This is a genomic window from Streptomyces fumanus (assembly GCF_014655295.1).
GTDB classification, from domain to species: Bacteria; Actinomycetota; Actinomycetes; order Streptomycetales; family Streptomycetaceae; genus Streptomyces; species Streptomyces fumanus.
Map to the genome: position 1 here is coordinate 1 of NZ_BNBI01000021.1, position 54,848 is coordinate 54,848.

Below are 54,848 nucleotides of genomic sequence, written 5' to 3' on the forward strand. Positions count from 1 at the left end.
CTGACCCCGATCCGCGGGTCCGCCGGTGCCCGCGAAGCTCCTCCCAGCCCCCGCGCGACGCAGTGGTCGCGCGGGCGGGCCGGCACCCCCTCGTACCCAAGGGCACACCGTGACAGCACACTCTCCGGCCGCCGCGCACCGCGGACGCTCCCGCAGAACCGTCGCGTCGTTCGCCGCCGTCTCCGTCCTGGTCGCCGGGGCGGCGCTGACCGGCTGCGGACAGCAACGCGACGCCGACGTGTACACCGTGATGAACTCCTCGACCGACGAGTCCTACCACCGCTGGGACGCGGAGGCGATGGCCCGCTGCGGCAAGCAACTGGGCATCACCATCGAGCAGCAGAGCGTCCCGGCGGCACAGGTCATGACCAAGGCGCTGCGGATGGCGTCCTCGAAGTCGCTGCCGGACATCGTCCAGTTCGACGCCTCCGAGATGCCGACGTTCGCCGAGGCGGGCGGTCTCGTCGACCTCAGGACGCTCGGCCTGAGCACCCGGGACATCCCCGAGGGCATCGTCAACTTCGGTTCGTACAAGGGTACGTACTACGGTGCCGCCCGGTCGGTGAACACCCTGGCGCTGTTCTACAACAAGGACCTCCTCGACCAGGCCGGCGTCGAGGTGCCCACCACCTGGGACGAGCTGCGCGCGGCCGCCGAGAAGCTCACCCAGGGCAACCGGTACGGGCTGGCGCTCAGCGCGGGCGGCGCGGAGGACGGCGTCTTCCAGTTCACGCCGTTCATGTGGTCCAACGGCGGCGACGAGACCGACCTGGACAGCCCCCAGGTCGTCCAGGCGCTCGACTACTGGAAGGCCCTCCTGGCGGACGGGTCGCTGTCGAAGTCGACCGTCAACTGGACGCAGGCCGACGTCAACGACCAGTTCATGGCCGGCAACGCGGCCATGATGATCAACGGTCCGTGGCAGGTCGAGACGCTCAACACCAAGAAGTCGCTGCACTGGGAGATCGCGCAGATCCCGGTGCCGAAGGCGGGCGGCGACTCGGTCGGCCCGCTGGGCGGTGCCGTGCTCACCGTGCCCAACACGGGCGACGAGCGGCGTGAGAAGATGGCCGGCAAGATCGTCGCGTGTCTGTCCAGCCAGCGGGAGCAGCTCACCTACGCGCTGAACAGTTGGATGGTCCCGGCCAACTCCAAGGCCGCCGCCGTCTGGCGCCAGCGGGTGCCGGAGCTGGACGCGCTCGCCGACCAGGTGGCCGCCGCCCGGTCCCGTACCGCCAAGCTGGGCGCCGGCTGGTCGAGCGTGTCGCTCGCCCTGCAGAGCGCCTTCCAGTCCGCCCTGACCGGCCAGTCCAGCGAGGCCGCCCTGAAGCGCGCCCAGCAGCGGGCCACGAGCGGGAACTGAGGAACCGCGACCATGACCACGTCCACTGTCACCGCACAGACGGCCGCGAAGGCCCCGGGAACGGCCGGCGCGTCCGACCCCGACCGGATCAGGCGCCGGCGCCGGCTCACCCAGTGGGGGTTCGTCGCCCCCGCGGTCGTCTTCATGCTGCTGTTCTTCGGCTACCCGCTCGTCCGCAACGTCGTGATGAGCTTCCAGCACTACACGCCGGAGACCTTCTTCACCGGTGAGTCGCCCTTCAACGGCACCGACAACTGGTCGAACGTGTTCCAGGACGCCCTGTTCGGCAAGGCGCTCTGGCACACCCTGGTGTTCACGGCCGGATCGCTGCTCGGCCAGTTCTCCATCGGGCTGGGGCTCGCCGTCTTCTTCAGCCGCCGCTTCCCGCTCAACGGTGTACTGCGGTCGTTGATCCTGCTGCCCTGGCTGGTGCCCATGGTGGTGTCCGGCATCGTGTGGCGCCGCATCCTGGACCAGGACACGGGTGTACTGAACTCGTTCCTGGACACGCTGGGCATCGGCGGACACACTCCATGGTTGACCGATCCACACATGGCCCTGCTCTCCGTCATCCTGGTCAACATCTGGATCGGCATCCCCTTCAACATGGTCATTCTGTACGGCGGTCTGCAGGAGATCCCGAAGGACCTGTACGAGGCGTCCGCACTGGACGGGGCGTCCGCATGGCGCACGTTCCGGTCCATCACCCTGCCGATGCTCAAGCCGGTCATCACCGTCGTGCTGGTCCTCGGCTTCATGTCGACGGTCAAGATCCTCGACCTGATCCTCGCCCTGACCGACGGCGGCCCGGCCGACTCCACCCAGACCCTGGGCACGCTCACCTACCAGAACTCCTTCGTCCAACTGGACTTCGGGGCGGGCGCGGTCGTCGGCAACGTACTCATCCTGATCTCCGCCGTCTTCGCGGTGTTCTACCTGCGGGCCAACCGCACCGAGGGGAAGTGACGGCCATGGCCTCTCCCACGTCCACGCAGGAGTCCGCCGGCCGGGCCACCACCAGGTCCCGGCGGAAGTGGGGCTCCACCGTCGCCGGCGTGCTCATCCTGTGCGTGATGCTGTTCCCGCTGTACTGGATGCTCAACACCGCGCTGCAGCCCGAGTCGGGGCTGCTGGAGGTCGACCCGGTGCCGGGCGGCCTGGACCTGTCCGGGTTCTCCAAGGCCATCAGCGACCAGGGCGGCAACCTGCTGACCTCGCTGGCGGTGTCGCTGGGCGCGGTGGTGATCTGCCTGGCGATCGCGGCCCCGGCGGCGTACGGGCTGGCGCGGTTCGGGCTGCGCGGCTCGAGGACCATCGTGTTCGGCACGCTGATCACCCAGATGGTGCCGGGCATCGTCATCGCCAACGCGCTGTACAACTCGTACGTCGATCTGGGCCTGGTGAACTCCTATTTCGGCCTGATGCTGGCGGACGCCTCGCTGGGCATCCCCTTCTCCATCGTGCTGATGCGATCCTTCATGGTGTCGATCCCCGGCGAGGTGATCGAGGCCGCGCAGATGGACGGTGCCGGCCCGGTGCGGACGTTCGTCAAGGTGGTGCTGCCGATGAGCCGGAACTCGCTGATCACCTCGGGTCTGTTCGCGTTCCTGTTCTCGTGGAGCGACTTCATGTTCGCGCTCACCCTGAACACCACCGACGAGGTCAAGCCGGTCACGCTGGGTATCTACCAGTACATCGGCGCGCACGTCGGCGACTGGGGCTCGGTGATGGCGGCGTCCGTGCTGTCGGCGGTCCCGGCGGCGATCCTGCTCGTGCTCGCCCAGAAGTACATCGCCGCCGGCATCACCGGCGGCTCCGTCAAGTGACCACCACGACCCCAGGAGATGGGCTTTCCCCGATGAGTGACTTCCCCGGCTTCCCGCCCGGTTTCGTCTTCGGTGCCGCGACCGCCTCGTACCAGATCGAGGGCGCGGCACGCGAGGACGGCCGCGGCCCGTCGATCTGGGACACCTACAGCCACACCCCGGGCCGGACGGCCAACGGCGACACCGGTGACGTGGCCTGCGACCACTACCACCGCTACCCGGAGGACGTGGCGCTGCTGCGCGACCTGGGCGTGGACTCGTACCGCTTCTCGATCGCTTGGCCGCGGATCGTGCCGGACGGCTCCGGTCCGGTCAACGCCAAGGGGCTGGACTTCTACTCGAAGCTGGTGGACGAGCTGCTGGCGGCCGGCATCGAGCCCGCCGCCACCCTCTACCACTGGGACCTCCCCCAGGCCCTGGAGGACCGGGGCGGCTGGCGGGTGCGGGAGACGGCGGAGCGGTTCGCCGAGTACACGGCGGTCGTCGCCGAGCACCTGGGCGACCGGGTGCCGCGCTGGATCACCCTGAACGAGCCGTGGTGCAGCGCCTTCCTCGGCTACTCCATCGGCCGGCACGCGCCGGGCGCCCAGGAGGGCCGGGGCGCGCTGGCCGCCGCCCACCATCTGCTGGTCGGCCACGGCCTGGCCGTCCAGGCGCTGCGCGCGGCCGGGGTGCGGGAGGCCGGCATCACCCTCAACCTCGACCGCAACCTGCCCGCCACCGACTCGCCCGCCGACCTCGCGGCGGTGGTCCGCGCCGACACCCAGCACAACCTGGTGTGGACCGAGCCGATCCTGGCCGGCCGCTACCCGGCCACCGAGGAGGAGACCTGGGGCGAGCTGATCACCGGGGCGGACTTCCGCCGCGACGGCGACCTGGCGCTGATCTCCCAGCCGCTGGACTTCCTCGGCATCAACTACTACCGGCCGATCGTGGTCGCCGACGCCCCGTACCGCGAGCCCGACCCGGCGCGGCGCACGGCCACGGACAACCGGTACGAGGAGGTCACGCTCCCCGGCGTGCGGCACACCGCGATGAACTGGCCGGTGGTCCCCGAGTCCTTCACCGACCTGCTGGTCCAGCTCAAGAAGCAGTACGGCGACACCCTGCCGCCGGTCCACATCACGGAGAACGGCTCGGCCGAGGACGACGTGGTGGCCGCCGACGGCGCGGTGCACGACGGCGACCGGGTGGAGTACCTGCGCGGCCACCTCACCGCGCTGAAGGCGGCGATGGACGCGGGCGTGGACGTGCGCGGCTACTACGTGTGGTCGCTGCTGGACAACTTCGAGTGGGCGTTCGGCTACGACAAGCGGTTCGGGATCGTCCGGGTCGACTACGAGACGCAGCAGCGCACCCCGAAGGACAGCTTCCGCTGGTACCAGGAGCTGATCGCCAAGCACCGCGCGTGAGGTGACGGGGCGCCGCCCGCTCGCCCCTCACGCACCGCGCGTGACGTGACGGGGCGCCGCCTGCGCCCTCCCTGACGCACCGCGCGTGAGGCCGTCGAGTGACGGGGGCGCCGCCCCCTCACTCCCCCACGCGTTCCGCGTACGCCGCCGGGTCCTCCAGCACCTCGCGGACGATCACGCCGGCCGCGCCGCGCGCCGCGTCCCCCAGCGGGGAGGCGGCGCGCAGCCGTTTGCCGTCCTCGGTCCACAGCCCGGACACCACGCGCAGCGCCAGTTCCCGTTCGACGGCGGGCGCCAGCCACTCCATCAGCTCCCGGTAGGCGCCGCCGAGCATCACCGCGTCGGGGTCGAAGAGGTTGACCGCGCCCGAGACGACGAGGCCGAGCCTCCGTCCGGCCTGTTCGATCGCCGCCAGCGCGGCCGGTTCGCCGCGCCGGGCCCGGCGTCCGAGGTCGGTGACGCCGCGTACGCCGGAGTCCGCGTCGATCCCCGCGGCCCGCAGCAGGGCGGCCTGTCCGGCGTACTGCTCCAGGCAGCCGCGGGCCCCGCAGCGGCAGAGCGGGCCGTCGGGTTCCAGGACCATGTGCCCGATCTCCCCGGCGAAGCCGTGGGCGCCGCGCAGCAGTTCGCCCCGCAGGACCAGGGCGCCGCCGACGCCGATCTCGCCGGTCAGATAGAGGAAGCTGCGCACGCCCTCGGTGCCGGCGCCGAACCACAGCTCGGCCAGGGCGGCGGCGTTGGCCTCGTTGTCGGAGCTGACCGGCAGCGCCCGGTGGGCGGGGCGCAGCGCGAGCAGGGCCTGGGCGAACAGTCCCTCGACGGCGACCCGCTGCCAGCCCAGGTTGGGGGCCTGGCGGACGGTGCCGCCGGTCACCAGGCCGGGCAGGGCGAGGTGGACGCCGGCCGGCAGCAGGTCCTGCTCGGCCGCCGAGCCGATGGCGCGGGCCGCCAGCCGGGCGGCGTGGGCGAGCACCTGGGAGGGCGGGACGCCACGGTTGTCGACGTGTTCGACGAGCCGGACCCGGTCGGTGCCGGCCAGGTCGACGACGCATACGGCGACGTAGTCGATGTTGATCTCGACGCCGAGGCCCGCCGGGCCGGTCCTGGCCACCTTCAGGACGGTGCCGGGGCGGCCCACCTGGCCGCTGCTGGTCTTGCCCCACTCGGTGACGAAGCCGTACTCCAGCAACTGTTCCACCAGGGACGACACCGCGGCCCGGGTGAGTCCGACGTGCGTGGCGACGCCGGCTCTGGTCGCCTCCCCCGCGTCGTGCACGGCCCGCAGGACCAGACTGAGGTTGTGCCGTCTGACCGTGGCCTTGTCGGCCTTGGGTCCGAGGGGGGTGAGGTGGTTCTTCATCGTGCTGTCGAGCGTATGCGACCGGGCCGGGCGTCGCCGTGGCGGTGCTGGCCGGCCGGGGTCCGGGGCGGACGGGGCGGCCGGGACGGAGGCGGCGGCGCGGGGATCGGCGCAGGGGGCGGCACCCTTGCCCCGTTTCCCGTCCCCGCCTAGCCTGACTTTGTGCCGCTGATAAACAAAACCCGTTCGCACAGCGCCGTGCCGGGTCCCCGTGCCGAACTGGCCCGGCTCCGTGCCGTACTGACCGTCTTCTTCGCCCTCGACGGCTTCGTCTTCGCCGGCTGGGTGGTGCGCATCCCCGACATCAAGGAGCGCACCGGCGCCTCCGCCAGCGCCCTGGGCCTGGCGCTGCTCGGCGTCTCGGCCGGGGCGGTCGTCACCATGACGCTGACCGGCCGGCTCTGCCGCCGCTACGGCAGCCACCCGGTCACCGTCGTCTGCGCGGTGCTGCTCTCGCTGAGCGTCGCCCTGCCCCCGCTGACCCGCTCCGCGCCCGTCCTCGGCGCCGTGCTGCTGCTCTTCGGGGCCGCGTACGGCGGGATCAACGTGGCCTTCAACAGCGCCGCCGTCGACCTGGTGGCCGCGCTGCGGCGCCCGATCATGCCGAGTTTCCACGCCGCGTTCAGCCTCGGCGGCATGGTCGGCGCCGGGCTCGGCGGGCTGGTCGCGGGCTCCCTGTCGCCGGCGGAGCACCTGACCGGGCTGACGGTCGTCGGTCTGCTGGTCACCCTGGTGGCGGGCCGCGTCCTGCTGCGCTGCCCGGTCCCCGCCCCGCCGGACCGGGCACCCCGCGCGCAGGCGCAGCCGCGGCGGCCGGTCCGCCGCACCCGCGTCCTGGTGGTCACCTTCGGCCTGATCGCCCTGTGCACGGCGTACGGCGAGGGCGCCATGGCCGACTGGGGCGCGCTGCACCTCAAGGAGGACCTGCACGCCTCGCCGGGGCTGGCGGCGGCCGGCTACTCCTGTTTCGCGCTCGCCATGACCCTGGGCAGGCTGACCGGCACGACCCTGCTGGAACGCCTCGGCCGCACCCGTACCGTGGTGGCCGGCGGCACGGTCGCCGCGGCCGGGATGGTGCTGGGCTCGCTGGCGCCGTCGGTGTGGGCGGCGCTGTTCGGCTTCGCGGTCACCGGGCTGGGCCTGGCCAACATCTTCCCGGTCGCGGTGGAACGGGCGGGGGCGCTGGGCGGCCCCGGCGGTGTCGCCACCGCCTCCACCCTCGGCTACGGCGGCATGCTGCTCGGGCCGCCCGCGATCGGTTTCATGGCCGACTGGTTCTCCCTGCCGGCGGCCCTCACCAGCGTCGCGGTCCTCGCGGCGATCGCCGTGCTGATCACCCTGGCGACCCGCCGCGCGGCGGACCCGGCCTGACCGGGCATCGGGCGCGCGGCTCCCGGCGGCGGCCCGCGTCCGGCCCCTGAAACCCGTTGCCTCCGGGCGCACTTCATCGGGCACACTCCCTGCCATGGAAACCGCCGCGTACATACATGTCCTGGACCGGGAAGGCCGGCTGCTCGCCGACGCCGCGGAGGCGGCGGGGAGCGCCGCCGAGGTGCCGACCTGCCCCGCCTGGCGGGTGCGGGACCTGCTGCGGCACACCGGGGCGGTGCACCGCTGGGCCACCGGGTTCGTCGCCGAGGGGCACACCGCGCCCCGCCCCCTCGGGGACGAGCCGGACCTGGACGGCACCGCGCTCACGGACTGGTTCCGCGAGGGGCACCGGCGGCTCGTCGACACCCTCGCGGCGGCCCCGGCCGGCCTGGACTGCTGGCACTTCCTGCCCGCCCCGACCCCGCTGGAGTTCTGGGCGCGGCGGCAGGCCCACGAGACGGCCGTGCACCGCTTCGACGCGGAGGCGGCCCGGGGCGGCGAGCCCACCGGCGTCGGCACCGCCTTCGCCGTGGACGGCGTCGACGAACTGCTGCGCGGCTTCCACGCCCGCGAGAGGAGCCGGGTCCGGGTCCCCGAGCCCCGGGTGCTGCGGGTGCGGGCGACCGACGCGGACGACGCCGTCTGGACCGTACGGCTGTCGGAGCGGGTGCCCGAGGCCGAGCGGGGCGTGACGGCGGACGCCGACTGCGAGGTGGCCGGTCCGGCGGCGGAGCTGTACCTGGGCCTGTGGAACCGGGTGCCGCTGCCGGGTGTGACCGGGGACGCCTCCCTCGCGGCCCTGTGGCGGGAGCGGTCGGCGGTCGGCTGAGGCGGCTTGCCCCGCCGCGCGGACGCTGTGACACTCCCCCCATGACCAGTGACGGGGGACGGCGGACGCAGGCCGAACGGGACGCGATCACCGTGGAGATCGGGTACGCGCTGTGCAGCGCGGTGTTCGCGGCGGCGGTGCTGTTCGGCGCCGTGGCCGGACCGGCGTACGTGTTCGGTCTGTCGGGCGGCGCGCGGACCACGCTGACCGGGACCGGGGCGACGCTGGCCGCCGTGGTGTTCGTGGCCCGGGTGGTGAGCGTGCTGGTCCGCTTCCGGGCCGGGACACGGTCCGGTCAGCCCAGCCAGCCCGGCCGGACCAGCCCGGACTCGTAGGCCAGCACGACCAGTTGGGCCCGGTCGCGGGCGCCGAGCTTGACCATGACGCGGCTGACGTGGGTCTTGGCGGTGAGCGGGCTGACGACCAGCCGGCGGGCGATCTCCTCGTTGGACAGGCCCATGCCGACCAGCGTCATCACCTCCCGTTCCCGCTCGGTCAGCCGGGTCGGCGCACCGGCCGCGGCGGGCTCCTTGGACCGGGCCGCGAACTCGGCGATCAGCCGCCGGGTCACGCCCGGCGAGAGCAGCGCCTCGCCCGCCACCACCGCCCGTACCGCGCGCGGGAGTTCCTCCGGTTCGGTGTCCTTGACCAGGAACCCCGAGGCGCCCGAGCGGATCGCCTCGAAGACGTACTCGTCGAGTTCGAAGGTGGTCAGCATCACCACCCGCACCTCCGCGAGGTCCGGGTCGCCGGTGATCCGGCGGGTCGCGGCCAGCCCGTCCAGCACGGGCATCCGGATGTCCATCAGCACCACGTCGGGCCGCAGCGCGCGGACCGCCCGTACCGCCTCCTCGCCGTCGGCGCACTCCCCGGCCACCTCGATGCCGGGCTGCGCGTCGAGCAGCGCGCGGAACCCGGCCCGCACCAGTGACTGGTCGTCGGCGAGCAGTACCCGGATCACCGGTCGTCCTCCCTCGTCCCCGCGGCGGCGACCGGCAGGACGGCGAGGACGCGGAAGCCGCCGTCGGGCCGCGGCCCCGCCTCGATGGTGCCGCCCAGGGCCGCCGCCCGCTCCCGCATCCCGGCGAGTCCGTTGCCGCCGCCGCCCGCGTCGGCCCCGGCCGGGGGCCCGTCGTCGTCGACCCGGAGCCGCAGCGCGCCCCCGGCCGCGTCGAGCCGCACGCGCGCGTGCCGGGAAGCGGAGTGCCGTACGACGTTGGTGAGGGCCTCCTGCACGATGCGGAACGCGGCCAGGTCGGTGCCGGGCGGCAACCGGGGCGGGCGGCCCCGGACCGCGACGGCGAGTCCGGCGGCGGCCGCCTGCTCCACCAGCTCGGGCAGCCGGTCGAGGCCCGGGGCGGGGGCGCGGGGGGCGTCGCCGGGGGCGCGCAGGGTGTCGAGTACCTGGCGCACCTCGCCGAGCGCCTCCTTGCTCTGGGCCTTGATGGTGCGGAGCGCGGCGCGGGCCGGCTCGGGGTCGCTGTCGAGCAGGGCGAGGCCGACGCCCGCCTGCACGTTGATGACGGAGAGGCTGTGGGCGAGGACGTCGTGCAGCTCGCGGGCGATCCGCAGCCGTTCCGCGTCGGCGCGGCGCCGGGCGGCCCGGGCCCGTTCGGCCCGGTCCCGCGCCCCCTGCTCGCGTCTGACCCGGGCCAGCTCCGACACGGCGACGACGGCCACCGCCCAGGCGGCGACGACCGCCTCCTGGCCCCAGGACGCGGCGGTGTCCCCGGTCGGCGGCAGCCACCGGTACAGCCAGTGGGCGATCAGTACGTGCCCGGCCCACAGCAGGCCCGCCGCCGCCCACGCGGCCCGCCGGTGCCCCGCGACGACGGCGCCGAAGCAGGCCACGGCGACGGCGAACAGCACCGGCCCGTACGGGTATCCGGCGCCCAGGTACACCAGGACGACGGCCGCCGTGCCGAACGCCACGGCCACCGGATGCCGCCGGCGCCACAGCGGCAGCGCCCCGGCGAGCAGCAGCAGCGCCCCCGCGAAGGCGTCCAGGGCGGCCCGCTCGCCCTCCTGGGCCCGCGCGGCGAAGCCCGACCCGACCAGTACGAACCCCACCAGCACGGCGGTCGACCGCCAGGGCGGGCGGGGCGTCCGCCGGCCGTCCTCCGCGGGGTCCGCCCACGGGGGACCGTAGCGCCACCACGGCCGCGGCGCCCGCTCCGGCGCCCGCTCCCGCTCTGCGTCCATGCCGGCCACGCTAGCCGCCGCGCGCCGGGGGCGGCGTCGTCCGCGTGGGGTGAGACCGCGTACTCCTGGGGGAGTACGGCGGGCCGACCGGGATCCGGGTCAGGAGGGGGTGGCCTCCGCGCCCGGGGCGCCACCGGACGCACCACCGGACGCGCCACCGGACGCGCCACCGGACGCATCGGCGGGCGCGGCGTCGGGCGCGGTCGCCGCCCGGCGGTCCATCGCGTTGAGGGCCCGCTGCGCGACCGGATGGCTGCGGACCAGCTCGCCGAGCGTGGTGGAGCCCTGGGTGATGTCCCGGAACGCCCGCCAGGCCGGCCGGAAACCGGTCAGGGCCGCGTGGAAGAGGCCGGGGCGGCGCTCGAACACGGACAGCAGGCGCTTGCCGACGCTCATCTCGACGCCGAGCCCGGCCTTGACCGCGAACGCGTAGTTCAGGGCCTGGCGGCGGGCGTCCACCGCGTCGTGCGCCTCGGCGATCCGCACCGCCCACTCCCCCGCCAGCCGCCCGGAGCGCAGCGCGAAGGAGATGCCCTCGCGGGTCCACGGCTCCAGCAGCCCGGCCGCGTCGCCGCAGACCAGCACCCGGCCCCGGGACAGCGGCGAGTCGTCGGCGCGGCAGCGGGTCAGGTGCCCGGAGGAGATGCTCGGTTCGAAACCGGCCAGGCCCAGCCGCCCGATGAAGTCCTCCAGGTAGCGCTTGGTCGCCGCGCCCTCACCGCGGGCGGAGATGACCCCGACCGTGAGGGTGTCGCCCTTGGGGAAGACCCAGCCGTAACTGCCGGGCATCGGGCCCCAGTCGATGAGGACCCGGCCCTTCCAGTCCTCGGCGACCGGCTCCGGCACCGGGATCTCCGCCTCCAGGCCCAGGTCCACCTGGTCGAGCTTGACGCCGACGTGGGCGCCTATCCGGCTGGCGCTGCCGTCCGCCCCGACCACGGCCCGCGCCAGCACGGTCTCGCCGCCTTGGAGCACCACCGCGGCCGTCCGCCGGTCCGGCACCGCCGAGCCGTGCTGCTCGACCCGCGTCACCGTCACCCCGGTGCGCAGCTCGGCGCCCGCCTTCTGCGCGTGCTCGACGAGCTGCTGGTCGAACTCGGGCCGGTTGACCAGCCCGAACAGCATCTGCTTGGAGCGGCGGGTGCGGGTGAAGCGGCCGTTGTGCGAGAACGTCACCGCGTGCACCCGGTCTTGGAAGGGCAGTTCGAAGCCGGGGGGCAGCGAGTCGCGCGAGGGCCCGATGATGCCGCCGCCGCAGGTTTTGTAGCGGGGCAGGTCCGCCTTCTCCAGCAACAGCACGCGCCGTCCCGCGACCGCCGCCGCGTAGGCGGCCGAGGCCCCCGCGGGTCCCGCGCCCACCACGACCACGTCCCAGACCTGACGCGCGTCGTCCGCCGAAGAGTTCTCGCTGCTCACGATGGTCTACTGCTCCGATCAAACCGCATGCCGCACCTGTCTCCCGCATCCTACGGCGGGCATCGCCGCAGGCCGCTGTGGGAGGATCGACAATCTGATCGACAACTTGATCGACTACCTGTACGACCCCGCAACGTCGCACCCACAAGGAGCGTGCCCATGTCCTCGAACCCGGTCGCCGAGACCGTCGCCTCACTGCTGCCCCGGGCGCGGACGGAGCTGGCCGAGCTGGTGGCCTTCAAGTCGGTGGCGGACTTCGAGCAGTTCCCCAGGAGCGAGAGCGAGGCCGCCGCCCGGTGGATCGCCGACGCGCTGCGCGCCGAGGGCTTCACGGACGTGTCCCTGCTCGACACCCCCGACGGCACCCAGTCGGTGTACGGGTACCTGCCCGGCCCCGAGGGCGCGAAGACGGTCCTGCTCTACGCCCACTACGACGTGCAGCCGCCGCTGGACGAGGCGGGCTGGGCCACTCCCCCGTTCGAGCTGACCGAGCGCGACGGCCGCTGGTACGGGCGCGGTGCCGCCGACTGCAAGGGCGGCGTCATCATGCACCTGCTGGCGCTGCGCGCGCTGAAGGCGAACGGCGGCGTCCCGGTGCACGTCAAGGTGATCGCCGAGGGCTCGGAGGAACAGGGCACGGGCGGCCTGGAGCGGTACGCCGAACAGCACCCGGAGCTGCTCGCCGCGGACACCGTCGTCATCGGCGACGCGGGCAACTTCCGGGCCGGGCTGCCGACGGTCACCTCGACCCTGCGCGGCATGACCCTGCTGCGCGTCTCGGTGGACACCCTCGAAGGCAACCTGCACTCCGGCCAGTTCGGCGGGGCCGCGCCCGACGCGCTGGCCGCGCTGATCCGCACCCTGGACTCGCTGCGCGCCGAGGACGGCTCGACCACCGTCGACGGGCTGGCCGGCGACGGCCGCTGGGAGGGGCTGGAGTACGACGAGGCGCAGTTCCGCAAGGACGCCAAGGTGCTGGACGGCGTGGAGCTGATCGGCTCGGGCACGGTCGCCGACCGCATCTGGGCGCGGCCGTCCGTCACGGTGCTCGGCATCGACTGCCCGCCGGTCGTCGGCGCCACCCCGTCCGTGCAGGCGAGCGCGCGGGCGCTGGTGAGCCTGCGGGTGCCGCCGGGCGTGGACGCCGCCGAGGCGACCAAGCTGCTCCGGGCGCACCTGGAGGCGCACACGCCGTGGGGCGCCCGGGTGGCCGTGGAGCAGATCGGCCAGGGCCAGCCGTTCCGCGCCGACACCGGCAGCCCGGCGTACCGGGCGATGGCGGACGCGATGGCGGTGGCGTACCCCGGGCAGGAGATGAGTTACGCCGGCCAGGGCGGCTCGATCCCGCTGTGCAACACGCTGGCCGCGCTCTACCCGGAGGCGGAGATCCTGCTGATCGGCCTGAGCGAGCCGGAGGCGCAGATCCACGCGGTGAACGAGAGCGTCTCGCCCGAGGAGCTGGAGCAACTGTCGGTGGCCGAAGCGCTGTTCCTGCGCAACTACGCGGCGGGCTGAGGACCGCCCCCGTCGCCGACCGGGACGCCCGCCTCCAGGTAGAGCGCGGCGCCCCGCTCGCGCGCCCGCAGCGCCCAGCGCAGCCGCTGGTAGCGGACCGGCGGGAGCAGCCCGGCGGCCTCCTCCTCGGTGACGAAGCGCCAGGCGCGCAGTTCGGGGCCGGGCAGGAGCAGCCGGGCGGCCTCGGCGGAGTCGAGGCGTCCGCCGTCGAAGAGCAGCCGCAGCCCGCCGTAGCCGGGGGGTGCGGGCGGCTCCCAGTCGACGACCAGCAGCGCCGGTACGTCGTCGAGACGGATGCCGGTCTCCTCGGCGACCTCGCGGATGCCGGCCCGGGCGGGGGCCTCGCCGGGTTCCACGACTCCGCCGGGGAACTCCCAGCCCGGCTTGTACGTGGGGTCGACGAGCAGGAAGCGGTCGTGCTCGTCGAAGAGCAGGACGCCGGCGGCGAGCGTCTCGGCGGTGGGTTCCGGGGTCTGCACGATGTCGCAGACGGGCACCTCGCCGCCGCCGACCGCGTCGGCGATGCGCACGGCGGTCTCGCGCGGGGTGAGGGCGCCGGTGTCGATCGGATGGGCGTCGGCCGCCAGCCAGGAGGCGAGGGCGGCCCGGTACGGGGCGATGTGGTCGAACGACCACTGCCGTACGCGGATGTCGCCGTCGGGCAGGTCGGGGGGTATCTCGCGGTGGGCGATCCGCTCACGCAGGATCGTTTCCGCCGGGGCCAGCAGTATGTGGTGGACGGCTATGCGGCGGGCGGCGAGGCCGCCGAAGATCTCGTCGCGGTACTCCTGGCGCAGCAGGGTCATGGGGACCACCAGCGTTCCGCCCAGTTCGGCGAGCATCGCGGCGGCCGTGTCGATCACCAGCCGGCGCCAGATCGGGAGGTCCTGGTAGTCGCCCACCTCGGCCAGGCGTTTGGGCGGCAGCAGGTGCGCCAGCCCGCCGCCGATGACCTCGGGGTCGAAGAGCGTGCTGTTCGGGATCAGGTCGATCAGTTCCCGTGCGGTGGTGGTCTTGCCCGCACCGAACGCGCCGTTGATCCAGACGACGGTCACAGGTCCCCCTCTTCTGTTGGCCCCCTGTGGCTTGCCCGCTCCACCCTGCCACGGAAACCAGGCCCAGTTGAGGGCGGGCACGACGGCGCCGACGCCCGCCTGCCGGGGGCGTCGGCGCCGCGGGGGCCCCGGAGCGGGGCCCGTCAGTCCCCGGACCGCTCGTCGTGGTCGAGGGGGGTCAGGTGGTCGGGGGCGTCGGCGACGGCGTCGAGGGCGTCGACCGCCGTGCCGGGGCGGGCCGGGGCCTCGGCGCCGGCGTGGGAGGGGGTGACGGCCGCGACGACGAAGCCGGTGGCCAGGGAGGCGAGGGCGAGCATGCTGCGCTTCTTCATGCCGGGTTCAACTGCGCGCACGGCCAGAAGGTCACCCCCGGCCCCGGCACGGACCGGACCCCGGCCCGGACACCCGCACCGTCACGCCCTTCGGTCAGGGACCCCGACCCGGCTGCGGACCGAGCCCGGCGCCCCTGGCTCGGACCCCCGCCCCGCCACCCCCACGAGGCCACCCGGCCACGGACCCGGCCCGGCGCCCCGGGGCGCCCCGGCTCAGACCCCCGCCACCGTCGCCCCCGCCGCCCGGCTCAGCGCCGCCGCGGCCGCGCCCACCAGGCCCGCGTCGGTGCCCATCCGGGCCGGGGCGACGGTCAGGCGCTGGACGAAGGAGAGGGTGGCGTACCGGGTCAGCGCCCGGCGCAGCGGGGCGAACAGCACCTCGCCCGCCTTGCCGACGCCGCCGCCGATCACGGCGATGTCGATCTCGACGAGGGTCGCGGTGGCCGCGATGCCGGCGGCGAGCGCCTGCGCGGCCCGTTCGAAGGAGGCGACGGCGACCGGGTCGCCGGCCCGGGCGGCGGCGGCCACCGCGGCGGCGGAGGTGTCGCCGTCCGGGCCGGGCCGCCAGCCGCCCTCCAGGGCGCGCCGGGCGATGTTCGGGCCGCTGGCGATGCGCTCCACGCAGCCGCGCGCCCCGCACGGGCAGGGGTCGCCGTCGAGGTCGACGCTGATGTGGCCGATGTGACCGGCGTTGCCGGTCGGGCCGGGGTGCAGTCTGCCGCCGAGGACCAGCCCGCCGCCGACGCCGGTGGACACCACCATGCACAGCGCGTTGTCGTGCCCCCGCGCGGCGCCCTGCCAGTGCTCGGCGGCGGTGATCGCCACGCCGTCGCCGATCAGCTCGACCGGCAGGTGCCCGGTGGCCGCCCGGACCCGCGCGACCAGGGGGTAGCCGCGCCAGCCCGGCACGTTGACCGGGCTGACCGTGCCCGCCGAGGCGTCCACCGGGCCGGCGCTGCCGATGCCGACGGCCCGGACGCGCGCCCACAGCGGGGCGGCGGTCAGCTCGCCGAGCACCTCCTCGACGGCCCGCATCACGGTGTCGCCGTCCTCCCGCGCGGGCGTGGCCCGCTGGGCGCGCACCAGGAGGCGGCCGTCGCCGTCCACCAGCGCGCCGGCGATCTTGGTGCCGCCGATGTCCAGCGCGGCCACGAGGTCGGTGTGCATCAGAGTCGGATCTCCCCCGTCGAGCATGAGAAACACAGGAGGACGGTGCGGGGCCGGCGCGTACCGGGCACGCGGGCCGCAGGGTCCGGTGGACAGTGTCCCCCGAGCCTGACAACGTTGTCCAGGCTCTATGCTCGACGCCACATCCTCATACAAACTCATGGGAGCCGCACCCCTCGTGCCGGGGGACGGCGCTCGCGAGCCCCGTGGACGACAGGAGCCGACCCATTCCCGTGGACGACAGGACAGGACACCCGACCGTGCCCCAGACGCCCCGCCGCGCAGAGCGCCCCCAGGGGAACCGCTACGGCAACCGGCCGACCATGAAGGACGTCGCCGCCCGTGCCGGAGTGGGCCTGAAGACGGTCTCCCGCGTGGTCAACGGGGAGCCGGGGGTGACCCCGGACACCGAGCGCCGTGTCCAGGAGGCCATCGACGCGCTCGGTTTCCGCCGCAACGACAGCGCGCGGGTGCTGCGCAAGGGGCGCACCGCCAGCATCGGCCTGGTCCTGGAGGACCTCGCCGACCCGTTCTACGGGCCGCTGAGCCGGGCGGTGGAGGAGGTGGCCCGGGAACACGGCGCGCTGCTCATCAACGGGTCCAGCGCGGAGGACCCGGACCGGGAGCAGGAGCTGGTCCTGGCGCTGTGCGCGCGGCGGGTGGACGGGCTGGTGGTGATCCCGGCCGGGGACGACCACCGGTATCTGGAGCCGGAGCTGCGGGCCGGGGTGGCGACGGTGTTCGTGGACCGTCCGGCGGGCGGCATCGACGCGGACGTGGTGCTCTCCGACAACTTCGGCGGTGCCCGGGACGGCGTGGCCCATCTGATCGCCCACGGGCACCGCAGGATCGGCTTCATCGGCGACATGCCCCGCATCCACACCGCCGCCGAGCGGCTGCGCGGCTACCGGGCGGCCATGGAGGACGCGGGCATACCGGTGGAGGAGTCCTGGATGTCGCTGGGCGTCACCGATCCGGAGCGGGTCCGGCGGGCCGCCGAGGAGATGCTCGCCGGCCCCGATCCGGTCACCGCGGTCTTCACCGGCAACAACCGGGTGACGGTCACCGTGGTCCGGGTGCTGGCCGAGCACCCGCGCGGGGTGGCGCTGGTCGGCTTCGACGACATCGAGCTGGCCGATCTGCTGCGGCCGGGGGTGACCGTGGTCGCCCAGGACGCGGCGGCGCTCGGCCGGACCGCCGCCGAGCGCCTCTTCCGGCAACTGGACGGCAGCCTGCTGGTGCCCGAGCGCATAGAGCTGCCGACCCGGCTGATCACCCGCGGCTCGGGCGAGCTGCCGCCGGCGGAGGGCTGACGGCGCGTGACGGACCGCACGCTGGCCGCGCTGGGGCTCGCCGAGGCGCCGCGCGAGCACCCGCTGCGCTATCCCGGGGCGTGGCCGCGGGAGTCGGGGCTGCTCGACGGGGACCGGCTGCTGCCGCTGGAGGTGCTGGTGCACCCGGACCGCACCCCGGTGGTGGCGATCGGCTCCAACGGCTGCCCCGGCCAGTTGCGGCACAAGATGGCCGAGTTCGGCATCGCCTCGCCGGTCCCGATGGTGAAGGCGGAGGTCACCGGCCTGGACATCGGGGTCTCGGCGCATGTGAGCCGCATGGGCTACGTGTCGGCCTCGCCGGTCGCCGCCCCGGGCACGGTCCGGGAGCTGTTCGTGCTCTGGCTGGACGCCGAGCAGTTGGCGGTGATCGACGCCAGCGAGGGCGTACCGCTGCCGGCCGGCAACTACCGGCGGGCCTGGCTGCCCGCGCCGGAGGTGCGGATCGCGCTGGCGGACGGCACGGTGCTGCCGGGCGCGTACGCGTACGTCAACCGGCACGGGGTGCTGCACGACGGCACCGGTGTGCCGCGCCGGCATCCGGGCCAGCGGGCGCTGATCTCCGGGCTGCTGGCCACCTCGGCCCGGTTGCGGGAGCTGTTCGGCAGCACGCCGGAGGAGTTCTGCGCGCGGGCCCGCGGCGACCGGCTGCTGTGCGCGCTCGGCACCGGGCTGCTGGCCGAGGAGGGCTGGGTCACGGCCTGTGGCCTGGAGCGGTACGTACGCGCGGACGCCGGCCGGCCGGAAGCGGGGCCGGCCGGCGGGGACGCTAGCGCGCCGAGGCGGTCAGGTCGCCGCGCCGGGGCGCCGCGAAGCGCTCCAGGTCGGCCCGGGTGAGGCCGGTGAGCCGGGCGACCTCGGCGGTGTCGAGGGCGCCGCAGTCCAGGCCGCGCAGCAGGTAGCCGCCGAGGGCCTTGGCGGTGGCGGGCTCGTCCATGACGTCGCCGCCGCCCTGGCCGGCGTAGCGGGCGAGGCGGGCGGCGGCCTGCTCGAAGCCCTCGCGGTAGAAGGCGAAGACGGCCGCGTACCGGGTGGGGAGGTGCCCGGGGTGCATGTCCCAGCCCTGGTAGTAGGCGCGGGCCAGGGCGCGGCGGGTGAGGCCGTAGTGCAGCTTCCAGGCGTCGTGGACCTGGGCGGTGGGGCCGACCGGGAGCACGTTGGTGGAGCCGTCGCAGACGCGGACGCCGGTGCCGGCGGCGGCGACCTGCATGACCGCCTTGGCGTGGTCGGCGGCCGGGTGGTCGCTGGCCTGGTGGGCGGCGGAGACGCCGAGGCAGGCGCTGTAGTCGAAGGTGCCGTAGTGCAGCCCGGTGGCGCGGCCCTCGGCGGCCTCGATCATGCGGGCGACGGTGGCGGTGCCGTCGGGGCCGAGGATGGACTGGCTGGTCTCGATCTGGATCTCGAAGCCGATCCGGCCGGGCGCGAGGCCGTGCGTCTCCTCGAACGCCGCCAGCAGTCGCGCCATGGCGGTGACCTGCTCGGCGTAGGTCACCTTGGGCAGGGTGAGGACGAGTCCCTCGGGCAGGCCGCCGGCCGCCATCAGGCCGGTGAGGAAGATGTCAAGGGTGCGGATGCCCCGGTCGCGGACGGCCGCCTCCATGCACTTCATGCGGATGCCCATATAGGGGGCGGCGGTGCCGGCGGCGTACGCCTCGGCGATCAGCCGGGCGGCGCGGGCCGCGTCCTGGTCCTCGTCCCGACCCTGGTAGCCGTCCTCGAAGTCGACGCGGAGGTCCTCGATCGGCTCGCGCTCCAGCTTGGCGCGTACCCGGTCGTGGACGGGCCCGGCGAGGTCCTCGGCCAGACCGAGGACGGCGGCGAGGGAGGCGGCGTCGGGGGCGTGTTCGTCGAGGGCGGCGAGGGCGGCGTCGCCCCAGGTGCGGATCGTGCCGGCGGCGAAGGCGTCGCCGGGGACGTAGACGGTGTGGACCGGCTGGCGGGTGCCGGGGTCTCCGGGGTAGCGGCGCGCCAGCTCGGCGTCGACCGGTGCGAGGGAGGCGCCGATCTCCTCGCCGACGGCGCCCGCGAGGCTCGTGGCCACCTTCTCCTGCTGCCCCATTCCCACACCCTCCATCGTCCTTGTTTTCCGCTTTATGGAATCAACAATCCGTAGAGTGAAGTTATCCGGCGGTCGTCCCGCCGGTCAACACCCCCCTGCGACGACGGCGCGAGGCCCCCGCGACCACGGACGGGTCGCGGGGGCCTCGGATGTGCCGCGGATGCCGGGGGGCTCAGCCCTTGCGGGCCTTGATCTCCTCGGTGAGCTGCGGGACGACGGCGAAGAGGTCGCCGACCACGCCGTAGTCGACCAGGTCGAAGATCGGGGCCTCGGCGTCCTTGTTGATCGCCACGATCGTCTTCGAGGTCTGCATGCCGGCGCGGTGCTGGATGGCGCCGGAGATGCCGGAGGCGATGTAGAGCTGCGGCGAGACGGACTTGCCGGTCTGGCCGACCTGGTTGGTGTGCGGGTACCAGCCCGCGTCCACCGCGGCGCGGGAGGCGCCGACGGCCGCGCCGAGCGAGTCGGCGAGCGCCTCGATGATCGCGAAGTTCTCCGCGCCGTTGACACCGCGGCCGCCGGAGACGACGATCGCGGCCTCGGTCAGCTCCGGGCGGCCGGTGGACTCGCGCGGCGTGCGCGAGGTGACCTTCGTGCCGGTGGCCTGGTCGGAGAAGGTGACCGACAGGGCCTCGACGGCGCCGGCGGCCGGGGCGGGCTCGACGGCGGCGCTGTTGGGCTTGACCGTGATGACCGGGGTGCCCTTGGAGACGCGGGACTTGGTGGTGAATGCGGCGGCGAACACCGACTGGGTGGCCACCGGACCGGAGTCGCCGGCCTCCAGGTCGACGGCGTCGGTGATGATGCCGGAACCGATGCGCAGCGCCAGGCGGGCGGCGATCTCCTTGCCCTCGGCGGAGGACGGCACCAGCACGGCGGCCGGGGAGACGGCCTCGACGGCGGCCTGGAGGGCGTCGACCTTGGGGACGACCAGGTAGTCGGCGTACTCGGCGGCCTCGTGGGTGAGGACCTTCACCGCGCCGTGCTCGGCGAGCGCGGCGGCGGTGTCACCGGCGCCGTTGCCCAGCGCGACGGCGACCGGCTCGCCGACGCGGCGGGCCAGGGTCAGCAGCTCCAGGGTCGGCTTGCGGACGGCACCGTCCACGTGGTCGACGTAGACGAGGACTTCAGCCATGGGACTTCTTCTCTCCTGCTCGGATCAGACGATGGGCGGTCGGCGGGGCGGGGCTCAGATGAACTTCTGGCCCGCCAGGAACTCGGCGAGCTGCTTGCCGCCCTCGCCCTCGTCCTTGACGATCGTGCCCGCGGTGCGCGCCGGGCGCTCGGCCGCCGACTCCACCACGGTGTAGGCGTTCTCCAGGCCGACCTCGTCCTCGTCGATGTCGAGGTCGGACAGGTCCCAGGACTCCACCGGCTTCTTCTTGGCCGCCATGATGCCCTTGAAGGACGGGTAACGCGCCTCGCCCGACTGGTCGGTGACGGACACGACCGCCGGCAGGGACGCCTCCAACTGCTCGGAGGCGGCGTCGCCGTCGCGGCGGCCCTTGACCGTGCCGTCCTCGACGGAGACCTCGGAGAGCAGGGTCACCTGGGGTACGCCCAGGCGCTCGGCGAGCAGCGCGGGAACGACGCCCATGGTGCCGTCGGTGGAGGCCATGCCGGAGATCACCAGGTCGTAGCCGGCCTTCTCGATCGCCTTGGCCAGCACCAGGGAGGTGCCGATGGCGTCGGTGCCGTGCAGGTCGTCGTCCTCCACGTGGATCGCCTTGTCGGCGCCCATGGACAGCGCCTTGCGCAGCGCGTCCTTGGCGTCCTCCGGGCCCACGGTCAGGACCGTGATCTCCACGTCGTCATCGGAGTTCTCCGAGATCTGCAGCGCCTGCTCGACCGCGTACTCGTCCAGTTCGGAGAGCAGACCGTCCACGTCGTCCCGGTCGACGGTCAGGTCATCGGCGAAGTGCCGGTCGCCGGTGGCGTCGGGCACGTACTTCACAGTGACAACGATCCTCAAGCTCACGCCGGCTCTCCTACTGCGTCGACATTTCCGTTGCTGCCTCTTGCAGGCAGCATAGGCGCCCCAAGCGGCCGATCCCGGGCGGGGCGTCCTGCGCCTCCACGCGGAATATTACTCGTCAGTACATCCAGTTCCTGCCCGCTAAGCAAGCGCTTTGAACTGTGACCTGTGCAACGCAGCGTAACCGGAACCCGACGGCCGCGCGGGACCGCCCCGGGGACCGTCCGCGCGCTCAGTCCCGCAGGCCGCCGAAGCGTCCCTGGTGGTACAGGAGCGGGCTGCCGGCGCCGGTGGGATCGCCGAGGAGGACCTCGGCCAGCACGATGCGGTGGTCACCGGCGGGGACCCGGGCGGTGACCCGGCAGACCAGCCACGCCAGCACCCCGTCCAGCACGGGTACGCCCTCGGGCCCGGTGCGCCAGGAGGTGGCCGGGCCGAAGCGGTCGGCGCCGCTGCGGGCGAAGGTGGCGGCCGTCTCCCGCTGGTGCTCGCCGAGTATGTGCACGCCGACGTGCTCGGCCTCGGCCAGCACGGGCCAACTGGAGGAGCCGGTGCCGACGCCGAAGGAGAGCAGCGGCGGCTCGGCGGAGACGGAGGTGAGGGAGGTGGCGGTGAAGCCGACCGGGCCCTCCTCGCCACGTGCCGTGATCACGGCGACGCCCGCGGCGTGCCGCCGGAAGACGGACCGGAACAGGTCGGGGGCGGCGAGCCGCAGGCGGGCCAGATCGGGGGTGGCCGTCATGCGCGGTGTCCTTCCGTGCTGCGCCCCCAGCCGGACGGAGCGGGACCGGAGGGCATGGGGGCGGAATGACGACGGTAGGGGCCGGGGGCCGGCGGGCGCCCGGTCCGGGGCGGCCGTCCCGCGTCCGGCGCGGCGGTGCTCACAGGGCCTGCCCGAGGGCGGCGATCACGTCCGCCTTGCGGGGCTGTCCGGCGGCCCGCCGGACCACCCGGCCGCCCGCGTCCAGTACCAGCACGGTGGGGGTCTTCACCACCTCCAGCGCGCGCACCAGGTCGAGCCGGGCCTCGGCGTCGATCTCGACGTGGGCCACGCCCGGCACCAGGGCGGCGACCTCGCCGAGCACCCGCCGGGTGGCCCGGCAGGGGGCGCAGAAGGCGGTGGAGAACTGCACGAGCGTGGCCCGCTCGCCGAGTTCGGCGCCCAGTTCCGCCGGATCGAGCCGGCTGTCCTCCTCGCGCACGCCTCTCCCTTCCGTCCCGTCGGTCCGTGACACGACAGCGCTCCGGAGGGCGCGGAGATTCCCGGCCGCCATGACGTGCGGGGACGACGTGACGAGAATCTCGCCGCGCGCGGGCACCAGGGCTGGTTCCCCGCCCGTTCTTCGGGCACGATCTGCGACAAGCCCGTAAACCTACGGATGCGTAACTTCCGACTGGGAGCCCCTTCCCAGCCAGAGCAGGAAAGGGTCCGTCCGACCCATGGCAGAACTTGTCTACCGCCCGGTCATCGGTGTGGCCCGCACGCTGTTCAAGGCGTGGGACCTCAAGATCGATTGCCGTGGTTCGGAGAACATCCCGCGCTCGGGCGGCGCCGTGCTGGTGAGCAACCACATCAGCTACCTGGACTTCGTCTTCAACGGCCTGGCGGCGCTGCCGCAGAAGCGGCTGGTGCGTTTCATGGCGAAGGAGTCCGTGTTCCGGCACCGGATCTCGGGTCCCCTGATGCGCGGCATGAAGCACATCCCGGTGGACCGCAAGCAGGGCGAGGCGGCGTACGCGCACGCCCTGGACTCGCTGAGATCGGGCGAGATCATCGGGGTCTTCCCGGAGGCGACCATCTCGGAGTCGTTCACGCTCAAGAGCTTCAAGTCGGGCGCCGCGCGCCTGGCGCAGGAGGCGGGCGTGCCGCTGATCCCGATGGCGGTGTGGGGCACCCAGCGGCTGTGGACCAAGGGCCACCCGCGCAACTTCAAGCGCCACCACATCCCGATCACCATCCGGGTCGGCGAGGCGATGGAGGCCGGCCGCGACCAGTACGCGGGGGCGATCACGCGCAAGCTGCGCGAGCGGGTGCAGGAGCTGCTGGAGGCCGCGCAGCGCGCCTACCCGGTGCGGCCCAAGGGCCCGGACGACACCTGGTGGATGCCGGCCCACCTCGGCGGCACGGCCCCGACGCCGGAGCAGGTCCGCGCGGCCGAGGCCCACTGACGGGCGGTCACCGGCCGTCCGGCAGCTCGGCGGGCAGGGTCCGCCACAGGTGCGGCCGGTCGGTGGCGGCCTTGAGGGCGTCCAGGACCGCCGGGAGCGGCGCGGCGTACAGCACCGGGTGGTCCGCCTCCCCCTGCTCCGGGTCCGGGGTGAAGGCCAGGTGCTCGCCGTCGAGGGAGAAGCGGGCGTCGACGCCCGGTTTGTTGCCGCGCGGGTCCTGCCGGTGCCAGGCGCCGTGGAAGCGGACGGCGACCAGGCCGTGCAGGACGTGTCCGCTGCCGTCGTCGTGCAGCAGGCGCTGGTAGCAGAGCGCGGTGGGGATGTCCTCGGCGCGCAGCAGCGCGGCGAGCGCGTGCGCCTTGGCGTGGCAGATGCCGGTGCGCTCGGCCAGTACGTCGGAGGCCCGCCAGGTGACGCGGAGATCACCGAAGTCCTGCGAGTGCGGCACCGTGTCGCGGACGAACTCGTAGGCGAGCCGCGCATAGGCATACGAGTCCTGCGCGTCCCTGGCGAGGCGCGCGGCCGTCTCCCGGACCCGGGGATGGTGGTGGTCGATGACCTCGTCGGCGGCGAGATACGCGGAGAGGTCGGGGTTTTCCTGGATCAGCTCCATGTCCGGAGAGCATAGGAAAGCGATCACCCGAAGGTCAATGACTTTTCAGGTGACCGCATATCTATGCAGAGCGGCTCAGTGCGCCATCTCCTCCTTGAGGGCGGCCACGAACGCGTCCACGTCGTCCTCGGTGGTGTCGAAGGCGCACATCCAGCGCACGTCACCGGCGGCCTCGTCCCAGAAGTAGAACCGGAACCGCCGCTGCAGGCGCTCGCTCACCTCGTGCGGCAGCCGGGCGAAGACCGCGTTGGACTGCACCGGGTAGAGGATCTCCACCCCGTGCACCGCGCGGACGCCCTCGGCCAGGCGCTGGGCCATCTCGTTGGCGTGCCGGGCGTTGCGCAGCCACAGGTCCTTGGCGAGCAGCGCCTCCAACTGCACGGAGACGAACCGCATCTTGGAGGCGAGCTGCATGGACAGCTTGCGCAGGTGCTTCATGTGCCGCACGGCGTCCTGGTCGATGACCACGACGGCCTCGCCGAACAGGGCGCCGTTCTTGGTGCCGCCCAGGGAGAGGATGTCCACGCCGACCGCGTTGGTGAACGTCCGCATGGGCACGTCCAGGGAGGCGGCGGCGTTGGCTATCCGGGAGCCGTCCAGGTGCACCCGCATGCCGCGGGCGTGGGCGTGCTCGCAGATCGCCCGGATCTCGTCGGGCGTGTAGAGGGTGCCCAGCTCGGTGGACTGGGTGATCGAGACGACCTGCGGCATCGCGCGGTGCTCGTCCTCCCAGCCGTACGCCTGCCGGTCGATCAGCTCGGGGGTGAGCTTGCCGTCGGGGGTGGGGACGGTGAGGAGCTTCAGCCCGCCCATGCGCTCGGGGGCGCCGCCCTCGTCGACGTTGATGTGGGCGCTCTCGGCGCAGATCACCGCGCCCCAGCGGTCGGTGACCGCCTGGAGCGCGACGACGTTGGCACCGGTGCCGTTGAAGACCGGGAACGCCTCGGCGGTGGGGCCGAAGTGGCCCCGGATCACGCGCTGGAGGTTGGCGGTGTAGTCGTCCTCGCCGTACGCGACCTGGTGCCCGCCGTTGGCCAGGGCCAGGGCGGCGAGCACCTCCGGGTGGGCCCCGGCGTAGTTGTCGCTGGCGAAACCGCGGACCTCGGGGTCGTGATGGCGACGCGCGTCGGTCTTCGGGGGGTTCACGGCTTCTCGGTCAGCCACAGACGGTTTCCGTTCACTTCCGCGGCGGGCTTCTGCCAGACTCCGGCGACCGCCTCGGCGAGGTCCTTGACGTCCGTGAAGCCCGCGAACTTCGCGTTGGGGCGCTCGGCGCGCATCGCGTCGTGCACCAACGCCTTGACCACCAGGATCGCAGCCGCCGAGGTGGGCCCCTGCTCGCCCCCCGCCTTGCGGAAGTGGTCCGCCAGCGCCAGCGTCCACGCCTCGGCGGCGGCCTTGGCGGCGGAGTAGGCGGCGTTGCCCGCGGTCGGCCGGGTCGCGCCGGCCGCGCTGATCAGGACGTAGCGGCCGCGGTCGCTGCGCTGGAGGGCCTCGTGGAAGGCGAGGGAGGTGTGCTGGACGGTGCGGACCAGCAGTTTCTCCAGCAGGTCCCAGTCGGCGAGGTCGGTGGCGGTGAAGCTCGCGCTGCCGCGCCAGCCGCCGACGAGGTGGACCAGGCCGTCGACCCGGCCGTGGTCCTTCTCGATCCGGCCCGCCCAGTCCCGGGCGGCGGCCGGGTCGAGCAGGTCGACCGTCTCACCGGTGACGGTGGCGCCGCCGTGCGCGGAGCGGGCCGCGTCGACGGCCTCCGCCAGCCTCTGCGGGTCGTTGTCCGAACCGACGACCGTCGCCCCCGCCTCGGCGAGCCGCAGCAGCGCGGCCCGCCCCGCGGGACCGCCGGCCCCGGCCACCGCGACCACCGCGCCGTCGAGAGTGCCGTTCCCCATCGTCGCCTCCAGCGATGCTTCGTCGGTGCGGTCGCTCACGCGGCGGCCCGCTCGGCGCCGTCCGCCGTGATGCCCCGGGTCGAGGCGATGACGTTCTTGAGCTTCTTGGCCAGCGCCTCGTAGAACATGCTCAGCGGAAACTCGTCCGGGAGCACGTCGTCGACGAGTTTGCGCGGCGGCTGGGTCAGGTCCAGGGCGTCGGGGCCCTTGGCCCAGGTGGAGCCCGGGTGCGGGGCGAGGTAGGTGGAGACCAGCTCGTACCCGGCGAACCAGTGGACCAGCTTGGGGCGGTCGATGCCGTCCCGGTAGAGGCGCTCGATCTGAGCGCACAGGCGGTTGGTGACCTCGGGGGCGCGCTCCCAGTCGATGGAGAGCTTGTTGTCGGTCCAGCGGACGACGTCGTGCTTGTGCAGGTAGGCGAAGAGGAGCTGGCCGCCGAGCCCGTCGTAGTTGCGGACCCGGGCGCCGGTGACGGGGAACCGGAACATGCGGTCGAACAGGACCGCGACCTGCACGTCACGCGCCTGCGGGACGCCCTCGCCGGCGAGCTTCACGGCCTCCTTGAAGGCGGTGAGGTCGCAGCGCAGCTCCTCCAGGCCGTACATCCAGAACGGCTGGCGCTGCTTGATCATGAAGGGGTCGAAAGGCAGGTCGCCGTGGCTGTGGGTGCGGTCGTGGATCATGTCCCACAGGACGAACGCCTCCTCGCAGCGCTTCTGGTCGTGCACCAGCGCGGCGACGTCCGCGGGCAGCTCCAGGCCGAGGAGGTCGACGGCGGCGGCGGTGACGCGGCGGAACCGGGCGGCCTCGCGGTCGCAGAAGATGCCGCCCCAGGAGAACCGCTCGGGGGCCTCGCGCACGGCGATGGTCTCCGGGAAGAGGACGGCGGAGTTGGTGTCGTACCCGGAGGTGAAGTCCTCGAAGGTGATGCCGCAGAACAGCGGGTTGTCGTAGCGGGTGCGCTCCAGTTCGGCCAGCCAGTCCGGCCAGACCATGCGCAGCACGACCGCTTCGAGGTTGCGGTCGGGGTTGCCGTTCTGCGTGTACATCGGGAAGACGACCAGGTGCTGGAGGCCGTCGCGGCGGTCCGCGGCCGGCTGGAAGGCCAGCAGCGAGTCCAGGAAGTCGGGCACCTGGAAGCCGCCCTCGGCCCACCGGCCCAGGTCCGTCACGAGGGCCTCGTGGTAGGCGCGGTCGTGGGGCAGCAGCGGCGACAGCTCGCGTACGGCGCCGGCGACCCGGCGTACGGTCTCCTCGGCGGTGGCACGGTCCGGGGCGCCCTCGGCGGTGAAGTCGATCGAGCCGTCCTTGGACTGCCAGGGCCGGATGCGCTCCACGGCATCCTTGAGCACGGGCCACGCCGGGTGCTCCACCACCCTGCTCACCGGAGGAACCTGTACCTCCGGACCCACCTGCACAAGAATTTCCGTCATGTTCCATCCTCCACGGGAGAACCTCGCGTAAGGACACCGTATGGGTACAGGCTTTCCCCCAGCAAGGGGAGACTCGGGAAATTATCCTGCCGCACCCCCTGGTTCACCGCACTTTTTCCTGTGGGTCATGCGGGACGGGTACGTCTTGTCGACGGACGGTTAGGCTGCGGCCCTGCCACCGCCGCCGTCCACGGAAGCGAGTCGCGTCGTGAACTTCCTGACCATCGGACACCGGGGCGTCATGGGTGTCGAGCCGGAGAACACCCTGCGTTCCTTCACCGCCGCCGAGCGGGCCGGCCTCGACATGATCGAACTCGATCTGCATCTGAGCAGGGACGGCGCCCTGGTCGTCATGCACGACGAGTACGTGGACCGCACCACCGACGGCACCGGTCCGATCGCCGAGCGGACCCTCGCCGAACTGCGGGCGCTGGACGCGGGGCGCGAGGAGCGCGTACCGGTCTTCGAGGAGGTGCTCGACGCGGTGTCGCTGCCGTTGCAGGCGGAGATCAAGGACGTGGCGGCGGCCCGCGTGCTGGCCGAGGTGATGACCGCGCGGGACCTGACCGGGCGGGTGGAGGTCTCCTCGTTCCACGACGAGGCGGTCGCCGAGATCGCCCGCCTGGTGCCGGGGGTACGCACCGCCCTGATCGCCAGCCGCTACGGAACGGACGTGGTGGACCGCGCGGTCCACGTCGGTGCCGCGACGCTCTGTCTGAACATCCGCCGGCTCACCCTGGAGATCGTCGAGCGGGCCCGGAAGGCCGACCTGCGGATCATCGGCTGGGTGGTCAACACCCAGGACCACCTGCGGCTGGTGCGGGCCCTGGGGCTGGACGGGGCGACCACCGACTACCCCGAGATCAAGCGGACCGGCCGCTTCACCGCGTGAGGGTCAGCCGAGCGGCTTGACCAGCAGCTCGAACCGCAGGTCGTCGCGGAGCGGGATGCCGAACCGCTCGTCGCCGTACGGGAAGGGGCTCGTCTCGCCGGTACGGCGGTAGCCGCGGCGCTCGTACCAGGCGATGAGGTCCTCGCGCGCGGTGATCACGGTCATCCGCATCTCGCCGGCGCCCCACTCGGCGCGGGCCCGCCGCTCCGCCTCCGCGAGGACCGCCCGGCCGAGACCGGCGCCCTGCAGGGCCGGGCTGACCGCGAACATCCCGAAGTAGGCGTGGTCGCCCCGGTGTTCCACCTGGCAGCAGGCGACGATCCGGCCGTCCCGCTCCACGGCGAGCAGCGTGCCGTCCGGTCCCTCGACGACCTCCCGCACGCCCTCGGGGTCGGTGCGCTGTCCCGCCAGGATGTCCGCCTCCGTGGTCCACCCGGCCCGGCTGGCCTCGCCCCGGTACGCCGACTCGATCAGCGCGACGAGCGCGTCGACGTCCGCTTCGGTGGCGTCCCGGAAGGTCAGGTCGGTCGGGTCGGTCACGGCGGTGTCCATGGTGCGGTCTCTCCGGTCTCTCTGGTCTCTGCGGCGGCACCGTCGAGAGTAGCGCTGCCGTTAGGCTCCGTTCGCATGGTTCATGTACTCAGCAGCCGTATCCTGCTCCGCCCCACGGACCCCGACCGCTCCCGCGCCTTCTACGGCGAACAGCTCGGCCTCGCCGTCCACCGCGAGTTCGGCACCGGACCGGAGCGCGGCACCGTCTACTTCCTCGGCGGCGGCTTCCTGGAGGTCTCCGGCCGGGCCGAGGCCCCGCCGGGCCCGGGGCCCCGGCTCTGGCTCCAGGTGGCGGACGCGGCGGCGGCCGAGGCCGAACTGCGCGGCCGCGGCGTGGAGATCGTCCGGCCGCCGGTCAAGGAGCCGTGGGGCCTGGTGGAGATGTGGATCGAGGACCCGGACGGCACGCCGATCGTCCTGGTGGAGATCCCGGCGGACCATCCGCTGCGCTACCGGCCCGGCATCTGACCTCGTCCCGGGCGGTGCTCCCAGCCCCGGTCGGTGCGGGTCAGCTCGGTGAACCCGGCGCCGGTCAGCTCCGCGATCGCCGCCCGGTCGGTCTCCGCCTCGTAGGCGGCGAGCCGGTCCACGCCGCACAGCTCCAGCCACTCGGCGGCGCGGGCGAGCAGCCGCCGCTCCAGTCCGGTGCCCCGCTCCCCGGGTTCGACGTGCAGGTTGCCGATGTCGGCGAGACCGGCGGCGCGGACGTGCCGCTCGGGCCGGGCCAGGCCGGTGTCGACCTCGATGAAGCCCAGGGCGCGGCGCTCGGCGTACGCGGTGAGGCGGGTGCCGCACTCCCCCACCGTGCGCTCGACGGTGACCCCCGCGCCGGCCGGGTCGGCGGGCAGGTCGCCCACCCGGGCCAGGAGGATCACCTGGGTGTCCCCGACGTGCCGGAAACCGGCGCGTTCCCAGGCGGCGCGGACGTGCGGCCAGGCGCGGGGCAGTCCGTGGACGACCGGCGCGGGCAGTGCCCCGTCGGCGTACCGGACGCGGACGTTCCAGCGGGCGAGCTGGGCCAGGCAGGCGTGGGCCAGCAGATCGGCGGCCCGCTCGGCGTCCGGCCGGAAGGAGGCCGGCGGGTGGCACACGAACCAGTCGACCGCACCGGCGTCCCGGTAGTGCGGGCCGACGTCGGGGTCGTCGCGGTAGCGCAGCAGATGGGCGGCGGCGAGGACGTGCCGGCGCTGTTCGGCGACGAGGGTGAGGCGCTCGCTCACCCAGGGGTCGGTGAGGAACTCGTCGGGCTGCCGCTCCAGTTCGCCGAGGACGGTGTTCACCGAGACGGAGACGCCGGGGACGACGGCGGCGATGTGCCGGTTGACGAGATCGGTGAGCTGATCGCGGTCGTCGCGGCGGAACGGGCGGACCGTGGGCGCGGGCATGGGGACCTCCGGGCAGGCTAGGCCGGTTCGGGAGGCCGCCACGCGGTGCGGTACGGGGCCGAGGGTACGTCGGTCCGGCCGCCGGGCACCACCGGTTTCCCGCCGTCAGCCGCGCGGGGCGACCAGGCGGCCCTCCAGTTGGACGAGGAGGTCGCCGAGGAGCGCGGCCAGGTGTCCCCGGTCGGGGGTGTCCAGGCCGGAGAGGGCGGCGGTCTCGTAGGCGAGCTGTTCGGGCAGGATGCCGTCGACCAGGTCGCGTCCGGCGTCGGTGAGGCGGACGTGCGCGACGCGGCGGTCGCGGGTGTCGCCGCGGCGCTCGACCAGGCCGCGTTCGGTGAGCTGCTTGAGGCGCTTGGTGACGGCGGCGCCGGAGGAGAAGGTCTCCCGGGCCAGCTCGCCGGGGGTCAGCTCGTGCCCGGTGCGGCGCAGCGCGCCGAGCAGGTCGAACTCGGCCCGGCTCAGGCCCGCCCGGCGCAGCGGCGCGTCCTCGGCCTGCTGGAGCAGGGCGGCGCAGCGGTTGATGCGGCCGATGATCTCCATGGGCCCGGTGTCCAGGTCGGGGTGGACGGCCCGCCACTGGCGGACCACCCCGGCGACGGTGTCGTTCTTGGCCGTGCCCGCGGGGTCGTTCCCGGGTACCGCGCGCCGGTCGGTTGCCGTCATGGCCGTACGTCCTCCGTTGTCGAGCCCGTGTCCTGGTCGGCGCGGGCCGTGCGACCGCGCACCGTAGCGGCGAGCGTACGGTGTCCGTCCCGCTCGGCGAGCACGACCCTCTCCTGGGGCAGGGAACGCTGCCACCACTCGCCGGCCGCGGCGTCGGCGGTGGCGCGCAGGTCGACCAGGGCGGCGGCCAGTTCGCGCCGGGCGGCGTCCAGGGCGGCGGGGTCGGGCGCGGGGGCGGCCAGCAGCCGGGCGGCGTGCTCGCGGGCCCGGTCGGCGGCGGCGACGGCCCGTTCGACGCGGGAGCCGGCGCGGCGGTTGGTGACGGCCACCGCGGCCAGGAAGCCGACCAGGGCGCCGACGAGGGTGTCGGCCACGCGCTCGGTCATCAGCTCGCCGGGGTCCTGGTAGCGGGTGAACTCGCTGATGAGCAGCGCCATCGGGGTCACGCAGACGCTGCCGAGCCAGTAGTTGCGGCTGATCAGGGCCTCGGCGCCGAAGGCGCAGACCAGGCAGATCAGGACGAGGAACGCCTGGTGCAGATGGGCGAGCGGGGCGAGGGCGGCGAAGACCAGCACCCCGGCGATGTTGCCGACGACGCGCTGGACGGCGCGGCTCCAGGTGAGGCTCAGGTTGGCCTGGTAGAGGGAGGCGGCGGTGACCAGCGCCCAGTAGGGACGGCCGACGCCGAGGGCGAGGGAGGCGTATCCGGCGAGGGCGCAGCCGACGGCGGTGCGGGCGCCGAGGGGGGCGAGCGGGCCGAGGCGGTGCCACAGCGGCTCGGGGCGGACACGCGCCTCGGCCCGGACGCCGAGGAGATCGTCGGCGCCGGCCCGGGTGCCGGCCACCCGCGGGACGCGGCCGGTGCCGCGCAGTTGCCGGGCCCAGGCGCGCAGGCGGGCCGGGTCGGTGTCGGCGGGGGCGGCGAGGGCGACCTCGGCGCGGACCAGGAGGTGTTCCAGGGCGTGCCGGGTGGCGGCGCGGGCGCCGGTCGCGGGCAGCGCGAACAGGGCCTGCCAGGCGGCCTGCACGGCGGCGTACCCGGCGGCGCGGGCGCCGGGGTGGCCGTCGTCCGCGGGGTCGGTGCCGGCGTACGCGGCGGCGGCGTCCAGGGCGGCGGCGGTGGCGCGGCGCTCGGGGCCGTGCGGGCGGACCAGGCCGGGTGCCATGCCGACGGCCCAGGCCCAGGCGCCGGCCGCGAGGGCCAGGGCGACGTGGCCGGGGACCTGGCCGATGCTCTGCGGTACGAAGAGGGCGGCGGAGGTGATGAAGGTGAGGACGACGTTGCCCGGGGGGCCGACCCGGGTGGCGTCGGTGAGCACCTTCTGCGCGGCGGCCAGCAGGGCGCCGACGGTCACCAGGACGACGGCGCTGCCGGTGAGGGAGGCGGCGGTCAGGGCGACGGCGAGGCCGCCGACCATGCCGAGGACCACCCACGCCAGGGTGCGGGCCCGGGCGGCGTAGGGGCGGTTGTGGGCGTAGAGGGCGCACATCGACCCGGCCATCGTGTACATCGCGAGGTCGAGCCGGCCGAGCGCGAGCAGGGTGAGGTTGGGCGGGGCGAGCGAGGCGACGACACTGAGCGCCGGCTTGAACCAGATGTCGGAGGGACGGCGGAGCCGCAGCGTGCCGACCAGGGGAAGACGGCCGCGGAGGGTGGGGGTCGCACTGCGCATACCTGTATTTTAGCAGGTGTTTTACTAGTGAAACACCAGAGAAGCGGCCCCCGGGTCCGGCCGTGTGCTCCGGCGCATGCACCCCGAGGTGCACCCTTGCGCTCGTATGCGCACCGCGTGGCCCGGGCATCCCCTGACCGACCCGTCCGGCTCCGGGCCGGACACCGTCCACGGGAGGCGCGCGTGCACGGACCGGACTCGTCGGCCTGGCTGCTGGTCGCGCTCTGCGCCGCGACCGGCGCCTACTGCCTGCTGCGGATGCGCAGCGGGGTCCCGGAGCAGCGCCGCGCCGCGGGCGGCGAGGCCCTCATGGGGTTCGGGATGGCCGCGATGGCGGTACCGGCCGCGGTGTTCAGCCCGCCGGCCTGGGCCTGGCCCGCGTACGCCGTGCTGTTCGCCGCGACCGGTCTGCGCGCCCTGTGGGCGGCTCGCGACAGCCGCCGCCATCTGCACCACCTGGTCGGCGCCGGGGCGATGGTCTACATGTCGCTGGTGATGGCCGGCTCCCCCGGCCATGCGCACGGCGGCTCGGGCAGCCCCCCGCTCACCGGCGCCCTGCTGCTCTACTTCACCGGGTACGTGCTGCTGACCGGGGTCCGCCTGGTGCCGGTCGCCGCGGTCGCCGACCCCGGCGGCGCGGTACGGGGCTGGGGGGACCGGCCGGAACTGGCCCGGGCCTGCCGCCTGTCCATGGGCATCGCGATGCTGGCCATGCTGCTGACCCTGTGACGCGCCGGGATTGGCCTCCGGGCGCCCCGGTCGGCGAGTATCGCGGGATGGAGACCTCGTCCGTCGACTCCCCGCCCCGTCCGCCGCGGTCCCGTGCCGTGCTCGGCACCGCCTGGCTCCTTGCCCTGTGCTCGGCGCTGCTGACCGTGCTGGTCGCCGCCGAGTGGGGCCCGCTGCTCGCCGTGGACGGCGACATCTCCCGCACCACGCACCGCTGGGCGGTGGACGAGCGGGGCCTGACCCAGACGTTCCGCGTCCTGACCGACTGGGTCTGGGACCCGCTGACGATGCGGCTGCTGTGCGCGGTGGCGGTGCTGTGGCTGGGGCTGCGGGGCGGTGCCTGGTGGACGGCGGTGTGGCTGGGGCTCACGGTGGCGCTGGGCACGGTGGTGCAGCAGGGGCTGAAGGCGGCGGTGGACCGGGCGCGTCCGGTCTGGCCCGACCCGGTGGACAGCGCGCACTACGCGGCCTTTCCCTCGGGGCACGCCATGACGGCGACGGTCGTGTGCGGCCTGCTGGTGTGGCTGCTGCACCGGCACGGCGCCGCCCGTGCCCTGCGGCGCGCGGCGCTGGCGGTGGCGGTGGTCTCCGTGGCCGGGGTCGGCCTGACCCGGGTCTGGCTGGGCGTGCACTGGCCGACGGACGTCCTCGGCGGCTGGCTGCTCGGCGCCCTGGTGGTGACGGTGGCGGTACTGGCGTACGGACGGTGGTCGCCGCAGCGGGCGGGCCGGGTGGGCGCGACGGCACCCTGACGCCGGCGGGGCGCCGTGGCGTCCGCTCAAGACCCTTGCACGGATTGGCGGGACGCGCCCCCGTACACCGCCGCAGTCAGTCGATGTCGGCCGTCCCGGGCGATCCCCCGTTTCGCCCGGGACGGCCGGCCGCCGGGATCGCCGTGGGACGGCGGGCCCGGTCCGCTGCCGAGTATAGTTGGCTGGCAGCCAGTCAACATAGGAGTTTTCCGCATGTCCCCGCGCAGCGCCTCGGTCAACGAAGAGCTGCGGAGGCGTTCGAAGGAGCGGCTCCTGCAGGCCGCGGTGGAACTGGTCGGCGAGCGCGGCTACGACGCGACCACCCTCGGGGACATCGCCGACCGCGCGGGATCGGCCCGGGGACTGGTGTCGTACTACTTCCCCAGCAAGCGCCAGCTCGTGCAGTCCGCCGTGCACCGGCTGATGCACCGCACGCTGGAGGAGGCGCTGGAGCGCGAGCCGCGCACCGGTGACGGCGCCGAGCGGATGGCCCGGGCCATCGACGCGATCCTCGGACTGGCCCGGGACCGGCCGGTGCTGATGCGCCAGCACATGGCGGGCCTGCTCCAGGCCGAGGGGTTCCTGATCTGCCCCGAGCAGCGCCGGCTGGCCGAACTGCTGCGCGACACCGTCGCCCGGCACGGCTCCCAGGACGTCGACGGCGACTACCCGATGCTGCGGGCCCTGCTGATGGGCGCCGTCTACGCCGCACTGGTGCCCGGCGCGCCGATGCCCGTGCCGGTGCTGCGCGCCGAACTCTTCAAGCGCTACCGGCTGGAGTGGGAGCGCGGCGTCCCGCCGGACGAGCCGGCGTCCGGCGGGACGGGCGACACGGATCTGTCGCGGTTCTTCGAGGCCGGACCGGAGGGTCAGTCGAAGTAGTCCGGCTGGGTCTGCACGTTCAGCTCGCCCACGCGGACCCGCTTGGCCGGGTCCGTGCGCCGGTCGGAGAGCTTCAGCACGTCGAAGCCCTTGGCGATGTCGTTGGAGTAGATGTAGCCGTTGTAGTAGTACGCCGACCAGGAGCCGCCGGTGACCAGCGAGGTGGTGCTCAGCGGGCCGCGCTCGAAGTAGGCGATCTCCTTCGGCCGGGAGGAGTCGGTGAAGTCCCAGACGGAGACGCCGCCCTGGTACCACGCCTGGACCATGAGGTCCTTGCCCTTGACCGGGATCAGCGAGCCGTTGTGGGCGACGCAGTTCTCGGTCTCGGCCTGGTGGCGCGGGATCTTGAAGTAGTTGCGGAAGACGAGCTTGCTCTTCTCGCCCCGGCCGACGATGTCGTAGATGCCGTCGGCACCGCGGTTCGGGCCGATCTCCGCGTTGCAGGTGGGCGCGCCGCCGCCGCCGAGCTCGTCGGTGAAGACGACCTTGTCGGCCTTCTGGTTGAAGGTGGCGGAGTGCCAGAACGCGAAGTTGACGTTGTCCTGGACCCGGTCGACGACCTTCGGGTGCTCGGGATCCTTGATGGAGAACAGGATGCCGTCGCCCATGCAGGCGCCCGCGGCGAGGTCCTTGGACGGCAGCACGGTGATGTCGTGGCAGCCGGTGGTCTTGGTGACACCCGGGTTGGTGGGCGCGCCGGGGTTGCCGCCGCCGTCCGGGCCCTCACCGGGGAACAGCACCGGGAAGCCCACGACGGCCGCCTTCTCGGGGGCGTTGCGCGGCACCTTGATGACCGAGATGCCGTCGTGCGGCGGCTGGCAGTCGGGGTAGGCGGCGTTCGGCGCGTACGAGGAGACGTAGATGTAGACGTCGCGGCGCTCGGGGACCAGCGTGTGGGTGTGCGAGCCGCAGGCGGTCTCGACGGCGGCGACGTAGCGGGGGTTGCGCTTGTCGCTGATGTCGAAGACCTTCATGCCCTCCCAGGACGACTTCTCGGTCGCGGGCTGGGTGGTGCTGTTGCAACTGTCGTCGCTGCGCGAGGAGTCGGTCGACAGGAACAGCAGGTCGCCGGAGACGGAGATGTCGTTCTGCGAGCCGGGGCAGAGCACCTGCGAGACCGTCTTGGGCTTCTTCGGGTTGCTGATGTCGAAGATGCGGAAGCCGTCGTAGTTGCCGGCGAAGGCGTACTTGCCCTGGAAGGCCAGGTCCGAGTTGGTGCCCGGCAGCACGTCCTTGGGGATGTTGGCGAGGTGCTCGATGTTGGCGGAGTGGACGATCTCGTCCTGGCCGGGTATCTCACCGTCCGCGATCGCGTCGCGCACTTCGGCCCGCACGCTCCCGGAGACCTTCTCGGACGCGGCGGGACCGTCCCCCGGGTCGGGGATCGCGGCCGCCGGTCCGGCGGTGAGCAGCGCGGACAGGAGGCCGGCGGCGGCCGCCGCGACTCCCAGGCGTCTGCGCCGCGTTCTCGGGTCGTTCAACAGGATCACTGTTTCCTCCCTGGTTCCCGTTCCCGGGGGAACGGTGCACGGACCTCCGCAGTATCGTCTTCGCCATGCTCATACCAACAGGGGGCAACAGAGCTGTAATGAAGTTTTTTGATCAGTGCGGCGCGGAAGCGTGCTAGGACGGTCATGGCACTCACGAGGTGTCGTCCGCTCCCCCTTCCACAGGAGGTCGTCGTGCTCTTCCGCCCCGCGTCCCGCGCGTCGCTCGTCGCGGCCTCGCTGACCGCCCTGGCCGTGTGCGGCCTGAGCGCCTGCGACTCCGGGGGAAAGGCCGATCCGGCCGGTCCCACGGGCCCTTCGGTGATCGCGCCGGGCAAGCCGGGCGAGGCCAACCGCACCCTGTCCGCCCAGGACGCCGACAAGCGGCGCGCCGACGACGACACCCCCAATACGGCGGACGTGGACTACGCGCGGATGATGATCCAGCACCACTCCCAGGCCCTGAAGATGACCGAACTCGTCCCGGAACGCGCCGAGTCGGGCAAGCTCAAGCGGCTCGCGGAGCGGATCGCCGCCGCGCAGGGACCCGAGATCACCGCGATGCGGGGCTGGTTGAAGGAGTACGGCAAGAAGGAGACGGAGCCGGGCGGGCAGGGCGGGCACGACCACGCCGCGATGCCCGGGATGGCGACCGAGGCGCAGTTGGCGAAGTTGCGGGCGGCGCGCGGCAAGGCGTTCGACCAGCTCTTCCTGACCCTGATGATCACCCATCACCAGGGCGCGCTGACCATGGCCGCGGAGGTCAAGGGGCAGGGCAACAACGTCCGGATCGAGGAGATGGCCGACGACGTGGTGGCCCAGCAGACGAGCGAGATCTCCCGGATGCGCGGCATGCTCTGACCGCCCCGGCAGCCCCCTGACCGGCCCCGGGGTCGGTCAGCGGCGGGCCCGGCGCGGGCTGAGCAGGCCCGCGTCGCGGGCCCGCCCGATCAGCCGCAGGGCCCCCCGGCGGCCGTGCCCGGTCGCGTGCATCACCGCGAGGACGGGATCGGTGCCGCGCTCCCGGGCGGCGAGGTACTCGTCCGCCACCAGTCGCTGTTCCGCGTCGCCGCGCGGCGGGTCGGGGCGGGCGTGCCGCCGGGCGCCCGGCGCGGCCGGCGTGGCCGCGGCCCCGAGTCCGCAGGCCGTGGCGAGCGGCCCTTCGAGCCAGTCGCCGAGCGCGGTCAGGTCGTCGAGGGAGAGCGCCGGCCGGGCCCGTACGTCCTCCAGGCGCACGGACGCCTCGGTGACCACGGCGAGGGCCTCGACCCGGGCGCCGTCGGCGAAGACCAGCCGGACGTCGTACCAGGAGACGGTGGCGGCGCCCTCCCGCACGTGCCACACGTTCCGCACGGACGTCTCGCCGTCCTCGGGACAGCGGTCGGAGAGCCGGAGGGCACGGTGAGCGCGGGATGCTTCGGGCACCCACGGAACGTAACCGCATGATCACACTCCATACGAACGGACACGCGTCGGGCACCCGCTCCGGCACCCTGTCAGCGGACCGCCTCCGGTGCGATGCTGGAAGCCGCAGGCGAAGGAGGTCCGCCGTGCTGCGTGTCGCCGTCGTCGGCTCCGGGCCCAGCGGGTGCTACACCGCCCAGAGCCTCGTCCAGCAGGATCCAGGGGTGTGCGTCGACGTCCTGGACCGGCTGCCCTGCCCGTACGGACTGGTGCGGTACGGGGTGGCGCCGGACCACGAGAAGATCAAGTCCCTCCAGGGCGCCCTGCGGACGGTCCTGGAGCACGAGCGGGTGCGCTTCCTCGGCGGCGTCCCGGTCGGCGCCCAGGGCGTGTCCTGCGCCGGGCTGCGGGAGCTGTACGACGCGGTGGTGTACTGCGTGGGCGCCGCCGCCGACCGCCGGCTCGGCATCCCCGGCGAGGACCTGCCGGGCAGTTGGTCGGCGACCGAGTTCGTCTCCTGGTACAGCGCCCACCCGGACGCGGCCGACGCCGGGTACGTGCGGGACGCGCGGTCGGCGGTGGTCATCGGCGTGGGCAATGTCGCCGTGGACGTGGCCCGGATGCTGGCCCGCGGCAGGGCGGAGCTGACCGGTACGGACATGCCGCAGGCGGCGCTGACCGCGCTGGCCGCCGGGCGGATCGCCGACATCCACTTGGTCGGCCGGCGCGGCCCCTCGGGGGCCCGGTTCACCACCAAGGAGCTGCGCGAGCTGGGTGCCCTGCCGGACACGGACGTGCTGGTGGACCCGGCGGAGGCGGCGCTCGACCCGGCCTACCGGGACCCCGCCGCGCTGCCCGGTGTGCGGCGGCGCAACGTGGCGGTGGTGCGCGACTGGGCGGGGGCGCCGGCCTCGGGTGCCGCGCGCCGCATCCGGCTGCGGTTCTTCCTGCGGCCGGTGGAACTGCTCGCCCGCGACGGACGGGTGGGCGCCGTGCGCTTCGAGCGGACGGCGCCGGACGGGCCCGGCGGGATCACCGGGACCGGGGTGTTCGAGGAGATCGAGGCCCAGATGGTGCTGCGGTCGGTGGGCTACCGCGGGGTGCCGCTGGAGGGGCTGCCGTTCGACGCGGCGACCGGCACGGTGCCGCACCGGGCCGGGCGCGTCCTGCGCGACGGCGCGGTCGTGCCCGGTGTGTACGTGGCGGGCTGGATCAAGCGCGGCCCGACCGGCGTCATCGGCACCAACCGGCCGTGCGCGAAGGAGACGGTGGCGTCCCTGCTGGCCGACGCGCCCGCGCTGGCCCGCGCGGGCGGGTCCCCCGATCCGCTGCCCGCGCTGCGCGCCGGGGGCGCCGAGCCGGTCGAGTGGCCGGGCTGGCGGGCCATCGAGCGGGCGGAGGCGGCCCTGGGCGCGTCCCTCGGCCGGAAAGTGGTGAAACTCCCCGACTGGGCGTCCCTGTTGGAAGCCGCCCGCACCGGGTCCGGTTAGGCGGCGAACGGTCCGGCCGGGCCGACACCTGGTGGCAACACCGCGGAAATCAACAAACTGTTCAAGGCGCCTACGTTCCTGGCTGTCCGGTGGTTCCGCCGCCGGCACCCGTCCCTTCCGCGCAGCCCAGGAGCGCCCATGGCACCGACGTCCCCCGTGCATCCCGTCGACGAGGTCCCGCCCGTACGGCGGTTGGCGGCCTTCGGCCTCCAGCACGTGCTCGCCATGTACGCGGGCGCGGTGGCCGTCCCGCTGATCGTCGGCGGGGCGATGAAGCTGCCGCCCGCGGACCTGGCGTATCTGATCACCGCCGATCTGCTGGTGTGCGGCATCGCCACGCTGGTCCAGTGCGTGGGCCTCTGGCGGTTCGGCGCCCGGCTGCCGATCATGCAGGGCTGTACGTTCGCCGCCGTGTCGCCGATGGTGATGATCGGGACGACCGGCGGCGGACTGCCCGCGATCTACGGGGCGGTGATCGTCGCCGGGCTCGCGATCATGCTGCTGGCACCGGTCTTCGGCAGGCTGCTGCGGTTCTTCCCGCCGCTGGTGACCGGCACGGTGATCCTGATCATCGGGGTGACGCTGCTGCCGGTGGCGGGCAACTGGGCCGCGGGCGGCTCGGGCGCGGCCGGCTTCGGCGCGCCGGAGAACCTGGGGCTGGCGGCGTTCGTGCTGCTGGTCGTGGTCGGCGTGCAGCGGTTCGCGCCGCCGTTCCTCGGCCGGATCGCGGTGCTGACCGGCATCGTCGTGGGGGTGGCGGTCGCGGTGCCGCTGGGCCTCACGGACTTCGGCCCGGTCGCGGACGCCGACTGGGTCGGGATCAGCACGCCGTTCCACTTCGGGGCGCCGGCCTTCGAGGCGTCGGCGATCGTGTCGATGCTGGTGGTGGCGCTGGTCTGCATGACCGAGACGACCGGCGACTTCATCGCGGTCGGCGAGCTGACCGACCGCCCGGTGGGGCCGCGCGCCCTCGCCGACGGGCTGCGCGCCGACGGGCTCTCCACCGTCCTCGGCGGCGTCTTCAACACCTTCCCGTACACGGCGTACGCGCAGAACGTGGGGCTGGTCGGGATGACCCGAGTGCGCAGCCGCTGGGTGGTCGCGGCGGCGGGCGGCCTGCTGGTGCTGCTCGGGCTGCTGCCCAAGCTGGGCGCGGTGGTGGCGGCGGTGCCCGCGCCGGTGCTGGGCGGGGCGGGCCTGGTGATGTTCGGGACGGTCGCCGCCAGCGGGCTGCGCACCCTCGCCCGGGTCGACTTCAAGGACAACCACAATCTGACGGTGGTCGCCGTGTCGGTGGCGGTCGGCGTGCTGCCGGTCGGGGTGCCGACCGTCTACGACCGGTTCCCGGACTGGTTCCAGACGGTGATGCACAGCGGCATCAGCGCGGGCTGCGTCACGGCGATCCTGCTCAACCTGCTCTTCAACCACCTGCCGGGACGCACCGCCCCGGCCCCGGCCTCAGCCCTCGCCGAGCCGGGCGGACTGCCGGGCGGCGGCGCCGAGCAGGGCGTCGAGCAGCCCCGGGAAGAGGTCGTCTAGGTCGTCCCGGCGCAGCCCGTTGAGCTTGGCGGTGCCCCGGTAGATCTGCCGGATCACCCCGCTCTCCCGCAGCACCCGGAAGTGGTGCGTGGTGGTCGACTTGGTCACCGGCAGGTCGAACTGCGAACAGGTCAGCTCGTCGGCGTCGCCGGCGAGCTCCCGCACGATCCGCAGCCGCATGGGGTCGGAGAGCGCGTGCAGCACGCTCTCCAGCCGGATCTCCTCGCGCGCCGGGTGCGGCAGGGCTCGGCTGCTGGGGGCGATGGCGGGCGTCACGGCGGCTCCAGTCGGTCCGGGAGGACCCCATTGTACGAGGAGAGTCGTAGTACCAGGCCGGAGTTCCGGTGCGGGTGGCTACGCCGGGCCGCAGCGGCGGACCGGCCCGGCACCGGAGAGGCACCAGTCCGGGACCGGAGTGGCACCGGCCGGGCTCCGGAGGGGCACCGGCCCGGCACCGGAGTGGCCGAATCCGTACTGCGCGAGGCGTTGACTAGAAAGCGCTTGCACTCTACGTTCCGTTCAGCAGTGTGACCCGCTCGCCAACATGGCGTACGTCATTCACGTACATGACCCATCGGGGGTCGGCGGCGGGGCGCGCTCGCGCGACACCCCCACATCCGACACGAAGGAAGCAGCACATGACGTCTGCGACACGACCCCGCGCACGCGGGCGCGCCCTGACCGGCGCGCTGGCCACGCTCGGCCTCTCGGTTGGCATGGTCATGGCAACGGGGACCGGTTCGGCCCACGCCGCCACCTGGCCGACCGCCAACGGCAGCCAGGGCGTCTCCTCCACCATCTCGGTGTCCGGCACCAAGGACTACGCGATGAAGCGCCTGTACGGCACGGGCGACCTGGGCTCCGGCGGCCAGGACGAGGACCAGGGACCGATCCTGGAGCTGGCCCCGGGCGCGGTGCTGAAGAACGTCATCATCGGCGCGCCCGCCGCCGACGGCATCCACTGCAAGGGCAGTTGCACCCTGCAGAACGTGTGGTGGGAGGACGTCGGCGAGGACGCGGCGACCTTCCGCGGCTCCTCCTCCTCGAACGTCTACACCGTCTCCGGCGGCGGCGCGAAGGAGGCCAGCGACAAGGTGTTCCAGTTCAACGGCGCCGGGACGCTGAACGTGTCCAACTTCGCCGTGCAGAACTTCGGCACCTTCGTCCGCTCCTGCGGCAACTGCTCCACGCAGTACAAGCGGACGATCAACCTGAACACGATCGAGGCGACCTACAAGGGCAGCCGGCTCGTCGGCATCAACACCAACTACGGCGACAGCGCGACCCTGCGGGGCATCACGATCGTCGGGGACACCAGCAAGAAGATCGTCCCGTGCCAGAAGTACATCGGCAACGACGACGGCGACGAGCCGAGCAGCAACGGCTCCGGCCCGGACGGCACGTACTGCAAGTACTCGGCGTCGGACATCACCTACAAGTGACCCGCCCGGAAGCGGCCGCACGCGCGCGTGCGGCCGCTTCCGCGTTCACGGCCGGGCGCCGGGGCCGCCGAGCCGCCCCGCCTGCTCGCGCTGGTAGTCCCGGTAGGCGTCGCGCAGGGCCGGGCCCGGCCAGTCGCCGGGCAGCAGCGCCTCGGGCAGCACGGGGTCGGCGAGCAGATGGCGGACGGCGGCGGCGTAGGCGGCCAGGCGGCCGGCCGGGCGGCGGGCCCGCCCGACCTCGGCGAGCAGGCGCCGCGCGGTGGCCGCCCAGGTCTCCAGCGGCCACAGGGCGGCGGCCAGTTCGCGGTCCGGGCGGCCGGGCCGCGCGGTGCAGCACTCGGCCACCTCGCAGAGGTCGCCGGGGAGCGGGCGGCACAGGTTGGCGGGGCGCAGCCAGACGCCCTCGCGCAGTTCGGCCAGGCGCAGGGCGGCGAGCCGGGCGCGCAGGTCGGCGCGGGCGGCGGGGCCGCGTCCCGTCGCGGTGATCACGACCATCTCCCAGTCGCCGTCCCACGCGCGCGTGCGGGGGCGTACCGCCTCGTCCTGGCGCCGCTGGCGCTCCAGGAGCCGGTCGCTGAGGCGGTAACCGGTCTCCGTGCGCCGCAGGTCGCCGGCGGCCGCCATCCGGCTGAGCGCCGCCCGCGCGGTGGAGGCGCCGATGCCGAACTCCGCGACCAGTTGGACCAGGTCCCGCCCCGGCAGTTCGGGCGGGTGCGCGCCCAGCAGCAGGCTCAGCACCACCGACCGCGCGGACAGCGGGCGCGGCCCGGGCGGCGCGGGCTCGTCGATCGACATGGAGCCGTACTGTACGGGGCCGGGTGTGTTGCAGTATTGCTGCGGTCGCAGAAGCGGTGCAACACTCGCCGTATGACGACACTCGCGCACGAGCCCGGACCGGTGCGGCCCGCGGGGCACGCCACCCACGAGGTCACCAACCAGCCCCCTCCCCTGGCCCCGTACGACGCCTCCGAGGACACCGCCCTGCTGGAGGGGCTGCGCCGGGAGGGCGCCGGGTGGGCGGAGGAGGAGCTGCGGCGGCTGGGCCGGCGGGCGGGCAGCGCGGAGGCGCAGGAGTGGGGCGAGCTGGCCAACCGGCACGAGCCGGTGCTGCGCACCCACGACCGGTACGGCCACCGGGTCGACGAGGTCGAGTACCACCCGAGCTGGCACCACCTGATGCGGGTGGCGGTCGGCGAGGGGCTGGCCGGCGCCGCCTGGGCGGACGGCCGGCCCGGCGCCCATGTGGCGCGGACCGCGGGCGGGCTCGTCTGGGGGCACACCGAGGCGGGCCACGGCTGCCCGGTGTCGATGACGTACGCGGCCGTCCCCGTGCTGCGCCGGGAGCCGCGCCTCGCCGAGGTCTACGAGCCGCTGCTCACCAGCCGCGTCTACGACCCGGAGCTGCGGGCGCCCGCCGAGAAGCGGGGCCTGCTGGCCGGGATGGGGATGACCGAGAAGCAGGGCGGCTCCGACGTCCGCGCCAACACCACCACGGCCACGCCGACCGCCGAGCCCGGCGTGTTCACGCTGCGCGGGCACAAGTGGTTCACCTCGGCGCCGATGTGCGACGTGTTCCTGGTGCTGGCGCAGGCCCCCGGCGGGCTGTCCTGCTTCCTGGTGCCGCGGGTGCTGCCGGACGGCACCCGCAACACCTTCCGCGTCCAGCGGCTGAAGGACAAGCTGGGCAACCGGTCCAACGCGTCCGCCGAACCCGAGTTCGACGGGACCGTGGCCTGGCGGGTCGGGCCGGAGGGACAGGGCGTCAAGACGATCATCGAGATGGTCAACTGCACCCGGCTGGACTGCGTGATGTCCTCGGCGACGCTGATGCGCAAGACGCTGGTGGAGGCCGGTCACCACGCCCGCTACCGCCACGCCTTCGGGGCCCGGCTGCTGGACCAGCCGCTGATGCGCAACGTGCTGGCCGACCTGGCGCTGGAGTCGGAGGCCGCGACGGCGCTGACGCTGCGGCTGGCCGGGGCGGCGGACCGGGCGGTGCGCGGGGACGCCGGGGAGGCGGCGTTCCGGCGGATCGCCACGGCCGTCGGCAAGTACTGGGTGACCAAGCGGGGCCCGGCGTTCACCGCGGAGGCCCTGGAGTGCCTGGGCGGCAACGGGTACGTCGAGGATTCGGGCATGCCCCGGCACTACCGGGAGGCCCCCCTGCTGTCGATCTGGGAGGGCTCGGGCAACGTCAACGCGCTGGACGTGCTGCGGGCCCTGCGCCGGGAGCCGCACACGGCCGACGCCCTGTTCGGGGAGCTCGCCCTGGCCCGGGGCGCCGACGCCCGCCTGGACGCGGCCGTGGCCCGGCTCGAGGACCTGCTGGCCGGGGCCGGTCCGGCCGGGGCGCGGCGGCTGGTGGAGCTGATGGCCCTCACCCTCCAGGCGTCCCTGCTGGTCCGGCACGCCCCGCCCGCGGTCGCCGACGCCTTCTGCGCCAGCCGGCTGGGCGGCGACTGGGGGCACTCCTTCGGCACCCTCCCCGAGGGCGCCGACCTGGACGCGGTGCTCGGCCGGGCGCTTCCGCACTGACCGGTCCGGACGATGCCGACCCGCGGCGGAGCCGGTCGCGGGGGTGGTTGTCAGTGGTGGGGTGCAGACTGGCCGGTGTCCTAGACGAAGGCGTCGACGCGGACGCCGCGGAGGTGATCGGCATGACCGAGGTACTGCTCGCCGTGGGCACCCGAAAGGGCCTGTTCATCGGGCGCCGGCGACGGGGCGCCTGGGAGTTCGACGAATCCCCCTGTTTCAGCGCGCAGGCCGTGTACTCGGTGGCCGTCGACACCCGGGGCGACACCCCGCGCCTGCTGGCCGGCGGCGACAGCGCGCACTGGGGACCGTCCGTGTTCCACTCCGACGACCTGGGCCGCACCTGGACCGAGCCGGCGGCGCCCGCGGTGAGGTTCCCCCAGGACACCGGTGCCTCCCTGGAGCGGGTCTGGCAGTTGCACCCGGCCGCCGCCGAACCCGACGTGGTGTACGCGGGCACCGAGCCGGCCGCGCTGTACCGCTCGGTGGACCGCGGGGAGAGCTTCGAGCTGGTCCGGCCGCTGTGGGAGCACCCGACCCGGTCGCGGTGGGTGCCGGGCGGCGGCGGCGAGGGCCTGCACACCGTCGTCACCGACCCCCGCGACCCGGCCGCCGTGACGGTCGCCGTCTCCACCGCCGGGGTGTTCCGCACCACCGACGGCGGCGCGAGCTGGGCGCCGTCCAACTCCGGGGTCTCCGCGGTCTTCCTGCCCGACCCGGACCCGGAGTTCGGCCAGTGCGTGCACAAGATCGCGCAGGACGCGGCGACCCCGGACCGGCTGTACCTGCAGAACCACTGGGGGGTGTACCGCAGCGACGACGCGGGGGCGCACTGGACGGACATCGGCGAGGGCCTGCCGTCCACGTTCGGCTTCGCGGTCGCCGCCCATCCGCACCGCGGTGACACGGCGTACGTCTTCCCGATCAACGCCGACTCGGACCGGGTCCCGGCCGACCGGCGCTGCCGTGTCTTCCGCACGGCGGACGCGGGCAGGAGCTGGGAGCCGCTCACGGCGGGCCTGCCCGGCGCCGACCACTACGGCACGGTGCTGCGCGACGCGCTGTGCACGGACGACGCGCAGCGCGCGGGCGTGTACTTCGGCAATCGCAACGGCGAGGTGTACGCGTCGGCGGACGACGGCGACAGTTGGCGGCAGTTGGCCGCCCACCTGCCGGACGTGCTGTGCGTCCGGGCCGCGGTGGTCGGATGAGGCGGCGGGCCGCCGCGGCGTCTCCCGGCGGCCCCCTACGGCAGGCGCCAGTCCACCGGCGCGGCGCCCTGGCGGACGAGGAAGTCGTTGGTGCGGCTGAAGGGGCGGGAGCCGAAGAAGCCCCGGTCGGCGGAGCGCGGCGAGGGGTGGGCGGACTCGATCACCGGGTAGCGGTCGAGGTGCGGGCGGAGGTTGCGGGCGTCCCGGCCCCACAGGATGGACACCAGCGGCGTGCCCCGCTCGGCGAGCGCGCGGATCGCCTGCTCGGTGACCTCCTCCCAGCCCTTGTCCCGGTGCGAGCCGGGGCTGTTGGGCCGGGTCGTCAGCGCCCTGTTGAGCAGCAGCACCCCTTGCCGCGTCCAGGGGGTGAGGTCACCGTTGGAGGGCTGCGGCAGGCCGAGGTCGCCGCGCAGCTCCTGGAAGATGTTGATCAGGCTGCCGGGCAGCCGGCGCACTTCGGGGGCCACGGCGAAGCTCAGGCCGATCGCCATCCCGGGCGTGGGGTAGGGGTCCTGACCGACGATCAGGACCCGTACGTCCTCGAAGGGCTGCTGGAAGGCGCGCAGGACGTTCGGCCCGGACGGCAGATAGGTGCGGCCCGCCGCGAGTTCGGCGCGCAGGAAGTCACCCATGGCGGCGATGCGCCCGGCCACGGGTTCCAGGGCCTTCGCCCAGCCGGGTTCGACGAGTTCGTGAAGGGGTCGTGGTGCCACAGCCGGTCACTCTACTGGCGGGGCGCCCCCGCCGGGCACCCGAGCCGGAGACCGTGACCGGCGGCGCTACCCTGGCCGGGCCGTGCGGGACGACAGCGGGGAGACCGAGTCCAGTGAGCCACCCCCAGCGCCGGTCCGAGCCGGGCCCGTCCGCCGGGGCCGACGGGTTCCTCGCCGTGGACTCCGGGGGCTCGGGCCTCCGGGTCGCCGCGGGGATACCGGGGCGCGGGCCGGCCGGGCGGCGGGTGACGCGGGAGCCGGTGCGGACCGGGCAGCGGGGCATCGACGCCGGGCACCTGCTGGCCCAACTGGTGCCGCTGGCGCGGGAGCTGGCGGCGCAGGCGGGGATCGGCCGGTTCACGGCGGTGGCGGTCGGGGCGGCCGGGCTGGCCACCCTCGGGGACGCGCTGCGCGCCGACCTCCCCGGCGCCCTGGCCCGGGACCTGGGGGCCCGGCGGGTCGCGCTGGCCGCCGACGCCGTCACCGCCTACGCCGGGGCCCTCGGCGTCCGGCCCGGCGCGGTGGTCGCCGCGGGCACGGGGCTGATCGCGGTCGGCACCGACCTGACCCGGTGGCGCCGGGCGGACGGCTGGGGCCATCTCCTCGGCGACTGCGGGGGCGGCGCCTGGATCGGGCGGGCCGGTCTGGAGGCGGCGCTGCGCGCGCACGACGGCCGCCGGGGCGGCTCGGCGGAGCTGCTGGCCCGCGCCCGGGAGCGGTTCGGGCCGGTGACCGGGCTGCCCGGCGCGCTGTATCCGCGGTCCGACCGGGCCGCCGTCCTCGCCTCGTTCGCGCCCGAGGTGGCCGCCTGCGCCGACGGCGACCCGGTCAGCGCGGGCATCCTGGGCGAGGCCGCCCGGCACGTGGCCGACGCGGCCGCCGCGGTCCACCCGGCCGGGACCCCGGTGACCGTCACCGGGGGGCTGCTGAAGCTGGGCGACGCCTTCGCCGTACCGCTGGCGCGGGAGCTGGCCGAGCGGCTGCCGGACGCGCCGCGGGTGGCGGCCGAGGGCGATCCGCTGGACGGGGCGGTGCGGATCGCGGAACGGCTCGCGACCGGCCCGCTCACCCTTCCGGAGGACGGGCGGATGCTGTCGGTGACGACCCTTCCGGGTGGCTGACTCCGGTCCCCCGGCGCGGCGAATCGTGCCCATGTCGTCCGATCCGTACATCACTCATCAGACAAAACCGGACGGATACCGCTCAGCTCCCCCCTCCCCGAACAGAGGAGCCCAGGAAGCCAGTAACATGCGGCGCCATGAGCTCCCCCACTGGGCCCGCGTCCGGCCTGCCCGTACGAATGCCGCGCCCCCGCCAGCCCGGACGGCACCGCCGTCCCGAACCCCTGGTGGCTCCCGAGGGCGCGCCCGCGCTCGTCCTCGCCGTGCCCGGGACGCCCAGTGACGCCACCCGGGGCCTGGCCGAGGAGGTCGTGAGCATCGCCCGCTCCGAGCTGCCCGGCCTGGACGCCCGGATCGGGTACGTGGACGGCGACGACGCGGCGTTCACGTCGCTGCCGTCGGTGCTGGCGCAGGCCGCCGAGGAGCGTACCGCCCGGCACGAGCAGGCCGTCGCCGCCGGGTCCGACGCCAAGGAGCCCGACGGTCCGGTCGCGGTGGTGGTGCCGCTGCTGGCCGGCCCGGACAGCGCGCTGCTGCGCCAGGTCCGCCAGGCCGTGATGGACAGCCGGGTCGCGGCCGAGCTGACCGACGTGCTGGGCCCGCACCCGCTGCTCGCCGAGGCGCTGCACGTGCGGCTCTCCGAGGCGGGCCTGGCCCGCGCCGACCGGGCGAGGCTGTTCACCGTGGCGACCGCCGCGGACGGCATCATCCTGGCCACCGTGGGCGGCGAGGAGGCGGTGCAGGCGGCCGGGATCACCGGCATGCTGCTCGCCGCGCGGCTGGCGGTGCCGGTGATGGCGGCCGCCCTGGACCAGGAGGGTTCGATCGCCTCCGTGGCCGAGCAGCTCCGCACCGCGGGCTCCCGGCAACTGGCGCTCGCCCCGTACCTGATCGGCCCGGAGATCGACGCGAGCCTGCTGGCGGAGGCGGCCAAGGAGGCCGACTGCCCCACCGCCGAGCCGCTCGGCCCCTACCCGGCCATCGGCAAGCTGGCGCTGGCCAAGTACACGACGGCGCTGGGCATCGCGCCGCAGCAGGCGCAGAGCGCGCCGGTGCGCTGACCGGCGCACCTCCGGTCCGGGGCCGCGGGGCCCGCTCCTTCTCGGGAGCGGGCCCCGCGGCGCGTCAGGCGCCGGCCTCGTCGAAGACCACGCAGGACGCGGCCGGGACGCGGAGCACGCCCGCCCGGCGGGGGGTGCCGGTGGCGGGGTCCGTGGTGAACCAGGTGACGTTGCCGGAGCGCTCGTTGGCCACGTAGAGCCGGCCGCCGGACTCGGTCAGGGCGCGGGGCCAGTGGCCGCCGCAGGGCACCGTGCCGGCCGGCCGCAGGGTCTCCCCCTCGACGGCGAAGACGGTCAGCAGGTCGGCGCCCCGGGTCGCGGTCCACACGAACCGGCCGTCGGCGGAGGCCACGATGCCGGACGGGAAGACGTCGCCGGACGGGGTGCCGGGCAGGACCGGGATCTCGGTGAGGGGCCGCAGCACCCCGTCCGGGGCGTCCCAGCGGCAGACGGTGACGGTCGGCGCGAGTTCGTTGACCACGTAGGCGCGGGTGCCGTCCGGGTGGAAGGCCAGGTGCCGGGGGCCCGAGCCGGGGCGCAGCGCGATCTCCCGGTGCACGGTGAGGGCGCCGTCGGCCAGAGCGCACACCCGTACCGAGTCGGTGCCGAGGTCCACGCTGACCGCCCAGCGCCCGCTGGGGTCGGGCTGCACCTGGTGGGCGTGCGGGCCCTGCTGACGGGGCACGTGCGGGCCGGAGCCGGTGTGCCGCAGGACGGCGGAGGCGGACCGGGCGAGGGTGCCGTCGGGCCGCAGCGGCACGGCGGTGACGCTGCCGGAGCCGTAGTTGGCGGTCAGGACATGGCCCCGGAAGAGGCTGAGGTGGGTGGGGCCGCTGCCGTCGACGGGGACCCGGGGCCCGGCCCGCTCGGGCTTCTCGCCGTGCACGCGGTAGGCGGCCACCGTGCCCTCGGCGGTCTCGCTGACCGCGTACAGCATGTCACCGCCGGGCGAGAGGGCCAGATAGGAGGGGTCGGGCAGGGAGTTCAGGCTGCCGCGGGCGGTCAGCGCGCCGCTGTCCGGGTCGACCGTCGCGGTCACGATGCCGGGACCCCCGGCCGCCGTGAACGACCCGATGAACGCCCGCCGCCTGTCGCCGTCTGCCACCGCTGACCCCTTCCGTCCCTGTGCCGTCCGGGGTGACGGTAGCAGCCGGTCAACCCTGGTCTAGACCGAGCGGGGTACGGGTGCGCAGCGGCGCGGCGAGTTCCGCCAGGGCGCGTTCCAGACCGTGCAGATGGGCGAGGGCGGGTCCGGCGGCGTGCTCGCGCTCGGCGCGTTCGGGGACGGCTCCGCCGCCGGTGAGAGCCTCGACCGCGGCCTCGACGCGCCAGCAGGCGGCGGCCAGCCGGGCGTCGTGCGAGGCTTCCGGGTCGGCGGCGACCGCGACCAGGCCGCGGATCTCCCGGGCGCACTCGTCGAGCAGGGCGAGCACCCGGCGGGCCCGCCGCTTGCGGTGCCGCATCGGGTTGAGCGGGTGCACCAGGGGCGCGACCGAGAGCCGGACCCGGCCGAGCAGCGCCTCCAGTTCGGCGACCCGGGGCGCCGGGTCGGCGCCCTCCGTGCCGGCCAGGCGGGCGGCGGCCTCGGCGGTGCAGGCGTGCACGCAGCGCAGGGCCCGCTGGATCCAGGCGTCGGTGACGGCGTGCGTGGTGACCGGCAGCAACAGCAGCACCGCGAGCGCGGCGCCGAGCGCGCCGACGGCCGTCTCGGCGAGGCGCAGGGCGAGCAGGCCGGGGGTGAGCACGCCGAGCAGGCCGTAGAGCAACTCGGCGAGGAGGGTGACGCAGAGCATCATCCAGGTGTAGGACACGGCGGCCGAGTAGAAGATGCCGAAGACGCAGCCCGCGGCGAGCACGGCCGAGGGCACGGCGGCGCCGTCCACGGGGACGGCGACCAGCAGTCCGAGGCCGATGCCGATGACCGTGCCGAGGACCCGGCGGAAGCCGCGGACCAGGGTCTCGCCGCGCGAGGTGGTGTTGACGAAGATCCACCAGGTGGCGCCCACCGCCCAGTACCAGCGCTGCCCGGAGACCAGGTGCCCGACGACCAGGGCGAAGCCCGCACCGGCCGTCGCCTGCACGGCCTGGCGGGTGGTGATCCGGGCGAGTCCGGTGCCGGCCGGCGGGGCGGGCACGGCGGGCGGCGGCAGTCGGCGCTCGTAGCACCACAGCCCGAAGCGGACCGCGGCGGCGGTGGCCACGGAGAGCAGCACGGCCGCGGACAGCTCGGGCAGTTGCCCGGGGACGGCGTGCAGGAACTGGGCGATGAAGAAGGTCATGAACGCGAACACGCCGAGGCTGTGGCCGCGCGGACCCCAGCGGCGGGCGTAGACGCCGACGCCGACCACGGCGAGGAAGGCCAGGTCCCGGGCGACCGGCTGGGCGTGCAGCCCGGCGGCGAGGGCGAGCACGGGCAGCCCGACGACGGGGAGCAGCGCGGTGGTGACCGCCTGGCCGCGCACGGTGGCGTCGGTGACGGTGAACAGGGCGAGCAGCGCGGCGAGACCGCCGGTGACGGCGCCCGGCAGGGAGTGTCCGGCGAGGCCGCAGAGGGCGACGGCCGACCCGATGCCGAGCACGGCCCGCCCGGCGAAGCGCAGCCGCACCCGGCCCGGGTCCGGCGCCACGAACATCCGCTTCAGCACTGAGTACCGCCCCCTCACTTCCCTCGGTCCCGGACGGCACGTGGACCGCCGACGGGGCGGCACGTGTTCCGGCATGAAAAAGGCGCCGCGGGGTCCGCAGCGCCATCGACCCCTCCATATCAACATCACTGCCACCAGTTGCTCAACTGGTCTCCGTAGAGGTGTGCCATTGGTACAGTGCTGACGGTCTTCCTAAGGCCAACGGGGAGCCATTGGCCGAGGCAGAGAGCGGAGAGCGGAGAGGGGACACCGTGGCGGTGGACGTGCTGGACACCCGCATCCTGCGGTTGCTGCTGGAGCAGCCGCGCACCAGCGTGCGCGAGTACGCCCGCATCCTCGGGGTCGCCCGGGGCACCGTGCAGGCCCGGCTGGACAGGCTGGAGCGGGACGGCGTGATCACCGGCACCGGTCCCAGCCTCTCCCCCGCCGCGCTCGGCCATCCGGTGCTGGCCTTCGTCCACATCGAGGTCACCCAGGGCCATCTCGACGACGTCGGGGACGCGCTGGCCGAGGTCCCCGAGATCGTCGAGGCGTTCTCGATCACGGGCGGCGGGGATCTGCTGACCCGGGTGGTGGCGCGGGACAACGCGCACCTGGAGGACGTGATCCAGAAGCTGATCAGCCTGCCCGGCGTGGTCCGCACCCGCACGGAGGTGGCCCTGCGCGAGCGGGTCCCGCACCGGCTGCTCCCGCTGGTGGAGTCGCTCGGCCGTACGACCGGGAAGTGAACCGCTCGTACGCGGGTCGATGCACGGGGCTCAGTGGGTGTGGGGTGTTACGGGCCGGGAGCAGCGGGGCGCGTCGCGGGACGGGAGTCGCGGGGCGTTGCGGGCCGGGAGCAGCGGGGCGCGTCGCGGGACGGGAGTCGCGGGGCGCGTCGCGGGGCGGGGGTAACGGAGGACACACGCGCGGCGGTGACTGGTTCGCCGTCGGCGTCCGTATCCCCCGGTGTCCGAGCCTGTCCTCACCCCAGGAGGAGCCATGCGCGTCACGCGCGCCACCGCGGGAACCGCCTTCGTCTGCGGTGCCCTGGTCCTCACCCTCACCGCGCTCGCCTACCCGACCGTGCTCGGGGTGCGGAACACGACCGGCGGCCCGGACCGGATCGTCGCCGAGACCCGCTACGGGCCGCTCACCGAGGCCGACCGGGACTTCGTGGTCAAGGTCCGGGCCGCCGGGCTGTGGGAGCACCCGCTCGGGCTGCTGGCCATGGAACGGGGGACGACACCGGAGATGAAGGAGGCCGGTGAGCACCTGGTCGTGGGGCACTCCCGGCTCGACGCCACCTGCCGCCGGATCGCGATCGAGCTGGGGATCACGCTGCCCAACCGGGCCTCGCCGCAGCAGCAGCGGTTCGTGGCCTCCGTGACGGGCAGCACGGGCAAGCAGTTCGACACCACCGCGGTCAACATCATGCGGGTGACCCACGGGCAGATCTTCCCGGCCATCGCCACCATCCGCGCCAACACCGGGAACAGCCTGGTCCGCCTGCTCGCCGACCAGGCCAACGACACCGTCCTGGACCACATCACGGTCCTGGAGAAGACCGGGCTGGTCAACTTCGACCAGACCAACTTCCAGCAGACCGCCGCGCCGAAGCTGCCCGCCGACCAGGTGACGCCGCCGGCGCCGCAGCCGGGCGAGCCGGTGCTGTCGCTGACCCAGCCGCCGGGACTGGACGTGAACACCACGTCCCCGGCGCCGAGCACCGACCCGGCCATGCGCTGACCGGACCCGCCAAGGGCGCTACGGGCGGCGGCGGGGCCGGCCGCCCTTCTGCCCCTTGGGGGCGCGGCGGGGGCCGCCGGTCTGCTGCGCGCGGCCGCCACCGCCGCGCTCCGGCTTCTTCGCGCCGGACCTCTTCGCGTCGGACTTCTTCGCGTCGGGCTTCTTGGTACCGGCCTTCTTCGTGTCGGCCTCGGTCCGCTGACGGCCCCGGGTGCTGTTGACGGTGCGGCCCCGGACGACGCCGATGAAGTCCTCCACCAGGTCGGTGTGCGCCTCCACCGGCCAGGACAGCGCCACACCGGAGGCGGGGGCGTCGGTCAGCGGGCGGTGGGTGAGGTCCTTGCGGTGGTGCAGCCGGGCCAGGGACAGCGGCACGACCAGCACGCCGATGCCCGCCGCGACCAGTTCGACGGCGTCCGCCGTGGTGGCGGGGCGTTCCAGGGCGGGCCGGCCGGGCGGCGCCTGCCAGCCGAGCACGTCGTCCAGGGGGTGCAGCACGATCTCGTCCGCCAGGTCGTCGACGCCCACCTCGTCGGCCGCCGTGACGAGGTGGTCCTTGGGGACGACGACGACCGTCGTCTCCGTGTAGAGGGGGATCGCACTGAGCACGTCCCGGTCGACGGGCAGCCGGACCAGTCCCGCGTCCGCCTCCCCGGCCAGCAGCGCGCCGGGCGCCTCGGCGGCGGTCACCTGGGTCAGCTCCAGCGGGACGCCGGGCTGCCGCTCGCGCCAGATCCGCACCCACTTGTCGGGCATCACACCGGGGACGTACACGAGGCGGAACGAGGGGGCGGCTGCCGGGTCTTCCGAGGCTGTCACCTGGCCAGGTTACCGGCCGTGGTCAGGGGTCGCGCACATGCTCGATACCCTGGAGGAATGACCGAGCACCAGAGCACCCAGACGATGAAGCCCGCGACCGCGGCGAAGAAGCTGGGTGTGTACCTCGACGCCACCCCCGCCGACTTCCGGGACGGCACGGTGACCCGCGCCGAGCTGAACGCGCTCCAGGCCGACCCGCCGCAGTGGCTGCGGGACCTGCGGCGCGACGGTCCGCACCCCCGGCCGGTGGTCGCCGCCAAGCTGGGCGTCTCCATCGCCGGTCTGCGCCGCGGCGGGGTCACCGAGGCGCTCACCACCGAGCAGATCGAGGCGCTCAAGGAGGAGCGGCCCGAGTGGCTGGAGCGGGAGCGCGCCGTGCAGGCCGACGTCCGCAAGGAGGCGGCCCGGGTGAAGAAGCTGCACGCCGAGCGCGCCGCCGGGGCCGAGGGCTGAGCCCCTCGGCAGGTCAGCCGCCCGCTCCGGCATCCGGTCCGGCACTCGGGCCGGCAGGCGGTCCGGCAGGCGGTCCGGCATCCGGTCCGGCAGTCAGGGCTTCGCGTACGGCGAAGCCGCCCCGCCCGTCGAAGGTCACCTCGTACACGGCGTCGAAGCCGTCGGCGGGGGTGGGGCGGCGCAGCCTGCTCAGGGTGGCGCGGACGCCGGTCTCCGGGACCCGGTCGCGGCCCGCGCGGGCGGCGTTGCGCCGGAGCGAGCCGGCGGGGTCGGGCGGGAACCAGTAGGCGGCGACCCGGGCACCGTAGGTGTGCCCGGCCGCCACCAGCGGGGCCCACTCCTGCGGGGAGGGGTTGGT

56 protein-coding genes (1 of these 56 running past the window's edge) are annotated in these 54,848 nt (G+C 74.3%); 27 read left to right on the top strand and 29 right to left on the bottom strand.

All coding sequences use genetic code 11. The features are described 5' to 3' along the window. Window positions 1–109 precede the first annotated feature (109 nt). From IE316_RS32855 to IE316_RS32870, 4 genes are read left to right on the top strand one after another with little or no spacing between them, the layout of a single operon-like run. The gene (locus IE316_RS32855) at window positions 110–1,363 is read left to right on the top strand and encodes an ABC transporter substrate-binding protein (RefSeq protein ID WP_190208211.1); all 1,254 of its coding nucleotides are present in this window, start codon (window positions 110–112) and stop codon (window positions 1,361–1,363) included. 12 nt (window positions 1,364–1,375) lie between these two features. Then, complete coding sequence (locus tag IE316_RS32860) at window positions 1,376–2,329, top strand: carbohydrate ABC transporter permease (RefSeq protein WP_190208212.1); 954 nt, start codon at window positions 1,376–1,378, stop codon at window positions 2,327–2,329. A 5-nt stretch (window positions 2,330–2,334) separates the two neighbouring features. Further along, on the top strand, window positions 2,335–3,189 hold the full coding sequence (locus IE316_RS32865) for a carbohydrate ABC transporter permease (RefSeq protein WP_190208213.1): 855 nt from the start codon (window positions 2,335–2,337) through the stop codon (window positions 3,187–3,189). Between the two features lie 32 nt (window positions 3,190–3,221). After that, complete coding sequence (locus IE316_RS32870; protein ID WP_190208214.1) at window positions 3,222–4,601, top strand: GH1 family beta-glucosidase; 1,380 nt, start codon at window positions 3,222–3,224, stop codon at window positions 4,599–4,601. Window positions 4,602–4,719: 118 nt separating this feature from the next. On the opposite strand, the gene IE316_RS32875 is transcribed toward IE316_RS32870, so the two are convergent. Further along, window positions 4,720–5,961 carry an ROK family protein gene (locus IE316_RS32875; protein WP_190208215.1) on the bottom strand — a complete coding sequence of 414 codons (1,242 nt, stop codon included), beginning with the start codon at window positions 5,959–5,961 and terminating at the stop codon, window positions 4,720–4,722. A 198-nt stretch (window positions 5,962–6,159) separates the two neighbouring features. Between IE316_RS32875 and IE316_RS32880 the strand changes: the two genes are divergently transcribed. The 3 genes from IE316_RS32880 to IE316_RS32890 all read left to right on the top strand — a co-directional run bounded on the left by IE316_RS32880 (window position 6,160) and on the right by IE316_RS32890 (window position 8,496). Next, entirely contained in the window at window positions 6,160–7,332 is a 1,173-nt protein-coding gene (locus IE316_RS32880) for an MFS transporter (RefSeq protein WP_190208216.1), read from the top strand. A gap of 94 nt (window positions 7,333–7,426) precedes the next feature. Further along, window positions 7,427–8,161 (top strand): maleylpyruvate isomerase family mycothiol-dependent enzyme, encoded by a 735-nt coding sequence (locus IE316_RS32885; RefSeq protein ID WP_190208217.1) that lies wholly within the window; start codon window positions 7,427–7,429, stop codon window positions 8,159–8,161. 41 nt (window positions 8,162–8,202) lie between these two features. Further along, window positions 8,203–8,496, top strand: a complete 294-nt coding sequence (locus IE316_RS32890) for a DUF6332 family protein (RefSeq protein WP_190208218.1) — start codon at window positions 8,203–8,205, stop codon at window positions 8,494–8,496. On the opposite strand, the gene IE316_RS32895 is transcribed toward IE316_RS32890, so the two are convergent. From IE316_RS32895 to IE316_RS32905, 3 genes are all read right to left on the bottom strand, one after another. Then, window positions 8,457–9,122, bottom strand: coding sequence for a response regulator transcription factor (locus IE316_RS32895; protein WP_190208219.1), 666 nt, complete (start codon window positions 9,120–9,122; stop codon window positions 8,457–8,459). The two genes, IE316_RS32890 and IE316_RS32895, sit on opposite strands and share 40 nt — an antisense overlap. Continuing rightward, complete coding sequence (locus tag IE316_RS32900; protein WP_190208220.1) at window positions 9,119–10,363, bottom strand: sensor histidine kinase; 1,245 nt, start codon at window positions 10,361–10,363, stop codon at window positions 9,119–9,121. The genes IE316_RS32895 and IE316_RS32900 overlap by 4 nt, the downstream gene beginning before the upstream one ends. Before the next feature lie 99 nt (window positions 10,364–10,462). Then, window positions 10,463–11,779, bottom strand: coding sequence for a geranylgeranyl reductase family protein (locus tag IE316_RS32905; RefSeq protein WP_229910652.1), 1,317 nt, complete (start codon window positions 11,777–11,779; stop codon window positions 10,463–10,465). Window positions 11,780–11,938: 159 nt separating this feature from the next. Here IE316_RS32905 and IE316_RS32910 point away from each other — a divergent pair, with 159 nt between their 5' ends. Beyond that, a complete protein-coding gene (locus tag IE316_RS32910) occupies window positions 11,939–13,294 on the top strand; it encodes a dipeptidase (protein ID WP_190208221.1) in 1,356 nt (451 codons plus the stop codon). On the opposite strand, the gene IE316_RS32915 is transcribed toward IE316_RS32910, so the two are convergent. The 3 genes from IE316_RS32915 to IE316_RS32925 all read right to left on the bottom strand — a co-directional run bounded on the left by IE316_RS32915 (window position 13,279) and on the right by IE316_RS32925 (window position 15,848). Continuing rightward, window positions 13,279–14,349 (bottom strand): NUDIX hydrolase, encoded by a 1,071-nt coding sequence (locus IE316_RS32915; RefSeq protein ID WP_190208222.1) that lies wholly within the window; start codon window positions 14,347–14,349, stop codon window positions 13,279–13,281. The genes IE316_RS32910 and IE316_RS32915 overlap by 16 nt on opposite strands. A gap of 143 nt (window positions 14,350–14,492) precedes the next feature. Next, complete coding sequence (locus IE316_RS32920) at window positions 14,493–14,681, bottom strand: hypothetical protein (protein WP_190208298.1); 189 nt, start codon at window positions 14,679–14,681, stop codon at window positions 14,493–14,495. 213 nt (window positions 14,682–14,894) lie between these two features. Further along, the gene (locus IE316_RS32925; protein ID WP_190208223.1) at window positions 14,895–15,848 is read right to left on the bottom strand and encodes an ROK family protein; all 954 of its coding nucleotides are present in this window, start codon (window positions 15,846–15,848) and stop codon (window positions 14,895–14,897) included. 260 nt (window positions 15,849–16,108) lie between these two features. On the opposite strand from IE316_RS32925, the gene IE316_RS32930 reads away from it, so the two are divergent. Both IE316_RS32930 and IE316_RS32935 read left to right on the top strand, forming a co-directional pair. Continuing rightward, entirely contained in the window at window positions 16,109–17,161 is a 1,053-nt protein-coding gene (locus IE316_RS32930; RefSeq protein ID WP_229910653.1) for a LacI family DNA-binding transcriptional regulator, read from the top strand. 6 nt (window positions 17,162–17,167) lie between these two features. Next, entirely contained in the window at window positions 17,168–18,016 is an 849-nt protein-coding gene (locus IE316_RS32935; RefSeq protein WP_229910654.1) for a hypothetical protein, read from the top strand. On the opposite strand, the gene IE316_RS32940 is transcribed toward IE316_RS32935, so the two are convergent. The 5 genes from IE316_RS32940 to IE316_RS32960 form a co-directional block, all read right to left on the bottom strand. Then, on the bottom strand, window positions 17,949–19,238 hold the full coding sequence (locus IE316_RS32940; RefSeq protein ID WP_190208225.1) for a DUF6986 family protein: 1,290 nt from the start codon (window positions 19,236–19,238) through the stop codon (window positions 17,949–17,951). The two genes, IE316_RS32935 and IE316_RS32940, sit on opposite strands and share 68 nt — an antisense overlap. A gap of 172 nt (window positions 19,239–19,410) precedes the next feature. Further along, the gene (locus tag IE316_RS32945; RefSeq protein ID WP_190208226.1) at window positions 19,411–20,373 is read right to left on the bottom strand and encodes an electron transfer flavoprotein subunit alpha/FixB family protein; all 963 of its coding nucleotides are present in this window, start codon (window positions 20,371–20,373) and stop codon (window positions 19,411–19,413) included. 54 nt (window positions 20,374–20,427) lie between these two features. Then, complete coding sequence (locus IE316_RS32950) at window positions 20,428–21,216, bottom strand: electron transfer flavoprotein subunit beta/FixA family protein (RefSeq protein ID WP_190208227.1); 789 nt, start codon at window positions 21,214–21,216, stop codon at window positions 20,428–20,430. A gap of 229 nt (window positions 21,217–21,445) precedes the next feature. Continuing rightward, window positions 21,446–21,955, bottom strand: a complete 510-nt coding sequence (locus IE316_RS32955; protein ID WP_190208228.1) for a flavin reductase family protein — start codon at window positions 21,953–21,955, stop codon at window positions 21,446–21,448. A gap of 139 nt (window positions 21,956–22,094) precedes the next feature. After that, entirely contained in the window at window positions 22,095–22,487 is a 393-nt protein-coding gene (locus IE316_RS32960; RefSeq protein WP_229910659.1) for a TlpA family protein disulfide reductase, read from the bottom strand. Window positions 22,488–22,653: 166 nt separating this feature from the next. Between IE316_RS32960 and IE316_RS32965 the strand changes: the two genes are divergently transcribed. Next, window positions 22,654–23,382, top strand: a complete 729-nt coding sequence (locus IE316_RS32965; protein WP_190208230.1) for a lysophospholipid acyltransferase family protein — start codon at window positions 22,654–22,656, stop codon at window positions 23,380–23,382. Window positions 23,383–23,389: 7 nt separating this feature from the next. On the opposite strand, the gene IE316_RS32970 is transcribed toward IE316_RS32965, so the two are convergent. The 4 genes from IE316_RS32970 to IE316_RS32985 form a co-directional block, all read right to left on the bottom strand. Further along, window positions 23,390–23,995: a transglutaminase domain-containing protein gene (locus IE316_RS32970; protein ID WP_190208231.1), complete on the bottom strand. Its 606-nt coding sequence runs from the start codon at window positions 23,993–23,995 to the stop codon at window positions 23,390–23,392. 75 nt (window positions 23,996–24,070) lie between these two features. Then, entirely contained in the window at window positions 24,071–25,141 is a 1,071-nt protein-coding gene (locus IE316_RS32975) for a threonine aldolase family protein (RefSeq protein WP_190208232.1), read from the bottom strand. After that, the gene (locus IE316_RS32980; RefSeq protein ID WP_190208299.1) at window positions 25,138–25,884 is read right to left on the bottom strand and encodes an SDR family NAD(P)-dependent oxidoreductase; all 747 of its coding nucleotides are present in this window, start codon (window positions 25,882–25,884) and stop codon (window positions 25,138–25,140) included. Before IE316_RS32980 ends, IE316_RS32975 begins: the two co-directional genes overlap by 4 nt. Before the next feature lie 35 nt (window positions 25,885–25,919). Next, entirely contained in the window at window positions 25,920–27,317 is a 1,398-nt protein-coding gene (locus IE316_RS32985; RefSeq protein WP_190208233.1) for a DUF6421 family protein, read from the bottom strand. A gap of 208 nt (window positions 27,318–27,525) precedes the next feature. Between IE316_RS32985 and IE316_RS32990 the strand changes: the two genes are divergently transcribed. Next, the gene (locus IE316_RS32990; protein WP_190208234.1) at window positions 27,526–28,209 is read left to right on the top strand and encodes a glycerophosphodiester phosphodiesterase; all 684 of its coding nucleotides are present in this window, start codon (window positions 27,526–27,528) and stop codon (window positions 28,207–28,209) included. A 3-nt stretch (window positions 28,210–28,212) separates the two neighbouring features. Here IE316_RS32990 and IE316_RS32995 read toward each other — a convergent pair whose 3' ends face one another. Next, window positions 28,213–28,761 carry a GNAT family N-acetyltransferase gene (locus IE316_RS32995; RefSeq protein ID WP_190208235.1) on the bottom strand — a complete coding sequence of 183 codons (549 nt, stop codon included), beginning with the start codon at window positions 28,759–28,761 and terminating at the stop codon, window positions 28,213–28,215. 75 nt (window positions 28,762–28,836) lie between these two features. Here IE316_RS32995 and IE316_RS33000 point away from each other — a divergent pair, with 75 nt between their 5' ends. After that, window positions 28,837–29,229: a VOC family protein gene (locus IE316_RS33000; protein WP_190208236.1), complete on the top strand. Its 393-nt coding sequence runs from the start codon at window positions 28,837–28,839 to the stop codon at window positions 29,227–29,229. Here the strand turns inward: IE316_RS33000 and IE316_RS33005 are convergent. From IE316_RS33005 to IE316_RS33015, 3 genes are all read right to left on the bottom strand, one after another. Then, window positions 29,211–30,146, bottom strand: coding sequence for an N-acetyltransferase (locus IE316_RS33005; RefSeq protein WP_190208237.1), 936 nt, complete (start codon window positions 30,144–30,146; stop codon window positions 29,211–29,213). The two genes, IE316_RS33000 and IE316_RS33005, sit on opposite strands and share 19 nt — an antisense overlap. 105 nt (window positions 30,147–30,251) lie before the next feature. Next, entirely contained in the window at window positions 30,252–30,809 is a 558-nt protein-coding gene (locus tag IE316_RS33010) for a MarR family winged helix-turn-helix transcriptional regulator (protein ID WP_190208238.1), read from the bottom strand. Next, window positions 30,806–32,482, bottom strand: a complete 1,677-nt coding sequence (locus IE316_RS33015) for an FUSC family protein (RefSeq protein ID WP_190208239.1) — start codon at window positions 32,480–32,482, stop codon at window positions 30,806–30,808. The genes IE316_RS33010 and IE316_RS33015 overlap by 4 nt, the downstream gene beginning before the upstream one ends. A 183-nt stretch (window positions 32,483–32,665) precedes the next feature. On the opposite strand from IE316_RS33015, the gene IE316_RS33020 reads away from it, so the two are divergent. From IE316_RS33020 to IE316_RS33030, 3 genes are all read left to right on the top strand, one after another. Then, window positions 32,666–33,211 carry a DUF5134 domain-containing protein gene (locus IE316_RS33020; protein WP_190208240.1) on the top strand — a complete coding sequence of 182 codons (546 nt, stop codon included), beginning with the start codon at window positions 32,666–32,668 and terminating at the stop codon, window positions 33,209–33,211. 47 nt (window positions 33,212–33,258) lie between these two features. After that, window positions 33,259–33,963, top strand: a complete 705-nt coding sequence (locus tag IE316_RS33025) for a phosphatase PAP2 family protein (protein ID WP_190208241.1) — start codon at window positions 33,259–33,261, stop codon at window positions 33,961–33,963. A gap of 213 nt (window positions 33,964–34,176) precedes the next feature. Continuing rightward, window positions 34,177–34,845 carry a TetR/AcrR family transcriptional regulator gene (locus IE316_RS33030; RefSeq protein WP_190208242.1) on the top strand — a complete coding sequence of 223 codons (669 nt, stop codon included), beginning with the start codon at window positions 34,177–34,179 and terminating at the stop codon, window positions 34,843–34,845. Here IE316_RS33030 and IE316_RS33035 read toward each other — a convergent pair. After that, window positions 34,833–36,335 (bottom strand): LVIVD repeat-containing protein, encoded by a 1,503-nt coding sequence (locus IE316_RS33035; protein WP_190208243.1) that lies wholly within the window; start codon window positions 36,333–36,335, stop codon window positions 34,833–34,835. The genes IE316_RS33030 and IE316_RS33035 overlap by 13 nt on opposite strands. A 192-nt stretch (window positions 36,336–36,527) precedes the next feature. On the opposite strand from IE316_RS33035, the gene IE316_RS33040 reads away from it, so the two are divergent. After that, complete coding sequence (locus IE316_RS33040) at window positions 36,528–37,193, top strand: DUF305 domain-containing protein (protein ID WP_229910655.1); 666 nt, start codon at window positions 36,528–36,530, stop codon at window positions 37,191–37,193. Window positions 37,194–37,229: 36 nt separating this feature from the next. On the opposite strand, the gene IE316_RS33045 is transcribed toward IE316_RS33040, so the two are convergent. Further along, window positions 37,230–37,685 carry a DUF6214 family protein gene (locus tag IE316_RS33045; protein ID WP_190208300.1) on the bottom strand — a complete coding sequence of 152 codons (456 nt, stop codon included), beginning with the start codon at window positions 37,683–37,685 and terminating at the stop codon, window positions 37,230–37,232. A gap of 197 nt (window positions 37,686–37,882) precedes the next feature. Between IE316_RS33045 and IE316_RS33050 the strand changes: the two genes are divergently transcribed. Together IE316_RS33050 and IE316_RS33055 are read left to right on the top strand one after the other, a co-directional pair. Continuing rightward, entirely contained in the window at window positions 37,883–39,226 is a 1,344-nt protein-coding gene (locus IE316_RS33050) for an FAD-dependent oxidoreductase (RefSeq protein WP_190208245.1), read from the top strand. Window positions 39,227–39,364: 138 nt separating this feature from the next. Continuing rightward, window positions 39,365–40,765: a nucleobase:cation symporter-2 family protein gene (locus IE316_RS33055; protein WP_190208246.1), complete on the top strand. Its 1,401-nt coding sequence runs from the start codon at window positions 39,365–39,367 to the stop codon at window positions 40,763–40,765. Here the strand turns inward: IE316_RS33055 and IE316_RS33060 are convergent. Continuing rightward, window positions 40,685–41,041: an ArsR/SmtB family transcription factor gene (locus IE316_RS33060; protein ID WP_190208247.1), complete on the bottom strand. Its 357-nt coding sequence runs from the start codon at window positions 41,039–41,041 to the stop codon at window positions 40,685–40,687. The two genes, IE316_RS33055 and IE316_RS33060, sit on opposite strands and share 81 nt — an antisense overlap. Window positions 41,042–41,403: 362 nt before the next feature. On the opposite strand from IE316_RS33060, the gene IE316_RS33065 reads away from it, so the two are divergent. Then, window positions 41,404–42,207, top strand: coding sequence for a pectate lyase (locus IE316_RS33065; RefSeq protein ID WP_190208248.1), 804 nt, complete (start codon window positions 41,404–41,406; stop codon window positions 42,205–42,207). A 45-nt stretch (window positions 42,208–42,252) separates the two neighbouring features. Here IE316_RS33065 and IE316_RS33070 read toward each other — a convergent pair whose 3' ends face one another. Then, entirely contained in the window at window positions 42,253–43,002 is a 750-nt protein-coding gene (locus tag IE316_RS33070) for a PaaX family transcriptional regulator C-terminal domain-containing protein (protein WP_190208249.1), read from the bottom strand. 72 nt (window positions 43,003–43,074) lie between these two features. On the opposite strand from IE316_RS33070, the gene IE316_RS33075 reads away from it, so the two are divergent. Beyond that, on the top strand, window positions 43,075–44,742 hold the full coding sequence (locus IE316_RS33075) for an acyl-CoA dehydrogenase family protein (RefSeq protein WP_190208250.1): 1,668 nt from the start codon (window positions 43,075–43,077) through the stop codon (window positions 44,740–44,742). Between the two features lie 53 nt (window positions 44,743–44,795). Further along, entirely contained in the window at window positions 44,796–45,950 is a 1,155-nt protein-coding gene (locus IE316_RS33080; protein ID WP_190208251.1) for a WD40/YVTN/BNR-like repeat-containing protein, read from the top strand. 35 nt (window positions 45,951–45,985) lie between these two features. On the opposite strand, the gene IE316_RS33085 is transcribed toward IE316_RS33080, so the two are convergent. Further along, entirely contained in the window at window positions 45,986–46,663 is a 678-nt protein-coding gene (locus IE316_RS33085) for a uracil-DNA glycosylase (protein ID WP_190208252.1), read from the bottom strand. Window positions 46,664–46,776: 113 nt separating this feature from the next. On the opposite strand from IE316_RS33085, the gene IE316_RS33090 reads away from it, so the two are divergent. Continuing rightward, window positions 46,777–47,784 carry an N-acetylglucosamine kinase gene (locus IE316_RS33090; RefSeq protein WP_190208253.1) on the top strand — a complete coding sequence of 336 codons (1,008 nt, stop codon included), beginning with the start codon at window positions 46,777–46,779 and terminating at the stop codon, window positions 47,782–47,784. A 137-nt stretch (window positions 47,785–47,921) separates the two neighbouring features. Continuing rightward, on the top strand, window positions 47,922–48,845 hold the full coding sequence (locus tag IE316_RS33095) for a sirohydrochlorin chelatase (protein WP_190208254.1): 924 nt from the start codon (window positions 47,922–47,924) through the stop codon (window positions 48,843–48,845). Window positions 48,846–48,909: 64 nt separating this feature from the next. On the opposite strand, the gene IE316_RS33100 is transcribed toward IE316_RS33095, so the two are convergent. Together IE316_RS33100 and IE316_RS33105 are read right to left on the bottom strand one after the other, a co-directional pair. Next, on the bottom strand, window positions 48,910–49,950 hold the full coding sequence (locus tag IE316_RS33100) for a lactonase family protein (protein ID WP_190208255.1): 1,041 nt from the start codon (window positions 49,948–49,950) through the stop codon (window positions 48,910–48,912). 49 nt (window positions 49,951–49,999) lie between these two features. After that, window positions 50,000–51,490 carry an FUSC family protein gene (locus IE316_RS33105; protein ID WP_190208256.1) on the bottom strand — a complete coding sequence of 497 codons (1,491 nt, stop codon included), beginning with the start codon at window positions 51,488–51,490 and terminating at the stop codon, window positions 50,000–50,002. A gap of 251 nt (window positions 51,491–51,741) precedes the next feature. Between IE316_RS33105 and IE316_RS33110 the strand changes: the two genes are divergently transcribed. Both IE316_RS33110 and IE316_RS33115 read left to right on the top strand, forming a co-directional pair. Beyond that, window positions 51,742–52,218, top strand: coding sequence for an Lrp/AsnC family transcriptional regulator (locus tag IE316_RS33110; RefSeq protein ID WP_190208257.1), 477 nt, complete (start codon window positions 51,742–51,744; stop codon window positions 52,216–52,218). Window positions 52,219–52,471: 253 nt separating this feature from the next. Then, window positions 52,472–53,218, top strand: coding sequence for a DUF4142 domain-containing protein (locus tag IE316_RS33115; protein ID WP_190208258.1), 747 nt, complete (start codon window positions 52,472–52,474; stop codon window positions 53,216–53,218). 18 nt (window positions 53,219–53,236) lie between these two features. On the opposite strand, the gene IE316_RS33120 is transcribed toward IE316_RS33115, so the two are convergent. Beyond that, window positions 53,237–54,037: a LysR family substrate-binding domain-containing protein gene (locus IE316_RS33120; RefSeq protein WP_190208259.1), complete on the bottom strand. Its 801-nt coding sequence runs from the start codon at window positions 54,035–54,037 to the stop codon at window positions 53,237–53,239. Between the two features lie 57 nt (window positions 54,038–54,094). Here IE316_RS33120 and IE316_RS33125 point away from each other — a divergent pair, with 57 nt between their 5' ends. Further along, window positions 54,095–54,490, top strand: coding sequence for a DUF5997 family protein (locus tag IE316_RS33125; protein ID WP_190208260.1), 396 nt, complete (start codon window positions 54,095–54,097; stop codon window positions 54,488–54,490). Window positions 54,491–54,503: 13 nt separating this feature from the next. On the opposite strand, the gene IE316_RS33130 is transcribed toward IE316_RS33125, so the two are convergent. Continuing rightward, on the bottom strand, window positions 54,504–54,848 hold the 3' portion of the coding sequence (locus IE316_RS33130) for an ATP-binding protein (protein ID WP_190208261.1). 192 nt of this gene lie beyond the right edge of the window; 345 of the gene's 537 nt are visible here — the last part of the coding sequence; its start codon lies beyond the right edge, outside the window; the stop codon is at window positions 54,504–54,506.

What these genes read in the sequence shown, in the direction of transcription:
- IE316_RS32860 (WP_190208212.1), top strand. Translation starts at nt 1,376, where the DNA reads ATGACCACGTCCACTGTCACCGCACAGACGGCCGCGAAGGCCCCGGGA.
- IE316_RS32865 (WP_190208213.1), top strand. Translation starts at nt 2,335, where the DNA reads ATGGCCTCTCCCACGTCCACGCAGGAGTCCGCCGGCCGGGCCACCACC.
- IE316_RS32870 (WP_190208214.1), top strand. Translation starts at nt 3,222, where the DNA reads ATGAGTGACTTCCCCGGCTTCCCGCCCGGTTTCGTCTTCGGTGCCGCG.
- IE316_RS32875 (WP_190208215.1), bottom strand. Translation starts at nt 5,961, where the DNA reads ATGAAGAACCACCTCACCCCCCTCGGACCCAAGGCCGACAAGGCCACG.
- IE316_RS32885 (WP_190208217.1), top strand. Translation starts at nt 7,427, where the DNA reads ATGGAAACCGCCGCGTACATACATGTCCTGGACCGGGAAGGCCGGCTG.
- IE316_RS32890 (WP_190208218.1), top strand. Translation starts at nt 8,203, where the DNA reads ATGACCAGTGACGGGGGACGGCGGACGCAGGCCGAACGGGACGCGATC.
- IE316_RS32900 (WP_190208220.1), bottom strand. Translation starts at nt 10,363, where the DNA reads ATGGACGCAGAGCGGGAGCGGGCGCCGGAGCGGGCGCCGCGGCCGTGG.
- IE316_RS32910 (WP_190208221.1), top strand. Translation starts at nt 11,939, where the DNA reads ATGTCCTCGAACCCGGTCGCCGAGACCGTCGCCTCACTGCTGCCCCGG.
- IE316_RS32920 (WP_190208298.1), bottom strand. Translation starts at nt 14,681, where the DNA reads ATGAAGAAGCGCAGCATGCTCGCCCTCGCCTCCCTGGCCACCGGCTTC.
- IE316_RS32925 (WP_190208223.1), bottom strand. Translation starts at nt 15,848, where the DNA reads ATGCACACCGACCTCGTGGCCGCGCTGGACATCGGCGGCACCAAGATC.
- IE316_RS32940 (WP_190208225.1), bottom strand. Translation starts at nt 19,238, where the DNA reads ATGGGGCAGCAGGAGAAGGTGGCCACGAGCCTCGCGGGCGCCGTCGGC.
- IE316_RS32945 (WP_190208226.1), bottom strand. Translation starts at nt 20,373, where the DNA reads ATGGCTGAAGTCCTCGTCTACGTCGACCACGTGGACGGTGCCGTCCGC.
- IE316_RS32955 (WP_190208228.1), bottom strand. Translation starts at nt 21,955, where the DNA reads ATGACGGCCACCCCCGATCTGGCCCGCCTGCGGCTCGCCGCCCCCGAC.
- IE316_RS32960 (WP_229910659.1), bottom strand. Translation starts at nt 22,487, where the DNA reads ATGGCGGCCGGGAATCTCCGCGCCCTCCGGAGCGCTGTCGTGTCACGG.
- IE316_RS32965 (WP_190208230.1), top strand. Translation starts at nt 22,654, where the DNA reads ATGGCAGAACTTGTCTACCGCCCGGTCATCGGTGTGGCCCGCACGCTG.
- IE316_RS32970 (WP_190208231.1), bottom strand. Translation starts at nt 23,995, where the DNA reads ATGGAGCTGATCCAGGAAAACCCCGACCTCTCCGCGTATCTCGCCGCC.
- IE316_RS32980 (WP_190208299.1), bottom strand. Translation starts at nt 25,884, where the DNA reads ATGGGGAACGGCACTCTCGACGGCGCGGTGGTCGCGGTGGCCGGGGCC.
- IE316_RS32985 (WP_190208233.1), bottom strand. Translation starts at nt 27,317, where the DNA reads ATGACGGAAATTCTTGTGCAGGTGGGTCCGGAGGTACAGGTTCCTCCG.
- IE316_RS32995 (WP_190208235.1), bottom strand. Translation starts at nt 28,761, where the DNA reads ATGGACACCGCCGTGACCGACCCGACCGACCTGACCTTCCGGGACGCC.
- IE316_RS33000 (WP_190208236.1), top strand. Translation starts at nt 28,837, where the DNA reads ATGGTTCATGTACTCAGCAGCCGTATCCTGCTCCGCCCCACGGACCCC.
- IE316_RS33005 (WP_190208237.1), bottom strand. Translation starts at nt 30,146, where the DNA reads ATGCCCGCGCCCACGGTCCGCCCGTTCCGCCGCGACGACCGCGATCAG.
- IE316_RS33010 (WP_190208238.1), bottom strand. Translation starts at nt 30,809, where the DNA reads ATGACGGCAACCGACCGGCGCGCGGTACCCGGGAACGACCCCGCGGGC.
- IE316_RS33015 (WP_190208239.1), bottom strand. Translation starts at nt 32,482, where the DNA reads ATGCGCAGTGCGACCCCCACCCTCCGCGGCCGTCTTCCCCTGGTCGGC.
- IE316_RS33025 (WP_190208241.1), top strand. Translation starts at nt 33,259, where the DNA reads ATGGAGACCTCGTCCGTCGACTCCCCGCCCCGTCCGCCGCGGTCCCGT.
- IE316_RS33030 (WP_190208242.1), top strand. Translation starts at nt 34,177, where the DNA reads ATGTCCCCGCGCAGCGCCTCGGTCAACGAAGAGCTGCGGAGGCGTTCG.
- IE316_RS33055 (WP_190208246.1), top strand. Translation starts at nt 39,365, where the DNA reads ATGGCACCGACGTCCCCCGTGCATCCCGTCGACGAGGTCCCGCCCGTA.
- IE316_RS33065 (WP_190208248.1), top strand. Translation starts at nt 41,404, where the DNA reads ATGACGTCTGCGACACGACCCCGCGCACGCGGGCGCGCCCTGACCGGC.
- IE316_RS33070 (WP_190208249.1), bottom strand. Translation starts at nt 43,002, where the DNA reads ATGTCGATCGACGAGCCCGCGCCGCCCGGGCCGCGCCCGCTGTCCGCG.
- IE316_RS33075 (WP_190208250.1), top strand. Translation starts at nt 43,075, where the DNA reads ATGACGACACTCGCGCACGAGCCCGGACCGGTGCGGCCCGCGGGGCAC.
- IE316_RS33095 (WP_190208254.1), top strand. Translation starts at nt 47,922, where the DNA reads ATGAGCTCCCCCACTGGGCCCGCGTCCGGCCTGCCCGTACGAATGCCG.
- IE316_RS33115 (WP_190208258.1), top strand. Translation starts at nt 52,472, where the DNA reads ATGCGCGTCACGCGCGCCACCGCGGGAACCGCCTTCGTCTGCGGTGCC.
- IE316_RS33125 (WP_190208260.1), top strand. Translation starts at nt 54,095, where the DNA reads ATGACCGAGCACCAGAGCACCCAGACGATGAAGCCCGCGACCGCGGCG.